Genomic DNA, 41,440 nt, shown 5'->3' with positions numbered 1-41,440 from the left:
CCATATGAGATGGTGTTTTTTTATGCCTGTATATTGCAGAAATCCTCTATCACTCATGGAATCGAAGATGAAAAAGAGATCTGCTTAGCAGACCTCAAAATATTTAGTTATTTCGGGACATTCCCTTATATTATAGTTTCTTATACATTTCAACAATAATATTAGCTGTCTCATCTAAACCATAATCACTGTTGATTGTCAAATCAAAATTCTTGAGATTACCCCATTTATTTGTAGTGTAGTAATTATAGTAGTTTGCACGCTTCTTATCCATAGTTTTGACTTTCTTGCGTACATCACCTTCGTCTTCCTTATACATCTCTTCAACACGCTTACAACGTGAATCAAATGGTGCATGAATGAAGACTTTTAAGACTTGATCATAGTCTTCGAGAATATAATCAGCACATCCATTGACAATGATACAGCTTTCCTGGTTAGCTATATGGCGGATAACCTTGCTTTGTGTCGCAAAGACCTGATCATTGAGAGGCATCTGGAAACTGCCACCAGCCATAGAATAAAGGAAGCCAGAACTTCTCTCTTCGCTTGCTTTACGAATGGTATCAATATCAAAACCAAGCTCCTTTGCAGCTAAATCAATAATTTGGTTATCATAGTAAACAAGACCTAACTTTTCAGCAACTTTTTGGGCTATTATACGTCCACCACTACCATATTCTCTCGCAATTGTGATTATTTTACTCATAGAAAAGCCCTCCTTGTACCTTTATTTTATCACAAAGAGGTTTGAATGGTATGGATTTTCGCAATTGTCTCAAAACTTAATTATGGTATAATCAAACAGGTGATAAAAATGAAATATTATGTACTTGCAAGTGGCTCTAAAGGCAATGCCACTTTGATTGAAGAAAATGGCACAGGTATACTTATTGACTGTGGTATTACAAAAAAACAACTTCATTTTAAGCTTAATGAACTAGGCTTAAGTGAAGATGACATTGACTATGTTTTCTTAACACATGATCACTATGATCATTCAAAAAACATTCATACTTTCCCTAAAGATAAGATCTATACAGCTAAAGGGAATCTTGAAGATGTTGATAACCAGCATGAATTAATTCCCTATCAGGAATATACATTTGGTTCTCTTCAAGTCTTTGTCTTGCGCATTTCCCATGATGCGACAAACCCCATAGCTTTTATTTTCAAGGGAGAAGAAAGCTTACTTTATATGACGGATACAGGCTATGTTAGTCAACGTAATCGTGATCTGATTCATGATTTGAATTATTATATTATTGAAAGTAATCATGATATTGGTATGTTGATGAATACAAGAAGACCTCTTGTCTTAAAGAATCGCATTCTTGGTGATACAGGACATCTCAATAATGAATATTCAGCTCGTGTAATGGCGGAAGTGATTGGCCCACATACAAAAGAGATTACTTTAGCCCATCTTTCACAAGAAGCTAATACACCGGAATTGGCTTTAAATACTTATTATATGGTCTTTGATGATTTACATATTGATTTTGATAAGAAAATGATACGTTGTGCGGATCAGGTGCATGTCTTAGTAGGAGGATTAGATGAAGATTAGAGTGATTGCTGTAGGGAAGTTGAAAGAGAAATATCTGAAAGAAGGTATTGCAGAGTACAGCAAGAGATTACAGGGATATTGTGATTTTGAGTTGATTGAAGTGGCTGATGAACGTATCCCCCAACATCCATCACTAGCCCAAGAGGCATTGGTTAAAGCTAAAGAGGGAAGAAGAATCTTGGATCATGTGAAAGAAAGAGATTATATGGTGCTTTTGGATGTTTCTTCTAAGCAGCTAGACTCCCTTCATTTTGCCCAAAAACTTCATGATATTATGCTTTCAGGCTATAGTACAATTGATTTTGTCATTGGTGGTTCATTAGGACATGGTGATGAGATACAAGAACGTGCTAATATGAAACTCTCTTTCTCTAAGATGACAATGCCCCACCAGCTCTTCCGTCTTGTTCTTGTTGAACAGATTTATCGTGCTTGTAAGATCAACAATAATGAAACCTATCATAAATAAAAAGCTATCCTTTAAAGATAGCTTTTTATTTTATTCGACTTTATCCTTGCGAGCTTCAATAACACGTTCCTGCAAATATTTATCCATATATTCATAATCAAGGAATGCTTCTGTGAAGTAGCCAGAACCCTGGGTCATGCTCTTGAGATCAATCGCAAAATTCATGACTTCCGCCTGTGGTGCTTCGGCTGTAATCTTCATCAGACCATCATCAAGAATTTCCTGTCCGATGACACGTGAACGATGCTTGTTGAAATAGCTCATGATATCACCAAGATACGATTCTTCACATACAGCATTGATTGTTACATAAGGTTCAAGAAGAATTGGATTGGCTTTTGGTAAAGCGGCCTTGAAGCACATGAGCGTGGCTGTCTTGAAGGCTTGTTCACTCGAATCAACAGGATGGTATGAACCATCAAGGAGTGTTGCTTTAATGCCAAGAACTGGATAGCCGGCAAGAACACCATGTTGAACAGCTTCCGCTAAGCCTTTTTCAACAGCTGGGAAGTATGACTTAGGAACAGCTCCACCAAAGACTTCTTCAGTAAAGACATAAGGCGTATCATAGTCATGAGTTGGCTCGAACTTGATTTCTACATCACCATACTGACCATGGCCACCTGTCTGTTTCTTATATTTAGTACGATGTGTGATTTCATTTCTAATTGTTTCTCTGAAACATAATGTAATATCGGATAATGTTACTTCAACATTATATTTATCTTTCAAACGATCCACAACCGTACTCAAATGAATATCACCTAAACCATAGAGACATTGTTCAGCAGTTTCAGCATTGGTTTCAAAGCGAAGTGTTGGATCTTCTTCCAAGAAACGATTAAGAGCAGCCGAAATCTTATCTTCATTTGCCTTACCAACAGGTTTAAGTGCTTTACCATAATATGGCTTAGGGAATTGAATTGGTTCAACAACATACTGATATCCTGAAACATTCAAGACATCATTAGTATGTGTGTCATCAAGTTTCATAACAGCCCCAATATCACCGGCGTGCAGAACTCCCGTTTCTTCCATTTTCTTACCTGTCATGATATAGATCTTTGCAAAGTCTTCTTCACGGCCATTACGCATATTGACGAGCTTCATGCCTGCTGTAACATGTCCAGTTAAGACTTTAAAAATGGAAATATGTCCAGCAAATGGATCAGCAATCGTCTTAAAAACATGGATGGACGTTGGTCGACCTTCATCATATCCAGCAATATCTTCTTCACCACTCTGTTTGTTTGTGATAATGAAAGAATTCACTGTATCACCAGCAGCAGGGAAGAAAGCAACAATCGAATTCAGTAATTGTTGGATACCGATCGTATTTGTACCACAAAGAACAGGTATCAATGAATGCTTAATAACACCTTCTCTTAAAGCTAAAGAAATTTCTTCTTTTGTGAATGGCTCTTCAGCAAGATATTTATCCAATAAATCATCGCTTGTATTCGCAACGGCTTCATCAATCATGTCCTTAACTGGTTGAATAAGGTCATCCATACCTTCAGGAATAGGACAAGGTTTTGTTTCAGTGCCTTCAAAGCGACGACCTTCCATCTTAGCTACATTGACATAGCCCACCATCTTGTTATTTTCCATGATTGGAACCTGGATAGGGGCTACCTGACGGCCATAGACATCCTGAAGTTCTTTTAGTTTTTCATGATAATCATTGTTTGGATAATCAATATTATTGATATATATGATTTTAGCTTTATCATGGGCTCTATACATAGCCTGCTTAGTGCCTGTTGTCAGACCTTTTGTGGCTGGTACGACAATAACTGCACTTTCTGATACAGCCAGTGCAGCCTGGACTTCACCTTGGAAGTCATAGGCACCCGGTGTATCCAAGAGATTGATCTTACAGTTCTGCCATTCCAATGGAATAACAGAAAGTGACATTGATGATTGTCTTTTCTTTTCTTCATCATCAAAATCAGAAATGGTATTGCCTTGTTTAATTGTTCCGATCTGGCTTACCTTACCACTACGGTAAGCCATAGCCTCAATGACGCTAGTCTTCCCACTTCCTGAGTGGCCCAAGATTGCGACATTGCCTATTTCATCGGAGTGATAGTCTCTCATTAGTAATCCCTCCTTGTATAAAATAATGAAATGACTTTTATACAAATATGATACCACGTCCCATTCCTATATGAAAACGTTTACAAATATTTTTTAAAAACTTTTCTAAAAAAGATATTGTACCAATGAGAATACATGCGTGATTAATAAGTTTAATAGTGGTATGATGTTGGGGTAGGAGGATGGCCTATGGATTTTATTGGCATGGGATTATTGGTAGCTTTATTTGTTGTGAATGCGTTGGCAATTGATTTCATTTATAATGAAAAATATAAGCGCGCAGGATTTTTGAATATTGCTGCACTGTGTTTAACTGTAGCTTTAGCTTACAATTTCAAACAAATGGAAGATATTATGAAAGTCTTTCTAGTGCTTGTCATTGTCGCTATTGCCTTCTTTGTGCTGAGATTTGTATTGCATCAAAGAAAGGCCAAGAAAACAAAAATAGAAACACAAACAGGAGAAGAAGATGAAAACAATTAATTTTGAAATTGAGATGGAAGATGGCGCTATTATGAAGGGCGAACTCTATCCTGAAATTGCCCCAATCACAGTTGAGAACTTCGTGAATCTTTGTAATGAACATTTTTATCAGGGACTTATTTTCCACCGCGTTATTCCTGGCTTTATGATTCAAGGTGGAGGTGTCGATCGTAACCTCAAAGGCAAAGAAGCCAAAAGTATCAAGGGTGAATTTGCATCCAACGGTGTTAAGAATGACCTCAAACATACAAGAGGCGTGATTTCTATGGCGAGAACTATGATTCCTGATAGTGCAAGCTCACAATTCTTTATCATGCATCAGGATGCACCACATCTTGATGGTGAATATGCGGCTTTTGGAAAAGTCTTAGAAGGCTTGGATGAAGTTGACAAGATTGCCAATGTCAGAAGAGATTTCAGAGACTGCCCTTATGAAGCACAGGTTATTAAGGATATTCGTATTTTATAGGAGGAAAGAAGAGGATGAAGGTATTATTAGCAGGTGGAGCTGGTTATATTGGCTCCCATACAGCATTAACTTTAACTGAGGCTGGTCATGAAGTTATTATTGTTGATAATTATGATAATTCTTGTGAAGAAGCTATTTTACGTGTTGAAGAATTAGTTGGTAAGAAGATTAAGCATTATGAAGCTGATGTGAAGGATACTGTTACTTTAGACAAGATCTTTAAAGAAAATGATATTGATTGTGTGATTCACTTTGCTGGATTAAAGGCTGTTGGTGAATCTGTAGTCAAGCCAATTGAATATTATCGTAACAACATTGATACAACATTATCATTACTTGAAACAATGCGTGCTAACGATGTCCATAATTTTGTCTTCTCATCAAGTGCGACAGTTTATGGTGCAGAAAATGATTCACCACTTTATGAAACAATGAAGAAGGGCACATGTACAAACCCTTATGGCTGGACAAAGTGGATGATGGAACAAATCTTAACAGATGCTGCTCATGCTGATGACAAGTTATCAGTTGTCTTGTTAAGATATTTCAACCCTATTGGTGCTCATGAAAGTGGACGTATTGGGGAAGATCCAACAGGTATTCCTAATAACTTAATGCCATATGTTACACAGACAGCTGTTGGTATTCGTGATCATTTAACAATCTTTGGTGGTGACTATGATACACCTGATGGTACATGTCAGCGTGACTATATTCATGTCATGGACTTAGCTGATGGTCATGTGAAGGCTGTTGAATATGCTGCTACACGTAAGGGTGTTGATATTATTAACCTTGGCACTGGTACACCATACTCGGTTCTTGATATCGTTCATGCCTTTGAAAAAGCAAACAATTTGAAATTAAAATATGAAATTGGACCAAGACGTGCAGGTGATTTGGCTGTATGTTATAGTAATGCAGATAAGGCTAAAGAAGTTCTTGGCTGGGAAGCTAAACGTAATCTTGAAGATATGTGTCGTGATAGCTGGAACTGGCAGAAAAACAATCCAAATGGTTATAAAAAGTAGAATGGAGCAATCCATTCTCTTTTTTCTTTCTAGATAATCGAAATGATTGTCTTTTTTTAAGTACTATTATATGTTGAAAGATGAATACAAAAGGCATATAATAATTAAGTTGCTGTGGCAAGATTATTGATCTTTGAATATGTAATGTGTATATTAGATTTAGTAAAAAGATGAATAGATATGAATAATTCTTTTATATCCTAAAAATATAATGAAATAAGTTTGCATTTTTGTTATAATATGGAAGTGTTGAGAAGGTGGTGCGATTGTGAAAGAAGGAATTAGACGTGAATACAAGAAGCAGTATGACGCCTCGACAAAGAAAATAGATATTGTGAATGTGCCTGAATTTAATTTTATTATGGTTGATGGGATTGGTAATCCTAAGGTGGAAGAATTCAAATTAAAGAGTGAAGCCTTACGTATCATGAGCCAGGAAATTAGAGAATATTTCAAGAAAGAAAAAGACTTACTTTATCTTTTATCGCCCTTGGAAGGCTTATGGGATACATATGATAATTCACGGTTTGATGTGACACGTAAGAAAATGATCAAGTTTACACTCATGATGGCACAACCTAAATTACTTGATCAGACAACATTTGAAATCATCAAACAGTCAGTTGCCAACAAGAAAGATAATCCTTATATCATCGATATTTATTTAAAGAAGTTTGAAGAAGGCGAATGCGTACAGATGTTACATAAGGGTGCCTATAATACAGAAATTGATACAACCAAACAAATTATGGAATTCATTACTGTACAGAATATGAAATTAACAGGATTCCATCATGAAATCTATCTCAATGATCCTAATAAGGTTGTTGAAGAAAAACTGAAAACAATTGTACGTTATGCAATTGAGGAGGATGCTGTTTAGGGGCATCCTTTTATGTTTTTGTAGAGGTTTTATGGTAAGATGATACAAAAGGAGTTGATTATATGAAATTAATATCATGGAATGTTAATGGTATTCGTGCATGTTTAAATAAAGGTTTTGAAGAGAGTTTTCATAAGCTGAATGCGGATATTTTTGCCCTACAGGAGACAAAGGCACAGCCAGAACAGATTGAGCTTGAATTTGAAGGCTATCATAAGTATGTCAATAGCGCAAAGAAGAAGGGCTATAGCGGGGTCGCTGTCTTTACAAAAATAGAACCTCTTGCTGTGACAAAAGGTATTGGCATAGAAGAACATGATCAGGAAGGACGTGTTTTAACTCTTGAATATCCTGATTTCTATTTTGTAGCTTGTTATACACCAAATAGTAAACGTGAATTAGCGAGACTGGATTATCGTATGGAATGGGAAGATGCTTTTTTAGCTTATCTTGATCATCTCAAGGAAAAGAAGTCAGTCATTCTATGTGGTGACTTAAATGTAGCTCATGAAGAAATTGACTTAAAGAACCCAAAGACAAATCATAAGAATGCAGGATTTAGTGATGAAGAAAGAGCTAAGATGACAGAGTTGCTTTCCCATGGTTATATCGATACTTATCGTTATTTCTATCCTGATCAAGAAGGTATTTATTCTTGGTGGAGTTATATGTTTAAGGCAAGGGAGAAGAATGCTGGATGGCGTATTGATTATTTTATTGTTTCTGATGATTTAAAGGATCAGCTTGTTGATGCGTATATTTATACAGATATCATGGGCAGTGATCATTGTCCTGTTGGTTTGGAGGTGAATTTGTGATGAAATTTATGATGATTTCTGATATTCATGGTGACTATAGTGCGCTTAAGAGAGTGCTGGATGTGTATGATCAGGGAGATTTTGATAAGCTTGTCATTTTAGGCGATATTCTCTACCACGGGCCAAGAAATGACTTGCCTGAAGGCTATGCACCTAAGAAATGCATTCCCTTACTCAATGCCCATAAGAATGATATTATTGCGGTTAGAGGAAATTGTGATGCGGAAGTTGATCAGATGGTATTGGAATTTCCAATGCGTGCGGATTATTTAGAAATGTTTGTTGATGGACATCGATTCTATTTGACGCATGGACATCTCTATAATGAGACAAACTTCCCTCATTTAAATGCAGGTGATGTCTATTGCTTTGGACATTTCCATATCCCTCTATTAGAAAAAGAAAACAACTATTATAAAGTGAATCCGAATTCTATCTCATTACCTAAAAAAGGTGTACAATCCTACATTGTATACAATGATGAAACATTAAGTCTTTATGATTTAAACCATCAGCTTATTGATTCATTAAATATCACAAAAGGATAAAAAGACCGTGAAAGCGTTTTAAAAGTATGGTATTTTTGTAGTAGGGAGGTGTGAGTGATGGCTAAGTATCGTGATATCGCAGACCAGATTCGTGGTAAGATTATAAGCGGAGAATATACTGTTGGCACGAAACTCCCCTATGAATATGTGCTATGTGTAAATTATCATTGTAATAAAGAGACAATGAAGAAAGCCTTGGATATTCTTGTCAAAGAAGGGTTGATTATTCGTCGTCGTGGGGCTGGAACATTTGTCAAAGAGACAATGCTGCAAGAAAATATCAATCCCCAGTTTGAACGAAGTCTGACCATGCGTGTTCAGGGCAAAAAGGAAGTTACAAGCCAGGTTGTGACATTTGAAGTTATACCGGCTGATTGCTTTCTTGCCGAAAAGATGCAGATTGAAGAAGGGGATTTTATCTATCATATTATCCGTAATCGCTCACTTGATGGTGAACCTTACGTTAAAGAAATTACCTATATACCTTTGCGTATGGTCCCTAATCTTAAAATCAACGTCTTAAGACATTCTCTTTATGACTATATTTTAAATCAATTACATTTGCGCATACAAAGCTGTCATATTAATATTACATCTGCTCCTTCAACGGCGGCTGAAAGAGACTTCTTTGGCCTTCAAAAGGGAGAACCCTATATTCAGGAAGAACGAATAACTTATTTGACAACAGGATCTATTTTGGAATATTGTCTATCGCGTTATCACTATGCGCATTATGAATTTTCAACGATTCTTGTCAATTCATAATCTGTTTGATAGAATATACACTAGATGATTTGGAAAGAAAATGAGGAGTGGAGATATGGAGAAGGAATTTAAAGTAAGACCTAACTATGCCGTTGGGGTATTTAATGCAGCTGTTATTATTATGTTGGTCTTTAATTTATCAAGTTTTATTAATGGTAAACTACCAACAGCATCATTTGTATTCTATGTTATCTTTACTGCTGTATTGACATTCTATTTTATGGGCTGTCGTCCTGTCAAATATACAGTGAAAGATAAAGAAGTCATTATGCATAGAAGACTCATTCCAGATAAGAAAGTAGACTTGATTCATGCCGAGGTCATCGCTGATCCAGTTTCAAAGATGAGTGATATTGTCACTAGACCACATGCGATTGAACTCTATATGGATGATAAAGCATGTATTAAGTTCTTCCCGATGGATGCAGCTGAATTCACTGGTGCTGTATTAGGAGAAAACAAGCGTATCCATTGCACAGTTAAAGCGTATACGGATATGCACCGTAAGATTGAAAAGCGTGAGCGTAAGCAACGCCGTAAAGAAGAACGTCGAAGAAGAAGCCATATTGAAGAATAGGCTTCTTTTCTCTTTTTTTAATATTTTGAGTTTTTTAATAAAAATACATATAAAAAAGTTTCTATTGTAAGAAACGTAAAATATCTTGAAAAATCCATATATTTTTAAGAATAACTATGTTGATTGATGGAAAAGTATGGTATTTTTAAAGTAAAATTCATTGACAATTGAAAGGGCTTACCTTACAATAATGTTGTCGAAAATATTTCAAAGGGAGGAAAATTTATGGACGCATTTGCTGACACTTTGGGTCGCGTTGGTGCTTGGTTCGGTCAGAACAAATATTTGTCTGCCATCAAGAACGCATTCCAAAACTTCATGCCAGCGACTATTACTGGCGCTGTTGGTGTACTATGGACAAATGTCTTAGTCAACTCCAGCACAGGTTTAGGTAAGCTTTGGTCTCCTATTATGGCCTTAGAAGTACTAAACCCTATCTTTTCTGCTATGCAGTATGCAACTATCTCATGTATCACTATTGGTGTAACGATGTTAATCGCATCGGAAATTGCTGAAGCTAACGGTGAAACTGGATCTTATCCAGCTGTTCTTGGCTTCATCCTTTGGATGATGGTCACTCCAACTTCATTCACTGCTGGTTCTTTATCAACAACAGTTACATCAACTGGTGGTAATAATGTTTCAGTAAGCTTAGCTGACTTATTTAATTCTAAAGGCGTAGCTGCTGCTCTTGCGAAAGCTGCAAAAGCAACATTGCCTGCTGGTGATAAGTTAAAAGCTGATGCTGCTAAGGGCATTACAATTGATAGCTTTGGTTATTCAGGTATCCTTTCTAACTACACTGCAGCAACTGGTTTATTCACTGGTTTAATTGTTGCTATTGTTGGTATGGAAATCTATAATGCATTCCGTAAGAATGATGCATTAAAGATCAAGATGCCTGAACAGGTTCCACCTGGAGTTGCTAAGGCATTCGAAGTCTTAATTCCTACTGCTTTAACTGCTATTGTTGTTGGTGCTATTGGCTTAGTTGTTCAGTTAGCGACAGGTGCTGAATTGAACGCATTGATTTATAACCTCGTTCAGAAACCATTAGGTCAGGTTATCGGTGGTAACATTGTTGCCTTAAGCTTCATGTATATCATCATCATGTTATTCTGGTGCGTAGGTATTCATGGTAACAACATGTTAGCTGCCATCAAGGAACCTATCTTAAGACCATTACTTTACGAGAATACTGCTGCTTATACAGCTGGTAAAGAACCACCTAATGTATTCAACTTAACAATGTGTCAGGGCTTCGCTGAATGGGGCGGTTCTGGTGTAACTCTTGGCTTAGTATTCGCTATCTTATTATTCTCTAGACGTGAAGATAACAGAACAATCGCTGGTATCTCATTAGTTCCAGGTTTATTCAATATCAACGAAACTATGACATTCGGTTTACCACTTGTATTAAACCCAATCTTAGACATTCCATTCATCTTTGCACCAGTTATCACATTGATTATTGGTTATATCTTAACAATTAGTGGATTCTGTCCTAAAGTTGTCCTTGAAGTTCCATGGACAATGCCACCAGTTATCTTCATGTTTGTAGCAACAGGTGGTAAGATTATGGGTGCTGTTTCACAGTTAATCGTTATTGCTGTTTCTACACTTGTGTACATTCCATTCTTATTAGCTTACGAACGTACACAGAACAAGCAGTCAGCTGCTGAATAGTATGTTGATGAGAAGAGTGAATATTCACTCTTCTTTTTTTGATTTATGAAAACTCTGGATTTTTGTATACAAAATGTATTTTATCATTATAATAGTGGACAAAAGGAGAATAATGAAAATGGATATGGATTCTTTACTTGAACAATATGGTTCTTTAACATTCTCAGATGAGGTCTTAAAGGGCCGTATTCCCAAGTCTACTTATAAGGCTTTTCATGAGTCACTAGAGAAAGATGAGCCACTCTCAAAGGAGACTGCTACAGTCATTGCGAACGCAATGAAAATTTGGGCTGTTGAACACGGGGCAACACATTTCACCCACTGGTTTACACCTATGACTGGCCTTACTGCTGAAAAACATGATGCGTTCTTAGAACCTGATGGTGAACATGCGGTTCTTGAATTTAGCGGTAAGACATTACGTAAGGGTGAACCTGATGCATCAAGTTTTCCAAGTGGTGGCTTGCGTGCGACTTTTGAAGCAAGAGGTTATACTTCATGGGATTGTACATCACCTGCTTTTGTGAAGAATGGATCACTTTATATTCCAACTCTCTTCTGCTCATATACAGGTGAAGCACTTGATGAAAAAACACCACTCTTAAGATCACTAGAAGCATTGAATCGTTCAGCACTTCGTCTTATGCCAGCACTTGGCTTGGATGATGTTAAGCATGTTAGAGCTTCAGTAGGGGCGGAACAGGAATATTTCTTAGTACCTGATGAATATTATCAGAAACGTATTGACTTAAAGTTGACTGGTCGTACGCTCTTTGGGGCAATGGCTCCTAAGGGACAGGAATTGAGTGATCATTATTTTGGCTCAATTAAGCGTAAGGTTGGCGCCTTTATGAAGGAATTAGACCAGGAATTATGGAAGTATGGTATTCCTTCCAAGACAAAGCATAACGAAGTAGCACCTGCACAGCATGAAGTGGCTTGTGTTTATGCGGCATGTAATATTACTGCTGACAATAACCATCTTCTTATGCAATTAGCACAGGATATTGCGAAAAAGCATGGCTTAAGATGTTTATTACATGAAAAACCATTTGATGGTGTGAATGGCTCAGGTAAACATAACAACTGGTCAATCACAACAGATACAGGTGTCAATCTCTTTAATCCAGGAAAGGATCCATTACATAACTTACCATTCCTGGCAACATTGGCATGTACGATAAAAGGTGTTGATGAATATGCAGAACTTCTCAGACTTTCAGCAGCGAGCGCCGGTAATGATCATCGTTTAGGGGCTGATGAAGCACCACCTGCCATCGTTTCGATGTTCTTAGGTGATGACTTGGATGCAGTTGTCAACCATATCATTCGTCATGAAGATGCGAAAGAAGAAAGCCATGAAAGATTCCAGACAGGTGTTTCTGTCATTCCAACATTCTCAAAAGATACAACAGACCGTAATAGAACATCACCATTTGCTTTTACAGGCAACAAGTTTGAATTCCGTGCTGTCGGCAGCGCCCAGTCCATCTCAAGCGCCAACACTGTCCTCAATACAATGATGGCCCAGGAAATGGATGAAATGTGTAATCGTATTGAAGCAGGTGAAGATATTATGGATGTCATTCGTTCATTCTTTAAAGAACATCAGCGTATTATCTTCAATGGTGATGGTTATTCTGAAGCATGGCAAGAAGAAGCAATGCGCAGAGGCTTACCAAACAACCGTAATACTGTTGATGCAGTGAAATGTTTAAATGAAGAACGCTATATCCAGCTATTTGAAAAACAGGGTGTCTATACCCGTACAGAAATTGCTTCTCGTTATGATATTCGTCTTGATAATTATGTGAAGACGATTCAGGTTGAAGCTTTGACAGCTAAACGTATGGCTCAGAATCAGCTTTATCCTGCTGTACTACGCTATATAGGTCAGATCAGTGAAGATGCAAGTGGCTTAAAAGCTAATGGCATTGAGAATGATTTCTTGGTTGATGATCTTGCCCAGCTAGCGAGTGGGGCTAAAAAGATGAAAGAAGAGATGCAGGCATTGGAACAGGCCATTCTTAAAGCCCAGAGTTTTGCGAATCGTGAAAAGATGGAAGAAGCAGTAGCTTGGCGTGATGATGTCTTGCCTGCCATGAATGCTTTACGTGCAACGACTGATCATCTTGAAACAATGGTTGCGGATGGCAACTGGCCAATTCCAAACTATACAGATTTATTATTTGGTATCTAAAATAGAAAAAGGAGCATGTCTCCTTTTTTTTTAGGTGTGAGTTTGATATAATTAGTAGTACGTTAGGGGGTAATGCGTATGAGAATCAGATTATATAATCGAATGGATTTAGATGATGTTCTAAAATTATATTATGATACAGTTCATAACGTCTGTGCGCAGGATTATTCTCTTGAAGAACTTGATGCCATGGCACCCGAAAAGCCTAATATCTATCATTGGGAAACATCCTTAGAAAAGAACCATACCATCGTAGCTGTTAATGATGAGGATGATATTATTGGCTTTGGGAATATTGGACAGACAGGTTTCTTAGATCGTTTATATGTTGATAAGGACTATCTGCATCAGGGTGTGGCAAGTGCACTTGTCAAGCATCTTGAAAATTATGCAAAAGTCAATGGCAACAATATTATTGATACGATTTCAACAATTTCCTCAGAAGACTTCTTTAAGAAGTTAGGATATAAGACTCTTAGTGAAGATATTAGTGAACTAAGAGGAGAAAGAATTGTGGGGTATGCAATGGAAAAGAAGCTCTAAGCTTCTTTTTAAATGTTATGAAGAAATTACGTTATTATTTACCATCAATCTGTATGTTAGTAGTGATATTTGGGTTTTCAAGCCAGAATGGCCATCAATCAGGATCATTGTCTGATGCCATTTATTATAGCTTGAATGCCTTAGTCACATTGCCTTTTTCTAAAGACAGTATGGTCTTTGTGATACGCAAATGTGCCCATATGACAGAGTTTGGCCTACTTGCCTTAACGTTCTATTATGGCATGTATAAGAATGGCCATACAAAGCTATTCATGAAAGCACTCTTGTTGACATTTATTTTTGCCTGCATGGATGAATTTCATCAGCTTTTTATAAGCGGAAGGGCAGGACAGTTCAGAGATGTCCTTATTGATACAACGGGTGGATTGCTATTTTTATCCCTTTTACAATTGATCAGATATCTAAAAAGATCGAACTCTTAATGAGCTCGATCTTTTTTAGTGACGTTTGTTTTTATTGAAGTTGATCAGACATCCTGCCTTGACAATTTCACGTTCATCATGTGTCATATCCTGAATATAAAGCTTGATTGGTTTCGCATGACCATTCTTGATGACATAGGCTTTAATATGGCTTAAGTCGCCATCAAGAATTGTTCTGATATGTGGCACATAGATATAATCATCAACATCTAATACATCAGCAGAACCATCAAGATGGAAAGGAATCATCCCCCAGTTCATGCAGTTAGAGCGATAGCGCTTTGTGGCATATTCTTGAGTAATATTCGCAAGACCGCCAAGAACACGCTGACAGCTTGCTGCCTGTTCTCTTGCACTGCCATCTCCTGGCTTATTGGCATAGAGCACTGAACCAATTTCAACATCCAATGGATTGACATCATCAATTGTCTTGATCACATCAAAGACTTCTTTAAGTTCAGGAGCGATTTCTCCTTTTTTACGTAAATCTTCAAGATCACGAATAGCCTTGGCATGAGGCACATATTCTGGATCACGACGGCTTAATGTGAATTCTGCTAAGCCAAGTGGGTTAGAACGATAAGAAGAAGTTTCTCCACTAGGAATAAGTTCATCCGTTGTTGTGACATCATCTTCAATCTTGCTGGCAACTTTAAGAAGAATATTTTCACTTAAAGCTTCCTGTTCAGGCCAGTCTTTGATATTAGGGCCAAAGCGCAATGCCTGTTCTTCATGGGCATGTTTAAAGCCGTTGTAGACACGTGCTTGATAAGAACGATCATCATAGTTATATTCTGGTACATCGCCCCAGCAATCTAAGTGCTCAGCACTTGTCAAAATACCACCATTGGCAGCTGTTGCCGCAATACTTCTTGCATCCATCAAAGCGACCGCACTCATCTGACCAGCTCCAGGCTTGCTGCCTTCACGGTTTGGGAAGTTACGCGTTGTATGACGAATCGAAAGGGCATTGTTGGCAGGGGTATCACCGGCACCAAAACATGGCCCACAGAAGGCACTGCGAATAATCGCTCCCGTGTCCATCAAATCAGCGAGAAGGCCTTTACGGTCTAAGTCTGTATAAACCGGCTGGCTTGATGGATAGACAGAAAGATAGAATTCATCATTACCAATACTCTTACCTTTCAAGGCATGAGCAGCTTCAACGACATTTGTATAATTACCACCAGCACATCCGGCAATCACACCTTGCTGGACTTGCAGCTTGCCATCTTTTGTAATCTTGTCCTTTAATGTAAAGTGAGCACGACCACCAGAAATACGCGCAGCTTCTTTTTCTGTCTGATCCAGAATTTCTTCTAGATTTTCATATAGTTCATCAATGGTAAAGGCATTTGATGGATGGAAAGGCAAAGCAATCATTGGCTTGATTTCATCAAGATGCACAACAACACAGCCATCATAATAAGCCACAGGAGCAGGATTTAATTCCTGATAATCTTCTTCACGATGATGCTTTTTCAAGAAGTCCAATGTATCTTCATCAGTACGCCAGATAGAAGAGAGACATGTTGTCTCTGTTGTCATAACATCAACACCATTACGATAATCCGTTGTCATAGAAGAGACACCAGGACCAATAAATTCCATGACTTTGTTTTTCACATAGCCATTCTTGAAGACTTCACGAATAATAGCCAGGGCAACATCATGTGGGCCAACCCATGGCTTAGGTGCACCATCAAGATAGATGGCGACAACACCTGGATATGTGACATCATAAGTATCTTCCAATAATTGTTTAACCAGCTCACCGCCGCCTTCACCAATCGCCATTGTACCTAATGCACCATAACGTGTATGGGAATCAGAACCAAGAATCATCTTGCCACATCCGGCAAAGTTCTCACGCATATACTGGTGAATAACGGCAATATGAGGAGGTACATAAATACCACCATATTTCTTTGCCGCACTTAAGCCAAAGAGATGGTCATCATCATTAATTGTGCCACCAACAGCACATAGTGAGTTATGACAACATGTCATAACATAAGGAAGAGGGAACTTTTCCATTCCTGATGCACGAGCTGTCTGAATAATACCAACATAAGTAATATCATGTGAAGCCATCGCATCAAACTTAATCTTTAAGTTCTGATCATCACCACTCGTATTATGCTTTGATAATATAGAGTAGGCAATGGTACCTTTGCGTGCTTCTTCTTTATTAAGAGGCTGCTTGTAATTGACAGCTTCATCTTCACTTATAATTGTCTTGCCATCGACAATAAAAACACCTTGATCATATAGCTTCATTTTGACACCTCCAAATTGTATACAATTATACTATACGCATATCTTATACGAAAGCAGTATTGATGTCCATTGTTTTGTTTTGGAATATGAAAAAAGACCTGTTGAGGCAGGTCTAAGAATTCAGTTCTTCCCATTCTTCCATAAGGTCTTCTAGTTTTTGATTGTCTTCTTCGATTTCTTTTGTGAGATCATTGTAACGCTGATAGTCATTGAGGACATCTTCGCTATTGAGTGATTCAGTCTTATGGTTGATCTCTTCTTCAAGCTGGGAAATTTCTCTTTCTAGAGATTTGATTTTATTTTTCGTTTTACGATCCATCGCAAGCTCTGTTTTGATTTGGGCAGACTGATCATTTTTGATGATTTCTTTGTGATCGACACGATGTTCGAGATAGTAGGCATAATCGCCTTTATATTCCGTAATGCCATGTTCTGACATGTCGAGAATACGGGTCGCAATCTTGTTGATGAAATAACGGTCGTGGGAGATAAAGAGAATAGTGCCTGGGAAATCAAGCAGGGCATCTTCTAGAACTTCCTTGGACTGTATATCAAGGTGGTTTGTTGGCTCATCTAAGATTAAGAAGTTATCTTTGTGAAGTAAGAGCTTCATGAGGACAATACGTCCTTTTTCACCACCTGATAAGACATCAATGGTCTTAAAGACATCATCACCTTTAAATAAGAATGTGGCACAGATATTACGTATCTCTGTATTATTCATTTGGGGATAACTGTCATGAATTTCATCAAAGATGGTATTGGCTGGATTAAGAGACATTTGTTCCTGATCATAGTAACCAATCATCACCTTCACTCCAATCTTAATCTTACCAGCTGTAGGATGGTAGTCATTGAGAATAAGATGGAAGAGGGTTGTCTTGCCGATACCATTAGGCCCAAGTAAGCCAACACGTTCATTCTTTTTGATATCAAAAGAAATATGATCAAATAAAGGATGATCAAAAGCCATTGCCAGATCAGTGACTTTCAGGACATCAAAACCACTTTCAACTTCTGGTGAGAATTGTAAGCGGATATTGGCAGGAAGGGCTTCTGGTCGTTCAAGATGTTCCATCTTAGCCAGTGCTTTTTCTTTACTTTCAGCACGTTTGATACTCTTTTCACGATTGAAGGCTTTCAAGGTATCAATGGATTCCTGCATGCGCTTGATTTCTCTCTGGTTATTCAAATAATGCTTCAGTTCAACATCACGATTATGCTTCTTAATGCGAGCATATTCTTCATAATGACATTTATAGATTGTTGAACGGCCATTCTCAATTTCCATAATGCTTGTTGTAACCTGGTCAATAAAGTAACGGTCATGCGATACAACAATCACTGCCTTATCATAATTCTTAAGATAGCCTTCTAGCCATTCGATGCTTTCAAGATCGAGATGGTTTGTTGGTTCATCAAGAAGTAATAAGTCGGGTTCACTTAAAAGCAATTGTCCAAGGGCTATTCTTGTCTTCTGGCCCCCTGAGAGTATGCCCATAGGTTTATGCCACATCGTTTCATCAAAACCTAAGCCATTAAGAATACCTTTAATATTGGATTCCATGGCATAGCCACCTTCATCATTAAAGCGTGCTTGCAGCTTATCATATTCATTCATGATTGTCTCTAAATGATCAATATCACCCATCTGCATTTCAAGTTCACGCATGCGTTTTTCAATTTGTATTAAGTTTTCAAAAGGCTCTTCTAAAGTTTCATAAATACCTTTGTCTAAGTCAAAACGATGTTCCTGGGATAAGTAACCTATTTTAACATCATTGGGGATGCTTAAACTGCCACTATCATAAGATTCATTATTCTGAATAATACGTAATAGTGTTGATTTACCAGCTCCGTTGACACCAATGATGGCCATCTTATCATGGTCATCCATCATAAAAGTAATATCCTTTAAAACATCTTTTCCATCAAAGGTCTTTGTAAGAGAAGAACAACTTATAATCATTTCTCATCACCGTCAGTAATCATAACATAAATAGGTGTACACTTCCTATGTTTTTCTTCTTTATCACTTTTTCTGTAAAGAATAAGAAAATTTTTGTCTTTATTGTGAAATCTTTCGCATGTAAGAAAAAGGTATGATAAAATGGGCATAAAGTAAATTAAGGAAGGGTAATTATATGAGTAGACTTTCTATTGTGACAAAAGACCGTGCTGAAGAAACGGTCGAAGAACTCTACAAAGATCTTGAGCGACGCATACAGGCCTCGCAACCAGGTCTTTGTCCTGTTGATTTAGCGGCTTCATTTCTCAATATGTGCCACGCACAGTCATGTGGGAAATGTACGCCATGTCGTGTTGGTTTGGGACAGCTTGAATCACTTATTCACCAAGTCTTAGATGGTGATGCCAGTGAAACAACACTGAAGCTTATTGAGACCACAGCCCAGTCCATCTATACGACTGCTGATTGTGCCATTGGTTCAGAAGCAGCCCGCATGGTCTTAAAGGGTGTTCGTGGCTTTAGAGATGATTATTTGGAACATATTCATCATGGACGTTGCCTGAATGTCCAGAATCAGCCTGTTCCATGTGTGGCTCAATGTCCAGCCCATGTTGATATCCCAGGCTATATTTCATTAGTGCATGATGGTCGTTATAATGATGCCGTCCAGCTTATTCGTAAAGATAATCCATTCCCATCAGTATGTGGACTAATTTGTGAACATCCATGTGAAGTACGTTGTCGTCGTACGATGGTGGATGATCCTATTAATATTCGTGGCTTAAAGCGTTTTGCCTGTGACCATGAAGATCACCTTCCTACCTTTAAGAAATATGATGCGACAAATAAGAAAGTCGCTATTATTGGTGGTGGACCTAGTGGTTTGTCAGCAGCATTCTATTTAAGCATCATGGGTCATGATGTCACGGTATTTGAACAGCGGCATCGTTTAGGTGGGATGTTGCGCTATGGCATTCCAGCCTATCGTTTACCTCGTGAAGCCTTGGATCATGAAATTGATGTTCTTAAAACAACGGGCTTTAAGACAAAGACGGATATTTCAATCGGCAAAGACATATCTTTAGCTGAACTTGATCAAAACTTTGATGCCCTCTATGTTTCTATTGGTGCCCATAATGATCGTAAAATTGGTATTGAAGGTGAGGATGCCAATGGTGTTATGAGTGCTGTAGAAATGTTGAGAGAAATTGGGGATGAACATATGCCTGATTTCACGAATCAACGTATTTGTGTCATTGGTGGTGGCAATGTCGCAATGGACGTTGCACGCTCATCAATTCGCTTGGGGGCAAAATCAGTACAGATTATTTATCGTCGCCGTCAGATTGATATGACAGCCTTGCCAGAAGAAGTCGAAGGGGCAATTGCGGATGGTTGTGAAATCATGGAACTCTATGCGCCTGGACGCATTGAAAAAGATGCCGACAATAATGTCACTGCCTTTATTGCCGTGCCACAAATTGTTGGTGCTATTAAATGGGGTCGTCCAACACCGGTTAAAGCTCATCAGGAAGAAGTGCGTATTCCATGCGATAAAGTCATTGTCGCGATCGGTCAAGGTATTGATTCCCAAAGCTTTGGTGATTTTGGTATTCCAATTGAAAGAGGTCGTTTGCAGGCTTTTGATACAAGTGAAGTCAAAAACAAGGCTGGTATCTTTGCCGGAGGTGACTGCGTCACTGGTCCAGCAACGGTTATTAGAGCGATTGCCGCAGGTAAGGTGGCTGCTGCCAATATTGATGAATATTTAGGCTATGAACATGAAATTAATTCCTCAGTTGATATTCCGCGTATTCGCTTTGATGATCATCAGCCATGTGGTCGTGTCAATATGAAAGAACGTCCAGCCTCAGAGCGTATTCATGACTTTAAGCTGATGGAATGTGGCATGAGTGAAGAAGAGGCATTGCAGGAATCAAGCCGCTGTCTTCATTGTGATCACTTCGGCTATGGAATTTTTAAGGGAGGCCGTGAAGCAAAATGGTAAATAATGTAAGAATATGGATTGATGGCCATAGTTATCATGTGCCAGAAAGAACGACAATCTTAGATGCTGCCAAGATGGCAGGAATTCAGATTCCTACTCTTTGTTATTGGAAGGGGCTTAATGAAATCGGCGCATGCCGTGTCTGTGTTGTTGAGGTAGAAGGCTATGAACGCCTCTTTACTGCCTGCAATAATACTGTTGATGAAGGCATGGTGATCTGGACGAATTCGAAAAAAGTTCGAGAAGCACGTATTGTCAATGTGCAGCTCATTCTCTCCCAGCATTATGCCAACTGTACAATGTGTACACGTTCGGGCAACTGTTCACTTCAGAAAGTGGCCAATGACTTAGGCATTATGGATAGCCCTTATGAAAAAGACATCCCTGCACAAAAGGGTAATCCCAACTTCCCGCTCATTCGTGATTATAGAAAATGTATAAAATGTATGCGTTGTATTCAGGTTTGTGACAAGATTCAGAATTCTCATATCTGGGATGTTGTCAATACGGGTTCACGAACAACCGTAGATGTGCGTGATGTCTATTCGCTTGAAGATTCTAAATGTGCACTATGTGGTCAGTGTATTACCCATTGTCCGGTGAATGCTTTACATGAGCGTGATGACACAGATCGTGTTTATGAAGCTATTGATGATCCAAAGAAGGTTGTTATTGCCCAAATTGCGCCATCTATTCGTACAGCCTGGGGTGAAGAATTTGGTTTATCACCTGAGGTTGCGACGGTGGAACGCTTAGCTGAAGCCTTGCATATGATTGGCTTTGATTTTATTCTAGATACAGACTTTTCTGCCGATCTGACGATTATGGAAGAAGCTAGTGAATTTTTAGATCACTTACAACATCCTGCTGATCATCAATTCCCAATGTTTACTTCATGTTGTCCTGGCTGGGTACGCTTTGTGAAGGCTCACTATCCAGAATTTGTCGACCAGCTTTCAACTTCCAAATCACCGCAGCAGATGTTTGGGGCAATTGCGAAGTCTTATTATGCAAAGCTATTGCAGGTGGATCCTGAAAATATCTATAGTGTTTCCATCATGCCTTGTCTTGCGAAAAAGCAGGAATGTGATATTCCAGTTATGAATGATGCCTGTGGTGATCCTGATGTTGATGTTGTCTTAACGACAAGAGAAGTGAACCGGATGATTCGCCGTGCCTATATCATTCCTAGTGAAATCAAGGAACGTGCCCTGGATATGCCTTTAGGACTTGGTTCTGGAGCTGGTAATATCTTTGGGGCAACAGGTGGTGTGATGGAAGCTGCTTTACGTACAGCCTATCATTTTGCGACTGGTCATAATCCTGATCCTGATGCCTTCAAAGAAGTACGTGGCATGGAAGGCTGGAAAGAAGAAATCTTCGATATCGAAGGCATAAGTGTCAAAGTAGCTGTCGCTAATGGCTTAGGCAATGCCTCAAGACTGCTTGATGCGCTTAAAGCTGGAAAGGTGCAATATGACTTTGTCGAAGTTATGGCTTGCCCTGGTGGATGTGTTGGTGGTGGCGGTCAGCCTATTCATGATGGTAAGTTTGAAGCACCAGAACGTGCTGATGTCCTCTATCGTCAGGATGCCAAGAATGTCATTCGTTTCTCCCATGAAAATCCATCCATCAAAGAGGTTTATCAAGAATTCTTAGGCCAGCCTAATAGTGAAAAAGCCCATCACTTATTACATACTGATCATCATGCCTGGAAAATGCCTGGTGAGAAATAAGTTTTTCTAAGTCAAAGAAGCAATGTTTCTTTGACTTTTTCTTTTGAGGTGTTAGGCGTGTTAATGAGAAAAGAGTATGGTATAATGAAAAAGCTTACAAAAAAGCATCAAGGAAGGAGTTGTCACTATGCTGAAAATCGCTATTTATGGCAAAGGTGGTATCGGTAAATCAACCATGACAAGTCACTTGTCTGCCGCATTCGCAACACTGGGCAAAAGAGTGATTCAGATTGGCTGTGATCCTAAAGCTGATTCGACCATCAGTCTGCTTCATGGCGAGCCATTAAAGCCCGTTATGGAATATTTGCGTGAAGATCAGGAACCACAATCGATTGAAGAAATCTCTAAAGTGGGATTTGGCAATATTTTATGTATTGAAACAGGAGGACCAACACCAGGACTTGGTTGTGCTGGAAGGGGCATTATTGCCACTTTTAATTTGTTGGAAGACTTGGATTTGTTTGAAGAATATCAACCTGATGTGGTGATGTATGATGTCTTGGGTGATGTGGTCTGTGGTGGTTTTGCGGCACCTATTAGAGAAGGTTATGCGAAAGATGTCATCATTGTTACTAGTGGCGAAAAGATGGCTCTTTATGCCGCTAATAATATCCAAAGTGCGGTCAAGAATTTTGCTGATCGAGGCTATGCGCAGGTTAAGGGTATCTTGTTGAATCATCGTAATGTCGAAAATGAAACAGAAAAGGTGGAAGCTTTTGCGAAAGAACATGATTTAAAGATTATTGGGGACATTCCACGCAGTAATGATATCAATCGTTATGAAGAAATGGGCATGACAACGATTGAAGGGGATATCAATCTTGAAGTGAGTCAGAAATTTCTAGAACTGGCAAAGAAGTTGTTGGAAGATGAAAGCTAAATATTTTAAAGCCAGTGAGCTTGCGGATAGACAAGATATCCCAGAAATCTTCCAAACCAATCATCATCTTATCTATTCCTCACCAGCCACATTAGCCTATAATTCCCCAGGTGCCCAGGGCTTTGGTGTCAAGCGTGCAGGACTGAGTGTTCCTGAAAGTGTGATGCTGATTGTTTCCCCAGGATGCTGTGGGCGCAATACGTCCGCTATTACGACAAATGATCATTATCAACATCGCTATTTCTATTATCTGATGGATGAAACGGATATCGTCACAGGACGGCATCTTGCCCATATTCCCCAGGCTGTCAAGGAAGTTGTTGAAAGTCTTGCAGTCAAGCCTAAAGTTGTGATGATTTGTATTACCTGTGTTGATGCGCTTCTAGGAACGGATATGGAAAGAGTATGCCGAAAATGTGAAGAACAGGTACCTGGCGTGAAAGTCAAGCCTTGTTATATGTATGCTTTGACAAGAGAAGGTCGAAAACCACCAATGGTTCATGTCAGAGAGTCCATCTATTCTTTATTAGAAAAGAAAAAGCGCTATGCACGTCATGTGAATTTACTAGGCTTCTTTGCGCCATTAAATGATCAAAGTGAGCTTTATCGCTATTTAAGACAACTCGGTCTGACAAAAATTAATGAAATTTCGAGAATGCAATATTATGAAGAATTTGAAGAAATGGCTGCTGCCAATTTCAATCTCATTCTTCATCCTGAAGCACGCGCCGCGGCAAGTGATTTAGAAGAACGTTTAGGCATTGGCTCTATTGAACTCTCACGCTTCTATGATCTAGAAAGCATCCACCGACAATATCAAGCTTTCTTCAAGGTCTTTCAAAAAGAAATCGATGACCAGCCGGATTACCAAAATGCCCTTCAAGCCTATAATAGCTTACCTCATACATTACATTTTGCGATTGGTGAAACCCTTAATGCCGATAGCTTTGAACTTGCTTATGCTTTGTTGAAACAAGGATTCCATGTTTCAGCTATATATGCCACATATGGCACACATGCAACCTATTATATGAAAGAGATTGCGAAGATCTCGCCGGATACAAGAATCTACTGCAATAATGAGCCAAGCATGCTTTATTATGATATGTCCGATATCACTGTTGATATCACATTAGGCAAAGATGCAGCTTACTACCATCCTCATGCCAAGCATGTCTTCTTCAACGAAGATCTTCAGCCCTATGGCTATCAAGGTGTAATTGACCTATGTACAAAGATTGGAGGCGTACTATGAAAGGACTTAGAAAATATTTGACTCCCTTTGCCCCCGACCAATCAGGTGCTGTCAGTGTGCTTTATGAGCTTGGTGGTCTGACGATTATTATTGATGCTGGTGGCTGTACAGGTAATGTCTGCGGGTTTGATGAGCCACGTTGGTTCGATCAACGTTCAGCCATCTTCTCGGCAGGACTACGTGATATGGATGCGATTCTTGGCAGGGATGATGCTTTGATTGAGAAGATTGTTGATATAAGTGATGAATTTTCGGCTAACTTTATTGCCTTAGTGGGAACACCGGTACCTGCGGTCATCGCAACCGACTATCAGGGAATTTGTCATATTCTTGAGAAGAAAATACATAAACCTGTCATCTATGTTCCGACAACGGGCGTAGGCTTATATGATGAAGGCATGGAGATGGCTTACTTGGCTTTATTCGATAAATTTGCGAATAATAAACCGACAAAGCAGACAGAAGCAATTCTTGGAGTTACTCCTTTAGATTTTTCACAAACATTCTCTATGCCTACCTTCAATCAGTTTGAAGATTTTGATACTGTTGGTTCATTAAAAAAGCTTTATGTAGCAACACCAGCTGCCTTGAAAGTCGCCAAACGACTACAGCGTCGTTATCATATTGATTATGAAGTTGGTATTCCTGGATTGTCTATTGATATTCATGATGCACATCATATTCTTTTTATTGGCCAGCAGGTTATTGGTCATACACTAAGACAACAGCTCTCTATTCCTTTTGATATTGCTTCATTCTTTATGATGAAGCCAACCTTAAGAGAAAAGGGTGATGTCCATCTTATTGAGGAAGACGATTTGATTGAACTTGTAAAAAAGAATGATTATGATTTGATTATTGGTGATCCTGTTTTCAAGGACATGCTTCAAGACTACCACGGGCAATATCTTGAAATGACTCATTTTGCGGTATCAGGAAGGCGTGATTTTTCATGACAACAGAATGTTTACGAGTCTTTGGCATTGTTCAGGGTGTTGGCTTTCGTCCAACTGTTGCCAGACATGCTTCAACGTGTCAAATCAAAGGCACAGTATCGAATAAAGGCCCCTATGTTGAAATCTATGCTCAGGGGAGTGAAGAACAGGTTGCTCATTTCAAGGAACTTCTAGAAAAAAAGCCTCCCCAGCGTTCAACAATTCTCAAAATCACAAGTCAGAAAGTCATTGCCCCAATCTTCGAAGACTTTCAAATTATCCAAAGTGAAAAGACCAAGGGAGAAATCTTCATCTCTCCCGATATTGCCACATGTGAAACTTGCCGAAAGGAACTCTATGATCCAAGTAATCGTCGTTATCTTCATCCCTTCATTAACTGTACATCATGCGGTCCTCGTTTAACGATTCTTGAAGGCTTGCCCTATGATCGAGAACGTACCAGCATGAAAGAATTTCCAATGTGTCCAGCTTGTGAAAAGGAATATCATGATCCTGTAAGCCGACGTTATGATGCCCAGCCAGTCTGCTGCAATGATTGCGGGCCTGAAGTCTATTTACTAGATGAAGATATCAAGGGCCATGAAGCCATCAGTCGTGTACGACAATTGTTACATGATGGCAAGATTGTGGCTGTGAAAGGTATTGGTGGTTATCATCTTGCGGTTGATGCGACAAATGAAGAAGCTGTCAGAAGATTGCGTGAGCGCAAGCATCGTCCTTTCAAGCCCTTCGCGGTCATGGCTAAAGATATGGCTGTCGTAGAACGTGAATGCATGGTGGAAAATGAAATAGTGAGAGATTTACTGACAGGACATCAGAAGCCCATCATTCTCCTGCCTAAAAAAGCGGGCCATATTGCCAATAGTGTTGCGCCGGATAATCCTAAGATTGGCATCATGTTACCTTATGCGCCATTACAGATGTTGCTTTTTGATTATGATGATGGCATAAAGATGCCCGATGTCTTAGTGATGACAAGTGCTAACGATTCAGGAGCACCCATTACCCGTGATGAAGAAGGTGCCCGTAAAGAACTTGTTGGGCTATGTGATGCCATTCTCTCCCATAATCGTAAAATACGTGTACGTTGTGATGATAGTGTTGTGGATTTCTATCAAGGCGAGCCTTATATGATCAGGCGTTCAAGGGGATATGCCCCTTTACCGATTATGACAACACATCCCTATCAGGGACATGTGATTGGGATTGGTGGGGAGTTGAAGAATACATTCTGTATTGGTCGTGATAACTTATTCTATCCTTCAGCCTATATTGGTGATTTAGGGGATATTCGTAGTGTTGAAGCACTCAAGGAATCATTGAAGCTGATGTCTTCGCTTTTAGAAGTGGAGCCACAAATTGTCTGTCATGACCTTCATCCCCGCTATAATGCGACCATGGTTGCTAAAGAGATGGGTATCAGAAGTGTGGGCATTCAACATCATTATGCTCATATTCTTTCCTGCATGGCGGAAAATGACTGGCATGATCAAGTTATTGGTGTGTCCTTTGATGGAACAGGTTATGGGCTAGATGGTTCGATATGGGGTGGAGAGATTCTTGTCTGTGACTTGGACGGGTTTAAGCGTGAGGCAAGTATTGCGCCTTTCTTGCAGATTGGTGGTGACTTGTCTGCTAAGGAAGGATGGCGTATTGCCGCTTCAATGATCTATGATCTCTTTGAGGATGGCGAAGATGTGATTGCCCAGTTAGCCCTTTGTGACAAACAAAATGCCCATGTCTTAAAAGTCATGCATGATAAACAATTAAATGCCATCAAATCGACAAGTGCTGGTCGTTTATTTGATGGGGTTAGTGCTATTTTGAACTTAACACTCACATCTTCTTTTGAAGGTGAAGCAGCGACACGATTACAATATGAAGCTGCTAAAGCTCAGCATGTCATCAAGACAAAGAACTGGACATCTTCACAATCAAACATCCTTCCAACTAATCAGCTTGTCAAAGATATTGTGGAAAGAAGACTGCGTCATGAAAATGTCGCTGATCTTGCTTATTATTTTCATCAAGAACTTGCCCATATGATTGTTGAGAGTGTGAGTAGAGTACATCAAGAAACTGGAATTGAGACAGTAGCTTTAAGTGGCGGTGTTTTCCAAAATACATTATTACTAGAGCTATGTGAAAAAGGCTTAAAAGAAAAAAATCTCCAAGTGATCAGACATCACTTGATTCCACCTAATGATGGTGGTCTATGTGTGGGACAGGCTCTCTATGCGAGTCGTCTTTTTGAAAAAGAAAAGAGGTAATCAATATGTGTGTAGGTATTAGCGCAAAAGTTATTCAGATGAAAGGTGATGTTGCGATTGTTGATGCAACAGGGGCAAAACGTTCTGTTTCAGCCGAACTTTTGGATGATTTAAAGCCAGGTGATTATGTCATGGTGCATGCAGGAGCAGCGATTGCCAAGATTACTGATGATGACGAAAATGAATCAAAGAATTTAATGGAGGAACTGTTAGGTGAATAAGGAAGCATTAGAGATTATTCAAAGCTATCAGGGATCTCAAATACGTATTATGGAAGTATGTGGGACACATACACATGAAATCTTTAAGCTTGGTATTCGCAACATTCTTCCTGATACCATTGATCTTATTTCTGGTCCAGGCTGTCCTGTTTGTGTGACACCCATTGATTTTATTGATGAAGCGGTGATGTTGGCACTTGAGAAGGGCTGTACGATTACGACATTTGGTGATTTAGTACGTGTACCAGGGACAAAACTTTCATTAGCTCAGGCTCGAGCTAGAGGCGCTAAGGTCAAGGTTGTCTACTCACCTCTTGACGGGGTTGAATATGCGAAAAAGCATCAGGATGAACAGGTTGTTTTCTTATCCATTGGCTTTGAAACAACAACTCCAAGTGATGTGCTAACTATCAAGGAAGCAAAAAATCTCACCAATTTCTCATTATTGACAGCCAATAAGACGATGCCGATGGCTTATGAAGCAATGAAAGATTCCTGTGATGCCTTTCTCTATCCTGGTCATGTTCATGCGATTATTGGCACAAAGATCTGTGAAGAGCTTAGAGACAAGGATGGTGTGAGCGGTGTCGTGGCAGGCTTTACAGCTAGTGAATTACTTACAGCGATTGCCATCATTGTCAAAAAAGTCCAGCAGGGAAAACCGTTCTTTGTGAATGCCTATCCTCGTGTTGTCAAAAGCGAAGGCTCAAAAAAAGCTCAAGATATTATTAAAACTTATATGGAACCATGTGATGCTTCATGGCGTGGGATTGGCAAGATTGCCCATTCCGGCTTACAGCTTAAAGAAGCCTACAAAGCTTACGATGCACGTAAAGTTTATGATCTACCTGTCATTAAAGGAAAGGACAATCCAGCCTGTCGTTGTGGTGAGGTACTACGTGGGGCATGTAAGCCATATGATTGTCCAGTCTTTGGTAAGGGCTGTACACCGGATCATCCGATCGGTGCTTGCATGGTTTCTAGCGAAGGCACTTGTTCGGCATATTATCTCTATGGAGGATTAAAGGAATGGAAAAAGTAACATTAGCACATGGTTCAGGAGGTCAGGCGACAGCTGAACTTATTGATAAGGTTTTTAAGCATCATCTCAATAATGAATATTTTACAGCGGATGATGCATCCGTATTGCCCAATCCACAAACAACATTGGCAATGAGTACGGATGGATTTATTGTTTCTCCACCATTCTTTAATGGGGGAAATATTGGCAAGCTTTCCATCTGTGGTACAGTCAATGACTTAGCCTGCATGGGCGCTAAGCCACTCTATATGACATGTGCCTTTGTGATTGAAGAGGGCTTTGATATGAACAAACTTGAAGAGATTGTGGCTTCAATGGAAAAGTGTGCGAAAGAAGTTGGTGTCAAGATTGTAGCAGGAGATACAAAGGTAGCAGGAAAAGGCCAGGTTGACCAGGTCTTTATTACAACAACCGGTGTTGGGGCTATTAAGGAAGGCATTAAGACATCAGGCGCTTATGCGAAGGCTGGTGATGCGATTATTGTCACTGGTGATATTGGCAGACATGGCACATGCATACTTTTAGAGCGTGATGATTATGGTATTGAGGCCAATGTGAGCAGTGATTGCGCACCTTTATGGAATGCCGTTGATGCCTTGACAGAAAAAGTCAAAGATGTCCATGTCATTCGTGATGCCACAAGAGGTGGTGTTGGCACAGTGCTTTATGAAATCGCTAGAGAAGCCAATGTTGGAATCAAGCTTGAAAACAAGAATATTCCTGTTGCCAAAGAAGTCAGAGGTGTCACAGGTATGCTTGGCCTTGATCCTCTCTATTTAGCTTGTGAAGGACGCATGGTGATTGTCGTTCCTGGCGACAAAGCTGATCAGACATTGGCAATTCTCCATCAATGCAAGCATACAGAAAAGGCTGCACTGATTGGCTATGTCACTGATGAACATCCGGGTCATGTCACGATCACTACAGAAATCGGCAGTGAGACACTCTTGCCTCCACCGGGCAACGAACTCTTGCCTAGAATATGTTAGGGAGAGATTGTATGAAAATGTCCTTGCCTATTTCTCAGGCACAATATCCTAATCCCTTTACCATTGGTTTAGAATTTAATCCGCCTGTTCATGAAACATGGAATATTGTTCATATTGGTATGCAGGTGCCTGAAAGCATACAGATCTATATCTGTGCTGATAATTGTTTGCGTGGGGTTGTGATGACTGCTGCGGAAATGAATGCGATGGATCGTTTTATTGGCATTACGATCGAAGAACGTGATATTTTTGATGGACATTTAGAAGATCAGATGATTGAAACCATCACCTATGCCTTAAACAAACGCCAACACTTACCACCAGTCGCCATCATCTTTCCAGTCTGCCTTCATAAATTTCTTTCGGTTGACTTAAATTATGTCTATAAGAAACTCAGAGCTACTTTTCCAACAGTTGTCTTTGTCGAGGCCTATATGGATCCACTCTCCCAAAAAGAAGGTCTTGCCCCTGATCAAAGACTACGTAAAGTCATGTATGACAGTATTCAGCCTTTAGCACAGGATGATTCAATCGCGTTACTTGGCTTGGAAGTAACCCATACTTATGAAACAAGTGATCTTGTCGCAATAGCTACAGATCATCAAATGAAAGTACATCAGCTTCAAGATATGAACTATCAGGATTTCTTGAATTTAGGTCATGCGAAAATGCATATTTGTACAAATCCAGCTGGTGATTATGGTATTCAAGCCTTATCAAAAAGATTGAACGCCCATTATCTCTATCTCTCTCCTTGTTTTGATTATGAGTCGATTCAAGATGAAATTGATTGTTTTTGTGATGAGCTCAATATTTCACATGTTGATCATCACAAAAGAAGAGAGGCATGTGAAGAAGCCTTCAGCCATTTAAAGCAAGTCATTGGAGAGAAAGTGATTGCGATTGACTTTGTGGCAACACCGCGGCCACTTAATCTTGCCCGTGTTCTTTTAGAACATGGCTTTCATGTGAAATGTGTCTATCTTGATACCATCTTTCCTGAAGAAAAAGAAGACTTTCTCTTTCTTCAAAAACAGTTTCCAGACTTAGAGCTCATTCCTACTATTCATGCGAATATGCGTTTTGAAATGGGTGAGGGGGAGAGTTTAGCTATTGGTCCTAAAGCTGCCTATTTTGAGAATACGAAACATTTTGTGAATATCATTGAAGGAGGAGGATTCTTTGGCTATCGTGGCTTATTAAGTATGCTTAAGGCCATTGAAGAAGCGTATTATACTACAAAAGATCCTGCCCTCATTGTGCCACAAAAAGGATTAGGATGTGAGTGTTTATTATGAGATGTGTCTATAACCGTTTGCCTGTTTATACAGGGGATATATCCGGTGTTGCTTCTGCCCTTTATGAGTTAGGAGGGCTTATTGTCATTCATGATCCAAGTGGATGTAATTCGACCTACAATACCCATGATGAAGTGCGCTGGTATCAGAATGCATCACGTATATATATATCTGGCTTAAAGGAATCCGATGCCATTATGGGCAATGATGCTAAATTTATTGATGATATTGTCCAGGTTGCCTTAGATCAGCATCCAAACTTTATTGCCTTAGCTAACTCACCCATTCCCTATCTCAATGCGACAGACTTTAGTGCCATCTGCAAGAAGCTTGAAGAGATTCTTGATATACCAGCTTTCTATATTCCCACTAATGCCATGCATGATTATACCCATGGTATTGCCTTAGCCTTTAAAGCACTTGCTTCACGCTTGCCTTTTGAAAACTATGCTCCTACAAAGAAAGCTATCAATATTCTAGGTGTTACCCCTTTGGACTATACCCCTCGTGAGACAACAACTCTTCTTAAAGACATCTTTCATGATTATGAAGTGCTCTCTATCTGGGCAAGGGATACAAGCTTAAAAGAACTTCAAAGAGCTGCATCAGCCCATGTCAATGTTGTTGTATCTTCATCAGGATTGCGCTTAGCTCAATACTTTGAAAGAACATATCATATTCCCTATGTCTTAGGGAGTCCGATAGGTGATTTTAAGAATGTACTCTTTAAAGCTATCGAAGAAGCAATGACAACAGGAAAGTCACAAAATCCTCTTCTTAATAAAGAAGTGAGTGATGAACATATCATTATTGGTGATGCCATTATTGGTCATTCTTTAGGCAATGCTCTATACACATCGTATAAAATGATTACCCCTTTAGAAGAATCTAAGCGTATAATAAGAACAAGGGATCTTGCGAGTAAAGATGAAGAAGAAATCGAACAGGCACTAAGAAAGGCACAAACAATTATTGGTGATCCAATGTATCAAGCTCTTACTTCAACACCTGTTAGAGCACTACCACATTTGGCTTTTAGTGGACGTCTTTATCTTAAAAACATGCCCAATATCTTAAAAGGGGGGATTTTAGATGAGTTTAAATAGTACACCTTCAAGTGAACGTATTCATATTGGTCTTTTTGGTAAGCGTAATGCCGGGAAGTCATCCCTAATTAATGCCATTACGAACCAGGACTTAGCCATTGTCTCCAATATGAAAGGCACAACAACCGATCCTGTTATGAAAGCTATGGAGCTCTTGCCTTTAGGACCTGTTGTCTTTATTGACACAGCTGGTCTTGATGATACGGGTGAACTTGGTGAAAAACGTGTAGAAAAAGCCAAGAAGATGCTGCATAAGACGGATATCGCTTTATTAGTGATCGATCGACAAGAAGGCATGGATGAAGTTGATGAGGAGGTCTTAGAGCTCATTAAGAGTCTCCATATTCCTTATCTTGTTGTCTATAATAAATGCGATCTCAGTCATTTTGACAAAGAAACAAAGGATACGATTTATGTCTCTTCAAAGACAAAAGAACATATCAAGGAACTCAAAGATAAAATTGCTTCACTCAAACCAGAAAAAGATCAACGAGCACTAGCTCATGACTTAGTACCATCCGGTTCAATAGTCGTATTGGTGATTCCAATTGATGCTTCAGCACCTAAAGGACGCTTAATTCTCCCACAACAACAAGTTATTCGTGATTTACTTGATGATGGTGATATTCCTGTTGTTTGTCGGGAGAGTGAGCTAGAAAAGACATTAAAGAAAATTGAAAAGCCAGCTCTTGTCATTACAGATTCACAAGCCTTTGCCTATGTATCTAAAGTTGTCCCAGATGATATCCCATTGACATCATTTTCCATTCTCATGGCCCGCTATAAAGGGGCTCTTCATGTCACATATCATGGCATTAAGTCCATCGATCAGCTTCAGGATGGAGACCATGTCTTGATTAGTGAAGGCTGTACACATCATCGTACATGCAAGGATATAGGAACGGTGAAAATCCCGAACTGGCTTAAAAACTACACAGGAAAAGATCTCATTATTGAAACAAGTTCAGGCTTTAGCTTCCCAAGTGACTTATCTGCCTATAAAATGATTATTCATTGTGGTGGCTGTATGTTGAACGAAAGAGAAGTAGTTCATCGCATGGAAGAAGCTGTTAAACAAGGTGTGCCAATCACCAATTATGGTATGGCTATTGCCTATATGAATGGAATTCTTGATCGTTCAATGCAGATTATTAAGGATAATGACAATGAATAATAAAGAACTTATTGATCTCTTAAGACAATCCCAACACTTAGATCATGATGGTTACAAACAATTATTAACTTCTTTGACGAAGGAAGATGAAGATTATCTTTATAAGAATGCCTGTGCCGTGCGTGAAGAGGTTTATGGCAAAGATGTTTATTTGCGAGGTCTGATTGAGTTCAGCAATTACTGCAAGAATAATTGTTTCTATTGTGGGATACGCAAAGATAACTTAAAGGCTGAACGTTATCGCTTGACCCCAGGTGATATTGTTGCCTGTGCAGAGAAAGGCTATCAGCTAGGCTTTCGTACAGTCGTCCTACAAAGTGGCGAAGATATGTGGTTTAGTGATGAGATGATTTGTGAGATTGTCAAAGCCATCAAAGCTCTTCATCCCGATATGGCCATTACGCTTTCAATTGGCGAAAAAGAGAAGGACTCCTACCGCAAATACTTTGAAGCTGGGGCAGAACGTTATCTCTTACGCCAGGAAACAAGCAATCCTGAGCACTATCGTCAGCTTCATCCTAAAGAATTATCGATTGCCCATCGCAAACAATGCCTGCAAGATTTAAAGGATATTGGTTATCAGGTGGGATGTGGAATTATGGTAGGTACACCGGGACAGACTTATGATCATATTATTGAAGATCTTATCTATATGAAAGACTTCAATCCCCACATGGTTGGGATTGGTCCCTTTATTCCTCATGCCGATACACCATTTAAAGATGAACCACGAGGAACACTTGAAGATACCTTGCATTTATTAGGCATCATTCGCTTGATGCTACCCCATTGCCTGCTTCCAGCAACAACAGCACTTGGCACAATTGATCCTCTAGGCAGAGAAAAGGGACTTCTTGCCGGAGCTAATGTTGTTATGCCTAATTTGTCACCACGTGGTGTCAGAAGCAAGTATATGCTTTATGATGGCAAGATCTGTACAGGTGAGGAAGCGGCTGAATGTCATGCCTGTATGGAAAGAAGAATTAAACGCACGGGCTATGAAGTTGTTGAAGCACGAGGAGATTATCGTTAGAAGAAGTGAATGATCACTTCTTTTTTGATATTCACAAGATTAGGACGTGCTAAACGAATGACTTGTGTTATAATATCTTTAACTAAAAGAAAAGGGTTACAAATTGAGGAGGAAATGTGTGTATGAAAGGTGTACCAACCCCAAAATCCAAAATTCGTCATATGATTTTTACAGAAATAGCGCGTTTAGCTTATGAAGGCGGCGGACCTGAAAAGCTCGAAGAACTTCCCTATAAGATTATTCCCGGGGAAATAGAAACCTATCGTGATAGTATCTTTGTCGAAAGAGCGATTGTTTCGGAACGTTTACGTGTTGCGATGGGACTCTCACTACGTCCTATTAGTGAATATAAATCGATTAGTGATGGTGTGGATGAAAGTATGATTGATGAAAAATACTATGAACCACCACTTATTGATATCATTAAATTTGCCTGTCACAAATGTCCAGAGAAACGTGTCATTGTCACAGATTGTTGTCAGGGATGTCTTGAACATCCCTGTCAGGAAGTTTGTCCTAAAGGGGCTATTTCGATGGTGGATGGCAAGTCTTATATTGATCAGTCTAAATGTATTAAATGTGGACTTTGTATGAAAGCTTGTCCATACAATGCCATCATCAAGCAGGAGCGTCCATGTGTTGCCGCATGTGGTGTCAATGCCATTGGCAAAGATGAATATGGTCGTGCTGATATTGATCAGAGTAAATGTGTGGCTTGTGGGATGTGCTTAGTAAGCTGTCCATTTGCGGCTATTGTCGACAAGGGACAGATTTATCAAACAATCAAAGCCATCACAAATAAAGAGAATGTCTATGCGATTGTTGCACCAGCAATTGCTGGTCAGTTTGGGCCAAACTTAACACCGGAGAAAATGCGTGGAGCTTTCCAGGCTTTAGGCTTTACGGATGTTCTTGAAGTAGCGATGGGTGCTGACTTATGTACAATCGAAGAAGCCCAGGACTTCATTGATGAAGTTCCATCAAAGCTTAAATTCATGGGCACATCATGTTGCCCAGCATGGTCTAAGATGGCTAAACAGGATTTCCCTGATTATGCCGAAAACATTTCCATGGCCTTAACACCAATGGTCTTAACAGCGCGTCTTTTAAAACAGAATGAACCTAATGCGAAGATCTGTTTCATTGGTCCATGCTTAGCGAAAAAGAAAGAAGCAGCGCGCAATTCCATTAAATCATATGTCGACTTCACATTGACATTTGAAGAAGTCGCTGGCATGTTTGAAGCAAAGGATGTTGATTTTGATGAAATCCCAGATGGCTTCAAGCTTGTCCAAGGCTCAAGCGATGGTCGTGGCTTTGCCGGTAGCGGTGGGGTTGCCCAGGCTGTTGTCAATGCCGTAAAGCATCTTGATCCAGAACGTGAAGTGAAAGTCGTTAAAGCAGAAGGCTTGGCTGAATGTAAACGTATGATGCGTGATGCGACACGTGGTAAATATGATGGTTACTTGTTGGAAGGGATGGCTTGTCCAGGTGGCTGTATTGGTGGTGCAGGTACTTTGCAGGATACAATGAAATCTAGTCGTGCCCTCAAAAATAATATGAAGGATGCAGCCTTTAGTGAATCCATCGATTCAGTATATAAGAATCTTATTACTGATCTTGAAAACTACAACAATGATGTTGTCGATGATGAATAACATAAAATAATCAATGAAGAGGACGGAGAAATCCTTCCTCTTTTTGCCTTGTATTGTCATAATACTGAAGAAATTTAGAAAAATTTTAGCTGATATTGACACTATTTTTTCTTTTTTTATATTAATAGTAGAAGAGGCATCTTTTATACAACAGGGGATTGATAAGAGGATGGATGTGGTTCTTATGTTTATATAAAATCAAATATAACTGAATAGAAGGGAAGGTATGATTATGACTCAATTTATTGCATCGTGGATTGCCGGTAATATGCTTGATCTTTTCATTAAACAAATCCCATGGATCATCATTGCATGTATAGTGACATATATTTTATGTATAAAGTTTCCTAAATATGTAAACTATTTTATTATTATATGTGTTATCTATGGAGTGATAAGAGGCGGTTATCTTATCACTACGCTTTATCCATATATGGGAGGTTCTCTATTTACAGTACTCTATGGTATCTTGTTGTTGATTCCATATTTCACTGTATTTCTAGGCGCTTTACTTGTGAAATGCATTTATAATAAAAGACACTAGAAAACAAAGATAATATTCAAATGGGTTATCATTCCTGCATTATTGGGTGTATGAGCTAGGAGGATTATGAACTCTAGGAAATTGAGAAGTTATCTCTGTTGATTCAATGGCATTGTCATTGTTGGATTGATTTTATTGGTTATTGTGATAGCGAATATTATTCATCACTATCTACCTCATCTTCGATAGAAAATAAGCAGAAAATGGGAAATTTGATATAATTGTAATGATAGCAGGTTATCTATAATTTTAGAGACCTGCTTTTGCACGTTAAAGAATGTTGATATTAGGTTGGCCTTTTTTGAGAAGTTCTATTTGGCATGAGAAAATTTTTAAATATTGATATGAAATGTTTGCATTCATTTCGTTTTCCAATATAATTGTATACAATAAAGGGGTTGATTCTTATGCCATCACATAGTTTATTTGAACCAGCTAAGAATGGTTCGTTGGGGAGCCAGATATTTGTATTATTAAGAGATCGTATCTTAAATGAAGAATATGATAAGGGCCAAAAGCTCAATGAATTAGCACTTGTCAGAGAATTAAATATCTCTCGTACACCTATTCGTGAAGCACTCAAACAATTGGAATTAGAAGGACTTGTTGAAAGTATTCCTAATAAGGGTGTCTTTGTGAAAGGTTTTTCACCACGTGATATTGATGACATGTTTGAAATAAGAAAAGAGCTTGAGTCTCTTGCGATAGGTATGGCTATTGAACGTATGGATGATATCCATCTCGCAAAGATCAAGGAAGTCTTTGAACTCATGGAATTCTATACAAACAAACATGATAAAGATAAAGTTAATGATCTCAACATTCTCTATCATGAAACAATCTACCGTGCCACACAATCAACATATTTTGAACAATTACTGAAAGATATTCATTACTATGTCTCCGTAACGACAAGACATTCTTTGACCAATGTCAAACGTCTTGATTCAGCACTAGAAGAACATCGTAAGATTTATGAAGAGATCATGGATGGTGACATTGATGGTGCTAAGCATTCTATTCGAGAACATATTACCAAGACACAAATGCTTGTAAGAAAATATTATGCGAGTAAGAACCAGGAGTAACCTGGTTTTTCTTTTGAAGATAATAAGCTATAATGCTTTAGAAGGAGGGATGTTTGATGTTGGCACCACGTCATATCACAAAGAAAGTGAAAGGGGATTATCGCTTGATTGCGATTTCTGATATTCATGGTCACTTGCAGTATCTCAAAGCACTTTTAAGAAAGGTGAAGTATGATCCTGATTTTGATTATTTAGTCATTATTGGTGATTATATAGAAAAGGGTGATGAAGTTCTTGAAACCATCAAATTCATTGAACAGCTCTCACGATATCCCAAGTGTTATATTCTGACGGGTAATTGTGAGTGGGCATTATGTGCCATGATGACCATACCGGAACTTGCGAATGAAATCCCTCACTATTTACAGCGTGTCTCAGCCAATGGGATTGTCCGCCAGCTTTATGACAAAGGGCATTATCGTGATGGGCATTGCAGCAATCTTGCCATGCAGCAGGAAATGGAACGCTTTCTCCATCCTCATCTCCAGTTTATGATGCATTTACCTACAACCTTGAAATTCAATGATTTTCTTTTTGTCCATGCCGGTTTAGAAAACAAACCTAACTATAAACAAGGGACATTGCATGGCTATTTAGAAATGCAGCACTTTGATGATATTGGTCATCCTTATAATGAAACAGTTATTGTAGGACATATTCCTACAAGTAATTATGATCCAAGAAATATCAACAATGATATTCTCTTTGATTGGAAGAAAAGGATTATTTGTATTGATGGCGGGATTGGAGTTAAACCGATTGCCCAGCTCAATGCCTTGATTATTGAAAGTCATCAAGGTCATATCAGCTATGCGACAGAATCCTATCAACCATTACCAGTTGGTATGATTCTAGAAGATGTGCATGAAGGCAGCCACGATTATCATAAGATTTGTTTTCCTGACTATGAAGTCATCATGCTTGAAGAAGGACAGGAGTTTTCTAAGTGTCGCCATGTCAAGAGTGGTGTTGAGATGATGATTAAGAATGAATTTCTTTATACTCGTTCTTCAAAGCTCTATTGTCTTGATGACTATACGGACCGTTTTCTTGCCCTTGAAAAAGGTAGTGAAGTCAAGGTCATTGGACAATATGGCAAGTATAGCTATGTAAGCTTTAAAGGTGCTGTGGGCTGGGTGAAGAGTCAGGTGGTGAAGGTGCTTCGTGGCTAAGAGAAGAAAGAGAGTCAGTAAGAAAAGAAAGCAGGTAAGAAAGAGATTTTTTCTTGCCTTTCTTGCCGCCATCATTGCTTCAGGTGCCTATCTTTTCTTAAGAAAGGAAGAAACGTCGGTAGCGCATTATATTGTTCTGACTAAAGCAGGCCGTGTGAATTTATATGATGCTCTTGGCCATCAGGCACGCTATAAATTAGAACGAGGAACGCCATTAATTGTTATTAAGGAAGTACGTTCTTTCAATAAGAATTATCTTGGTGTACGTTATGATATGGATGGCAATACATCCTATGGCTATGTAGATGCCAGTGATGTCTTACGTTATCATTTTGATGAATCATTTGAAACAAAGCTATCTATATTTCCTGAAAGTTATCGTCAGCCTTTACGCTATCTTCATGCCCTCTCACCTTCATGGACCTATAGTCCTATAAAAACACAGCTTGATTTCAATCAGGCTGCCTCAGCCTATAGTATCAAAGCCTTAATTCCTACGAATCAGGCCGCTCTTGTTCGTTCACAGGATGTTGTTGAGGGGAATAACTGGCGCAGGGCAAGTGTTGGAACTGTGCGTTATTATCTTGATCCCCGTCTTCATTTGAATGCGAGTCAGGCTTTGATGTTTGAAAAGCTGTCTTATAATCCTCAAGAGGATCTTCGTGTTGCCAAAGAGATATTAAGCGATACAAATATGAATGGCATTGATGAAAGTACGCATCAGTCCTATGCCGAGATTTTTGTGAATGTCGCTAAGAAATATAATGTCTCACTTTCCAATATCCTATCACGGGCAATTCAGGAAGCAGGTGGAACATCACCAACACCTTCTAAAGGCGCCCAAGGTGTAAAAGTCAATGGGAAGACCTATTACAATATCTTTAATATAGGTGCTAATACAGGTTATCAGGACGGCATTGACTATGCGGTCAAGATGAATTGGGATAATCGTGAAAAGGCCATTGATGGAGGTGTGGCTTACTTAGCTAACCATTATACCCAGAATAAACAGGATTCCCTTTATTTACAGCGCTTTGATCTTTATTCAAAGCATTTAGGTACGCATAGCTATATGACGAATATTCTTGCTCCTGTTGATGAAGTCAAACATATCGTAAAGGGCTATCTTAAAACCAATACATTATTAATCGAACGTCATTTAGAAATCCCCATCTTTCAAAACATGCCCACACAAACAAACTATCCTCTTCGTGGGAATATACTGCAAAATATCAATACAAATCTTCAAAAGAATAGACCTCTCTCTACTCTTTCACTAGATTATAAGCAGGATGTTGCATTAGAAGATGGTATTGGCCAGCCACATATTCAACTCACGGATGGCAGCTATCAGTTAGAAGAAGGTATTGATTATGTTGTCAGCTATAATCATCAACACCAGCGGGGACAAGCAAGCTTTGTGATTACTGGATTGAATGGTTATTGTGGGACAATCAAAAAGAATTATCTAATTCATTAAGGAGGTACATATCATGAATACAAATGTCATCATTAGAAGATATCGCCAAGAAGATCTAGAAGCTATCAAAACAATTTGCATTGCCACGGCAAGCGAAAGGGCAAGAAGAGAAGAACAGCACCGTCAGTTTACATTATATATGTATTGCCTACCCTATCTTGAAAAGGAAAGAGCTTATGTTGCTGAAGTGGAAGGAAAGGTTGTGGGTTATGTTCTTTATGCCCCAAATTATCATTTGTTTATCAAACATATGCAACCCTATATGACCAAGATTGCAGCCATCAGCCAGGAATATCAATTAAGAATGCAACGAGAATATGCCATCTATGACCACTTTCAAAAAGACTATCCAGCCCATCTTCATATTGACTGCTTGCATGGATATACAGGATTAGGTATAGGCAGTCAGCTTATTGAGACAATGGCTGATGATTTGAAGAATGAAGTTGATGGAGTGATGCTTGGTGTCAGCAAGACAAACAAGGGCGCCATTAACTTCTATAAGAAACATGATTTTTCTATTCTAGGTGAAGATGATACTGGTTATGTGATGGGCAGGGTATTAAAAAAGGGTTTGTCCCGAAATAACTAAATATATTGAGGTCTGCTAAGCAGATCTCTTTTTTTACCCTCGATTCTATGAGTGACAGAGGATTTCTGCAATATTAAGGCATAAAAAAACACCATTCTATATGG

At 39.1% G+C, this 41,440-nt stretch carries 36 protein-coding genes; 32 read left to right on the top strand and 4 right to left on the bottom strand.

Annotated elements, in window-relative coordinates; genetic code table 11:
- Nucleotides 1–130: 130 nt before the first annotated feature.
- Complete coding sequence (locus FYJ79_RS09520; RefSeq protein WP_154517436.1) at nucleotides 131–709, bottom strand: cytidylate kinase-like family protein; 579 nt, start codon at nucleotides 707–709, stop codon at nucleotides 131–133.
- Nucleotides 710–817: 108 nt separating this feature from the next.
- On the opposite strand from FYJ79_RS09520, the gene FYJ79_RS09515 reads away from it, so the two are divergent.
- Nucleotides 818–1,570, top strand: coding sequence for an MBL fold metallo-hydrolase (locus FYJ79_RS09515; RefSeq protein ID WP_154517433.1), 753 nt, complete (start codon nucleotides 818–820; stop codon nucleotides 1,568–1,570).
- Nucleotides 1,560–2,039 (top strand): 23S rRNA (pseudouridine(1915)-N(3))-methyltransferase RlmH, encoded by a 480-nt coding sequence (gene rlmH, locus FYJ79_RS09510; RefSeq protein ID WP_154517430.1) that lies wholly within the window; start codon nucleotides 1,560–1,562, stop codon nucleotides 2,037–2,039. Before FYJ79_RS09515 ends, rlmH begins: the two co-directional genes overlap by 11 nt.
- Before the next feature lie 30 nt (nucleotides 2,040–2,069).
- On the opposite strand, the gene FYJ79_RS09505 is transcribed toward rlmH, so the two are convergent.
- Entirely contained in the window at nucleotides 2,070–4,139 is a 2,070-nt protein-coding gene (locus tag FYJ79_RS09505; RefSeq protein WP_154517427.1) for an elongation factor G, read from the bottom strand.
- 189 nt (nucleotides 4,140–4,328) lie between these two features.
- Here FYJ79_RS09505 and FYJ79_RS09500 point away from each other — a divergent pair, with 189 nt between their 5' ends.
- The 12 genes from FYJ79_RS09500 to FYJ79_RS09445 all read left to right on the top strand — a co-directional run bounded on the left by FYJ79_RS09500 (nucleotide 4,329) and on the right by FYJ79_RS09445 (nucleotide 14,585).
- Nucleotides 4,329–4,622 carry a hypothetical protein gene (locus tag FYJ79_RS09500; RefSeq protein WP_154517424.1) on the top strand — a complete coding sequence of 98 codons (294 nt, stop codon included), beginning with the start codon at nucleotides 4,329–4,331 and terminating at the stop codon, nucleotides 4,620–4,622.
- The gene (locus tag FYJ79_RS09495) at nucleotides 4,609–5,091 is read left to right on the top strand and encodes a peptidylprolyl isomerase (RefSeq protein ID WP_154517421.1); all 483 of its coding nucleotides are present in this window, start codon (nucleotides 4,609–4,611) and stop codon (nucleotides 5,089–5,091) included. The genes FYJ79_RS09500 and FYJ79_RS09495 overlap by 14 nt, the downstream gene beginning before the upstream one ends.
- A gap of 14 nt (nucleotides 5,092–5,105) precedes the next feature.
- Nucleotides 5,106–6,122, top strand: coding sequence for a UDP-glucose 4-epimerase GalE (galE, locus tag FYJ79_RS09490; protein ID WP_154517418.1), 1,017 nt, complete (start codon nucleotides 5,106–5,108; stop codon nucleotides 6,120–6,122).
- Between the two features lie 268 nt (nucleotides 6,123–6,390).
- Entirely contained in the window at nucleotides 6,391–7,005 is a 615-nt protein-coding gene (locus FYJ79_RS09485; protein ID WP_074731610.1) for a GyrI-like domain-containing protein, read from the top strand.
- Between the two features lie 62 nt (nucleotides 7,006–7,067).
- The gene (locus FYJ79_RS09480; protein WP_154517415.1) at nucleotides 7,068–7,823 is read left to right on the top strand and encodes an exodeoxyribonuclease III; all 756 of its coding nucleotides are present in this window, start codon (nucleotides 7,068–7,070) and stop codon (nucleotides 7,821–7,823) included.
- Nucleotides 7,823–8,371 (top strand): phosphodiesterase, encoded by a 549-nt coding sequence (yfcE, locus tag FYJ79_RS09475; protein ID WP_154517442.1) that lies wholly within the window; start codon nucleotides 7,823–7,825, stop codon nucleotides 8,369–8,371. Before FYJ79_RS09480 ends, yfcE begins: the two co-directional genes overlap by 1 nt.
- A 57-nt stretch (nucleotides 8,372–8,428) precedes the next feature.
- The gene (locus FYJ79_RS09470) at nucleotides 8,429–9,136 is read left to right on the top strand and encodes a GntR family transcriptional regulator (RefSeq protein ID WP_154517412.1); all 708 of its coding nucleotides are present in this window, start codon (nucleotides 8,429–8,431) and stop codon (nucleotides 9,134–9,136) included.
- Between the two features lie 55 nt (nucleotides 9,137–9,191).
- Nucleotides 9,192–9,713, top strand: coding sequence for a hypothetical protein (locus FYJ79_RS09465; RefSeq protein WP_154517410.1), 522 nt, complete (start codon nucleotides 9,192–9,194; stop codon nucleotides 9,711–9,713).
- Nucleotides 9,714–9,938: 225 nt separating this feature from the next.
- Complete coding sequence (locus tag FYJ79_RS09460; protein ID WP_154517407.1) at nucleotides 9,939–11,399, top strand: PTS sugar transporter subunit IIC; 1,461 nt, start codon at nucleotides 9,939–9,941, stop codon at nucleotides 11,397–11,399.
- A gap of 118 nt (nucleotides 11,400–11,517) precedes the next feature.
- Nucleotides 11,518–13,599 (top strand): glutamine synthetase III family protein, encoded by a 2,082-nt coding sequence (locus tag FYJ79_RS09455; RefSeq protein ID WP_154517404.1) that lies wholly within the window; start codon nucleotides 11,518–11,520, stop codon nucleotides 13,597–13,599.
- Between the two features lie 78 nt (nucleotides 13,600–13,677).
- A complete protein-coding gene (locus FYJ79_RS09450) occupies nucleotides 13,678–14,142 on the top strand; it encodes a GNAT family N-acetyltransferase (protein WP_154517401.1) in 465 nt (154 codons plus the stop codon).
- Nucleotides 14,143–14,159: 17 nt separating this feature from the next.
- On the top strand, nucleotides 14,160–14,585 hold the full coding sequence (locus tag FYJ79_RS09445) for a VanZ family protein (RefSeq protein ID WP_154517398.1): 426 nt from the start codon (nucleotides 14,160–14,162) through the stop codon (nucleotides 14,583–14,585).
- Nucleotides 14,586–14,600: 15 nt separating this feature from the next.
- On the opposite strand, the gene FYJ79_RS09440 is transcribed toward FYJ79_RS09445, so the two are convergent.
- Together FYJ79_RS09440 and abc-f are read right to left on the bottom strand one after the other, a co-directional pair.
- Nucleotides 14,601–16,865 carry a hydratase gene (locus FYJ79_RS09440; protein ID WP_154517395.1) on the bottom strand — a complete coding sequence of 755 codons (2,265 nt, stop codon included), beginning with the start codon at nucleotides 16,863–16,865 and terminating at the stop codon, nucleotides 14,601–14,603.
- Between the two features lie 112 nt (nucleotides 16,866–16,977).
- Nucleotides 16,978–18,834, bottom strand: a complete 1,857-nt coding sequence (gene abc-f / locus FYJ79_RS09435; protein ID WP_154517391.1) for a ribosomal protection-like ABC-F family protein — start codon at nucleotides 18,832–18,834, stop codon at nucleotides 16,978–16,980.
- A gap of 175 nt (nucleotides 18,835–19,009) precedes the next feature.
- Between abc-f and FYJ79_RS09430 the strand changes: the two genes are divergently transcribed.
- From FYJ79_RS09430 to FYJ79_RS09345, 18 genes are all read left to right on the top strand, one after another.
- Nucleotides 19,010–20,842: an NAD(P)-binding protein gene (locus FYJ79_RS09430; protein WP_154517388.1), complete on the top strand. Its 1,833-nt coding sequence runs from the start codon at nucleotides 19,010–19,012 to the stop codon at nucleotides 20,840–20,842.
- A complete protein-coding gene (locus FYJ79_RS09425; protein WP_154517385.1) occupies nucleotides 20,836–22,578 on the top strand; it encodes a [FeFe] hydrogenase, group A in 1,743 nt (580 codons plus the stop codon). Before FYJ79_RS09430 ends, FYJ79_RS09425 begins: the two co-directional genes overlap by 7 nt.
- 127 nt (nucleotides 22,579–22,705) lie before the next feature.
- Nucleotides 22,706–23,458 (top strand): nucleotide-binding protein, encoded by a 753-nt coding sequence (locus FYJ79_RS09420; RefSeq protein WP_154517382.1) that lies wholly within the window; start codon nucleotides 22,706–22,708, stop codon nucleotides 23,456–23,458.
- Nucleotides 23,448–24,713, top strand: a complete 1,266-nt coding sequence (locus tag FYJ79_RS09415) for a nitrogenase component 1 (protein WP_154517379.1) — start codon at nucleotides 23,448–23,450, stop codon at nucleotides 24,711–24,713. The genes FYJ79_RS09420 and FYJ79_RS09415 overlap by 11 nt, the downstream gene beginning before the upstream one ends.
- A complete protein-coding gene (locus tag FYJ79_RS09410; protein ID WP_154517376.1) occupies nucleotides 24,710–25,669 on the top strand; it encodes a nitrogenase component 1 in 960 nt (319 codons plus the stop codon). The genes FYJ79_RS09415 and FYJ79_RS09410 overlap by 4 nt, the downstream gene beginning before the upstream one ends.
- Nucleotides 25,666–27,939 carry a carbamoyltransferase HypF gene (hypF, locus tag FYJ79_RS09405; protein WP_154517373.1) on the top strand — a complete coding sequence of 758 codons (2,274 nt, stop codon included), beginning with the start codon at nucleotides 25,666–25,668 and terminating at the stop codon, nucleotides 27,937–27,939. Before FYJ79_RS09410 ends, hypF begins: the two co-directional genes overlap by 4 nt.
- 5 nt (nucleotides 27,940–27,944) lie before the next feature.
- The gene (locus tag FYJ79_RS09400; protein ID WP_154517369.1) at nucleotides 27,945–28,160 is read left to right on the top strand and encodes a HypC/HybG/HupF family hydrogenase formation chaperone; all 216 of its coding nucleotides are present in this window, start codon (nucleotides 27,945–27,947) and stop codon (nucleotides 28,158–28,160) included.
- Nucleotides 28,153–29,202, top strand: a complete 1,050-nt coding sequence (hypD, locus tag FYJ79_RS09395) for a hydrogenase formation protein HypD (RefSeq protein WP_326803702.1) — start codon at nucleotides 28,153–28,155, stop codon at nucleotides 29,200–29,202. Before FYJ79_RS09400 ends, hypD begins: the two co-directional genes overlap by 8 nt.
- The gene (gene hypE / locus FYJ79_RS09390) at nucleotides 29,190–30,191 is read left to right on the top strand and encodes a hydrogenase expression/formation protein HypE (RefSeq protein ID WP_154517366.1); all 1,002 of its coding nucleotides are present in this window, start codon (nucleotides 29,190–29,192) and stop codon (nucleotides 30,189–30,191) included. Before hypD ends, hypE begins: the two co-directional genes overlap by 13 nt.
- Nucleotides 30,192–30,202: 11 nt before the next feature.
- Nucleotides 30,203–31,489 (top strand): nitrogenase, encoded by a 1,287-nt coding sequence (locus FYJ79_RS09385; protein WP_154517363.1) that lies wholly within the window; start codon nucleotides 30,203–30,205, stop codon nucleotides 31,487–31,489.
- On the top strand, nucleotides 31,486–32,595 hold the full coding sequence (locus tag FYJ79_RS09380) for a nitrogenase component 1 (protein ID WP_154517360.1): 1,110 nt from the start codon (nucleotides 31,486–31,488) through the stop codon (nucleotides 32,593–32,595). The genes FYJ79_RS09385 and FYJ79_RS09380 overlap by 4 nt, the downstream gene beginning before the upstream one ends.
- A complete protein-coding gene (gene hydF, locus FYJ79_RS09375) occupies nucleotides 32,582–33,769 on the top strand; it encodes a [FeFe] hydrogenase H-cluster maturation GTPase HydF (RefSeq protein ID WP_154517357.1) in 1,188 nt (395 codons plus the stop codon). Before FYJ79_RS09380 ends, hydF begins: the two co-directional genes overlap by 14 nt.
- Complete coding sequence (gene hydE / locus FYJ79_RS09370) at nucleotides 33,762–34,802, top strand: [FeFe] hydrogenase H-cluster radical SAM maturase HydE (protein ID WP_229771444.1); 1,041 nt, start codon at nucleotides 33,762–33,764, stop codon at nucleotides 34,800–34,802. The genes hydF and hydE overlap by 8 nt, the downstream gene beginning before the upstream one ends.
- Before the next feature lie 122 nt (nucleotides 34,803–34,924).
- A complete protein-coding gene (locus tag FYJ79_RS09365; protein WP_154517351.1) occupies nucleotides 34,925–36,460 on the top strand; it encodes a 4Fe-4S dicluster domain-containing protein in 1,536 nt (511 codons plus the stop codon).
- Between the two features lie 951 nt (nucleotides 36,461–37,411).
- A complete protein-coding gene (locus FYJ79_RS09360) occupies nucleotides 37,412–38,092 on the top strand; it encodes a GntR family transcriptional regulator (protein ID WP_074731641.1) in 681 nt (226 codons plus the stop codon).
- Between the two features lie 56 nt (nucleotides 38,093–38,148).
- A complete protein-coding gene (locus FYJ79_RS09355; RefSeq protein ID WP_154517348.1) occupies nucleotides 38,149–39,264 on the top strand; it encodes a metallophosphoesterase in 1,116 nt (371 codons plus the stop codon).
- Nucleotides 39,257–40,744, top strand: a complete 1,488-nt coding sequence (locus FYJ79_RS09350) for an N-acetylglucosaminidase (protein WP_154517345.1) — start codon at nucleotides 39,257–39,259, stop codon at nucleotides 40,742–40,744. The genes FYJ79_RS09355 and FYJ79_RS09350 overlap by 8 nt, the downstream gene beginning before the upstream one ends.
- A 13-nt stretch (nucleotides 40,745–40,757) precedes the next feature.
- Nucleotides 40,758–41,336: a GNAT family N-acetyltransferase gene (locus FYJ79_RS09345; protein WP_154517342.1), complete on the top strand. Its 579-nt coding sequence runs from the start codon at nucleotides 40,758–40,760 to the stop codon at nucleotides 41,334–41,336.
- Nucleotides 41,337–41,440 lie beyond the last annotated feature (104 nt).

The sequence above is a fragment of the Sharpea porci genome, assembly GCF_009695655.1.
Classification (GTDB): Bacteria; Bacillota_I; Bacilli_A; order Erysipelotrichales; family Coprobacillaceae; genus Sharpea; species Sharpea porci.
The sequence above is the reverse complement of the archived record's forward strand: the minus strand, read 5'-3'. Positions and strand labels throughout refer to the sequence as shown.

What these genes read in the sequence shown, in the direction of transcription:
- FYJ79_RS09445 (WP_154517398.1), top strand. Translation starts at nt 14,160, where the DNA reads ATGAAGAAATTACGTTATTATTTACCATCAATCTGTATGTTAGTAGTG.
- FYJ79_RS09495 (WP_154517421.1), top strand. Translation starts at nt 4,609, where the DNA reads ATGAAAACAATTAATTTTGAAATTGAGATGGAAGATGGCGCTATTATG.
- FYJ79_RS09345 (WP_154517342.1), top strand. Translation starts at nt 40,758, where the DNA reads ATGAATACAAATGTCATCATTAGAAGATATCGCCAAGAAGATCTAGAA.
- yfcE (WP_154517442.1), top strand. Translation starts at nt 7,823, where the DNA reads ATGAAATTTATGATGATTTCTGATATTCATGGTGACTATAGTGCGCTT.
- hypF (WP_154517373.1), top strand. Translation starts at nt 25,666, where the DNA reads ATGACAACAGAATGTTTACGAGTCTTTGGCATTGTTCAGGGTGTTGGC.
- FYJ79_RS09465 (WP_154517410.1), top strand. Translation starts at nt 9,192, where the DNA reads ATGGAGAAGGAATTTAAAGTAAGACCTAACTATGCCGTTGGGGTATTT.
- FYJ79_RS09410 (WP_154517376.1), top strand. Translation starts at nt 24,710, where the DNA reads ATGAAAGGACTTAGAAAATATTTGACTCCCTTTGCCCCCGACCAATCA.
- FYJ79_RS09400 (WP_154517369.1), top strand. Translation starts at nt 27,945, where the DNA reads ATGTGTGTAGGTATTAGCGCAAAAGTTATTCAGATGAAAGGTGATGTT.
- FYJ79_RS09360 (WP_074731641.1), top strand. Translation starts at nt 37,412, where the DNA reads ATGCCATCACATAGTTTATTTGAACCAGCTAAGAATGGTTCGTTGGGG.
- hydF (WP_154517357.1), top strand. Translation starts at nt 32,582, where the DNA reads ATGAGTTTAAATAGTACACCTTCAAGTGAACGTATTCATATTGGTCTT.
- FYJ79_RS09440 (WP_154517395.1), bottom strand. Translation starts at nt 16,865, where the DNA reads ATGAAGCTATATGATCAAGGTGTTTTTATTGTCGATGGCAAGACAATT.
- galE (WP_154517418.1), top strand. Translation starts at nt 5,106, where the DNA reads ATGAAGGTATTATTAGCAGGTGGAGCTGGTTATATTGGCTCCCATACA.
- FYJ79_RS09460 (WP_154517407.1), top strand. Translation starts at nt 9,939, where the DNA reads ATGGACGCATTTGCTGACACTTTGGGTCGCGTTGGTGCTTGGTTCGGT.
- FYJ79_RS09365 (WP_154517351.1), top strand. Translation starts at nt 34,925, where the DNA reads ATGAAAGGTGTACCAACCCCAAAATCCAAAATTCGTCATATGATTTTT.
- rlmH (WP_154517430.1), top strand. Translation starts at nt 1,560, where the DNA reads ATGAAGATTAGAGTGATTGCTGTAGGGAAGTTGAAAGAGAAATATCTG.
- FYJ79_RS09450 (WP_154517401.1), top strand. Translation starts at nt 13,678, where the DNA reads ATGAGAATCAGATTATATAATCGAATGGATTTAGATGATGTTCTAAAA.
- FYJ79_RS09425 (WP_154517385.1), top strand. Translation starts at nt 20,836, where the DNA reads ATGGTAAATAATGTAAGAATATGGATTGATGGCCATAGTTATCATGTG.
- hydE (WP_229771444.1), top strand. Translation starts at nt 33,762, where the DNA reads ATGAATAATAAAGAACTTATTGATCTCTTAAGACAATCCCAACACTTA.
- FYJ79_RS09500 (WP_154517424.1), top strand. Translation starts at nt 4,329, where the DNA reads ATGGATTTTATTGGCATGGGATTATTGGTAGCTTTATTTGTTGTGAAT.
- FYJ79_RS09380 (WP_154517360.1), top strand. Translation starts at nt 31,486, where the DNA reads ATGAGATGTGTCTATAACCGTTTGCCTGTTTATACAGGGGATATATCC.
- FYJ79_RS09430 (WP_154517388.1), top strand. Translation starts at nt 19,010, where the DNA reads ATGAGTAGACTTTCTATTGTGACAAAAGACCGTGCTGAAGAAACGGTC.
- FYJ79_RS09515 (WP_154517433.1), top strand. Translation starts at nt 818, where the DNA reads ATGAAATATTATGTACTTGCAAGTGGCTCTAAAGGCAATGCCACTTTG.
- FYJ79_RS09480 (WP_154517415.1), top strand. Translation starts at nt 7,068, where the DNA reads ATGAAATTAATATCATGGAATGTTAATGGTATTCGTGCATGTTTAAAT.
- FYJ79_RS09385 (WP_154517363.1), top strand. Translation starts at nt 30,203, where the DNA reads ATGAAAATGTCCTTGCCTATTTCTCAGGCACAATATCCTAATCCCTTT.
- FYJ79_RS09520 (WP_154517436.1), bottom strand. Translation starts at nt 709, where the DNA reads ATGAGTAAAATAATCACAATTGCGAGAGAATATGGTAGTGGTGGACGT.
- abc-f (WP_154517391.1), bottom strand. Translation starts at nt 18,834, where the DNA reads ATGATTATAAGTTGTTCTTCTCTTACAAAGACCTTTGATGGAAAAGAT.
- FYJ79_RS09355 (WP_154517348.1), top strand. Translation starts at nt 38,149, where the DNA reads ATGTTGGCACCACGTCATATCACAAAGAAAGTGAAAGGGGATTATCGC.
- FYJ79_RS09420 (WP_154517382.1), top strand. Translation starts at nt 22,706, where the DNA reads ATGCTGAAAATCGCTATTTATGGCAAAGGTGGTATCGGTAAATCAACC.
- FYJ79_RS09455 (WP_154517404.1), top strand. Translation starts at nt 11,518, where the DNA reads ATGGATATGGATTCTTTACTTGAACAATATGGTTCTTTAACATTCTCA.
- hypE (WP_154517366.1), top strand. Translation starts at nt 29,190, where the DNA reads ATGGAAAAAGTAACATTAGCACATGGTTCAGGAGGTCAGGCGACAGCT.
- FYJ79_RS09470 (WP_154517412.1), top strand. Translation starts at nt 8,429, where the DNA reads ATGGCTAAGTATCGTGATATCGCAGACCAGATTCGTGGTAAGATTATA.
- FYJ79_RS09415 (WP_154517379.1), top strand. Translation starts at nt 23,448, where the DNA reads ATGAAAGCTAAATATTTTAAAGCCAGTGAGCTTGCGGATAGACAAGAT.
- FYJ79_RS09505 (WP_154517427.1), bottom strand. Translation starts at nt 4,139, where the DNA reads ATGAGAGACTATCACTCCGATGAAATAGGCAATGTCGCAATCTTGGGC.